52 protein-coding genes (2 of these 52 cut by a window edge) are annotated in these 57,325 nt (G+C 73.4%); 33 read left to right on the top strand and 19 right to left on the bottom strand.

The window, feature by feature from the left end:
* The 11 genes from ABZS80_RS15380 to ABZS80_RS15330 all read left to right on the top strand — a co-directional run.
* Positions 1-934: the 3' portion of an NAD(P)H-hydrate dehydratase gene (locus ABZS80_RS15380; RefSeq protein WP_355056272.1), read on the top strand. The gene continues 536 nt to the left of window position 1, outside the view; 934 of the gene's 1,470 nt are visible here — the last part of the coding sequence; its start codon lies beyond the left edge, outside the window; it ends in the stop codon at positions 932-934.
* 73 nt (positions 935-1,007) lie between these two features.
* The gene (gene alr, locus ABZS80_RS15375; protein ID WP_151464630.1) at positions 1,008-2,126 is read left to right on the top strand and encodes an alanine racemase; all 1,119 of its coding nucleotides are present in this window, start codon (positions 1,008-1,010) and stop codon (positions 2,124-2,126) included.
* Between the two features lie 55 nt (positions 2,127-2,181).
* Positions 2,182-3,273 carry an alpha/beta hydrolase gene (locus ABZS80_RS15370; RefSeq protein ID WP_355056271.1) on the top strand — a complete coding sequence of 364 codons (1,092 nt, stop codon included), beginning with the start codon at positions 2,182-2,184 and terminating at the stop codon, positions 3,271-3,273.
* 114 nt (positions 3,274-3,387) lie between these two features.
* Positions 3,388-3,870, top strand: a complete 483-nt coding sequence (tsaE, locus tag ABZS80_RS15365) for a tRNA (adenosine(37)-N6)-threonylcarbamoyltransferase complex ATPase subunit type 1 TsaE (RefSeq protein ID WP_151464628.1) — start codon at positions 3,388-3,390, stop codon at positions 3,868-3,870.
* A gap of 62 nt (positions 3,871-3,932) precedes the next feature.
* Positions 3,933-4,634 (top strand): uracil-DNA glycosylase, encoded by a 702-nt coding sequence (ung, locus tag ABZS80_RS15360; protein ID WP_355056270.1) that lies wholly within the window; start codon positions 3,933-3,935, stop codon positions 4,632-4,634.
* A 157-nt stretch (positions 4,635-4,791) separates the two neighbouring features.
* On the top strand, positions 4,792-5,469 hold the full coding sequence (gene tsaB, locus ABZS80_RS15355) for a tRNA (adenosine(37)-N6)-threonylcarbamoyltransferase complex dimerization subunit type 1 TsaB (protein WP_151464626.1): 678 nt from the start codon (positions 4,792-4,794) through the stop codon (positions 5,467-5,469).
* Positions 5,466-5,918 (top strand): ribosomal protein S18-alanine N-acetyltransferase, encoded by a 453-nt coding sequence (gene rimI / locus ABZS80_RS15350; RefSeq protein WP_355056269.1) that lies wholly within the window; start codon positions 5,466-5,468, stop codon positions 5,916-5,918. Before tsaB ends, rimI begins: the two co-directional genes overlap by 4 nt.
* A gap of 5 nt (positions 5,919-5,923) precedes the next feature.
* The gene (gene tsaD, locus ABZS80_RS15345) at positions 5,924-6,970 is read left to right on the top strand and encodes a tRNA (adenosine(37)-N6)-threonylcarbamoyltransferase complex transferase subunit TsaD (RefSeq protein WP_151464625.1); all 1,047 of its coding nucleotides are present in this window, start codon (positions 5,924-5,926) and stop codon (positions 6,968-6,970) included.
* Between the two features lie 19 nt (positions 6,971-6,989).
* Positions 6,990-7,244, top strand: a complete 255-nt coding sequence (locus ABZS80_RS15340; RefSeq protein WP_091262671.1) for a hypothetical protein — start codon at positions 6,990-6,992, stop codon at positions 7,242-7,244.
* Positions 7,245-7,316: 72 nt separating this feature from the next.
* Positions 7,317-9,023: an ABC transporter ATP-binding protein gene (locus ABZS80_RS15335; RefSeq protein ID WP_355056268.1), complete on the top strand. Its 1,707-nt coding sequence runs from the start codon at positions 7,317-7,319 to the stop codon at positions 9,021-9,023.
* Positions 9,020-10,768, top strand: coding sequence for an ABC transporter ATP-binding protein (locus tag ABZS80_RS15330; protein ID WP_355056267.1), 1,749 nt, complete (start codon positions 9,020-9,022; stop codon positions 10,766-10,768). Before ABZS80_RS15335 ends, ABZS80_RS15330 begins: the two co-directional genes overlap by 4 nt.
* A gap of 64 nt (positions 10,769-10,832) precedes the next feature.
* Here ABZS80_RS15330 and ABZS80_RS15325 read toward each other — a convergent pair whose 3' ends face one another.
* The 7 genes from ABZS80_RS15325 to map form a co-directional block, all read right to left on the bottom strand.
* Positions 10,833-11,570 carry a DUF4142 domain-containing protein gene (locus tag ABZS80_RS15325; RefSeq protein ID WP_151464621.1) on the bottom strand — a complete coding sequence of 246 codons (738 nt, stop codon included), beginning with the start codon at positions 11,568-11,570 and terminating at the stop codon, positions 10,833-10,835.
* Positions 11,571-11,695: 125 nt separating this feature from the next.
* Positions 11,696-12,877 (bottom strand): ROK family protein, encoded by a 1,182-nt coding sequence (locus ABZS80_RS15320; protein WP_355056266.1) that lies wholly within the window; start codon positions 12,875-12,877, stop codon positions 11,696-11,698.
* A gap of 26 nt (positions 12,878-12,903) precedes the next feature.
* The gene (locus ABZS80_RS15315; protein ID WP_355056265.1) at positions 12,904-14,163 is read right to left on the bottom strand and encodes an ABC transporter permease; all 1,260 of its coding nucleotides are present in this window, start codon (positions 14,161-14,163) and stop codon (positions 12,904-12,906) included.
* On the bottom strand, positions 14,160-14,975 hold the full coding sequence (locus ABZS80_RS15310) for an ATP-binding cassette domain-containing protein (protein ID WP_355056264.1): 816 nt from the start codon (positions 14,973-14,975) through the stop codon (positions 14,160-14,162). The genes ABZS80_RS15315 and ABZS80_RS15310 overlap by 4 nt, the downstream gene beginning before the upstream one ends.
* A 106-nt stretch (positions 14,976-15,081) precedes the next feature.
* Positions 15,082-16,185, bottom strand: coding sequence for a substrate-binding domain-containing protein (locus ABZS80_RS15305; protein ID WP_355056311.1), 1,104 nt, complete (start codon positions 16,183-16,185; stop codon positions 15,082-15,084).
* Between the two features lie 218 nt (positions 16,186-16,403).
* Positions 16,404-16,883 (bottom strand): Cys-tRNA(Pro) deacylase, encoded by a 480-nt coding sequence (ybaK, locus tag ABZS80_RS15300; protein WP_355056263.1) that lies wholly within the window; start codon positions 16,881-16,883, stop codon positions 16,404-16,406.
* A gap of 10 nt (positions 16,884-16,893) precedes the next feature.
* Entirely contained in the window at positions 16,894-17,709 is an 816-nt protein-coding gene (gene map, locus ABZS80_RS15295) for a type I methionyl aminopeptidase (RefSeq protein WP_355056262.1), read from the bottom strand.
* Between the two features lie 65 nt (positions 17,710-17,774).
* Between map and ABZS80_RS15290 the strand changes: the two genes are divergently transcribed.
* Positions 17,775-18,041 carry a helix-turn-helix transcriptional regulator gene (locus ABZS80_RS15290; protein ID WP_151465099.1) on the top strand — a complete coding sequence of 89 codons (267 nt, stop codon included), beginning with the start codon at positions 17,775-17,777 and terminating at the stop codon, positions 18,039-18,041.
* A 1-nt stretch (position 18,042) separates the two neighbouring features.
* Here ABZS80_RS15290 and ABZS80_RS15285 read toward each other — a convergent pair whose 3' ends face one another.
* The gene (locus tag ABZS80_RS15285) at positions 18,043-19,269 is read right to left on the bottom strand and encodes a methyltransferase domain-containing protein (protein WP_355056261.1); all 1,227 of its coding nucleotides are present in this window, start codon (positions 19,267-19,269) and stop codon (positions 18,043-18,045) included.
* A 315-nt stretch (positions 19,270-19,584) separates the two neighbouring features.
* Between ABZS80_RS15285 and groES the strand changes: the two genes are divergently transcribed.
* The 3 genes from groES (at position 19,585) to ABZS80_RS15270 (ending at position 23,384) form a co-directional block, all read left to right on the top strand.
* The gene (gene groES / locus ABZS80_RS15280) at positions 19,585-19,899 is read left to right on the top strand and encodes a co-chaperone GroES (protein WP_018222648.1); all 315 of its coding nucleotides are present in this window, start codon (positions 19,585-19,587) and stop codon (positions 19,897-19,899) included.
* A gap of 70 nt (positions 19,900-19,969) precedes the next feature.
* On the top strand, positions 19,970-21,613 hold the full coding sequence (gene groL / locus ABZS80_RS15275) for a chaperonin GroEL (RefSeq protein ID WP_355056260.1): 1,644 nt from the start codon (positions 19,970-19,972) through the stop codon (positions 21,611-21,613).
* Positions 21,614-21,737: 124 nt separating this feature from the next.
* Complete coding sequence (locus ABZS80_RS15270) at positions 21,738-23,384, top strand: molybdopterin-dependent oxidoreductase (protein ID WP_355056259.1); 1,647 nt, start codon at positions 21,738-21,740, stop codon at positions 23,382-23,384.
* Between the two features lie 327 nt (positions 23,385-23,711).
* Here ABZS80_RS15270 and ABZS80_RS15265 read toward each other — a convergent pair whose 3' ends face one another.
* The gene (locus ABZS80_RS15265) at positions 23,712-24,095 is read right to left on the bottom strand and encodes a WhiB family transcriptional regulator (protein ID WP_355056258.1); all 384 of its coding nucleotides are present in this window, start codon (positions 24,093-24,095) and stop codon (positions 23,712-23,714) included.
* 255 nt (positions 24,096-24,350) lie between these two features.
* Between ABZS80_RS15265 and ABZS80_RS15260 the strand changes: the two genes are divergently transcribed.
* Positions 24,351-25,166: a response regulator transcription factor gene (locus ABZS80_RS15260; protein ID WP_355056257.1), complete on the top strand. Its 816-nt coding sequence runs from the start codon at positions 24,351-24,353 to the stop codon at positions 25,164-25,166.
* Between the two features lie 9 nt (positions 25,167-25,175).
* Here ABZS80_RS15260 and ABZS80_RS15255 read toward each other — a convergent pair whose 3' ends face one another.
* On the bottom strand, positions 25,176-25,580 hold the full coding sequence (locus tag ABZS80_RS15255; RefSeq protein WP_151465105.1) for a DUF5319 domain-containing protein: 405 nt from the start codon (positions 25,578-25,580) through the stop codon (positions 25,176-25,178).
* 197 nt (positions 25,581-25,777) lie between these two features.
* Between ABZS80_RS15255 and guaB the strand changes: the two genes are divergently transcribed.
* From guaB to ABZS80_RS15235, 4 genes are all read left to right on the top strand, one after another.
* The gene (gene guaB, locus ABZS80_RS15250) at positions 25,778-27,340 is read left to right on the top strand and encodes an IMP dehydrogenase (protein WP_355056256.1); all 1,563 of its coding nucleotides are present in this window, start codon (positions 25,778-25,780) and stop codon (positions 27,338-27,340) included.
* A gap of 30 nt (positions 27,341-27,370) precedes the next feature.
* Positions 27,371-28,489: a GuaB3 family IMP dehydrogenase-related protein gene (locus ABZS80_RS15245; protein ID WP_151465353.1), complete on the top strand. Its 1,119-nt coding sequence runs from the start codon at positions 27,371-27,373 to the stop codon at positions 28,487-28,489.
* Positions 28,490-28,561: 72 nt separating this feature from the next.
* Positions 28,562-29,953, top strand: coding sequence for a M1 family metallopeptidase (locus ABZS80_RS15240; protein WP_355056255.1), 1,392 nt, complete (start codon positions 28,562-28,564; stop codon positions 29,951-29,953).
* A 90-nt stretch (positions 29,954-30,043) separates the two neighbouring features.
* Positions 30,044-31,501, top strand: coding sequence for a M1 family metallopeptidase (locus tag ABZS80_RS15235; protein ID WP_355056254.1), 1,458 nt, complete (start codon positions 30,044-30,046; stop codon positions 31,499-31,501).
* A 1-nt stretch (position 31,502) separates the two neighbouring features.
* Here ABZS80_RS15235 and ABZS80_RS15230 read toward each other — a convergent pair whose 3' ends face one another.
* Positions 31,503-32,615, bottom strand: coding sequence for an LCP family protein (locus ABZS80_RS15230; RefSeq protein ID WP_355056253.1), 1,113 nt, complete (start codon positions 32,613-32,615; stop codon positions 31,503-31,505).
* 146 nt (positions 32,616-32,761) lie between these two features.
* On the opposite strand from ABZS80_RS15230, the gene ABZS80_RS15225 reads away from it, so the two are divergent.
* Entirely contained in the window at positions 32,762-34,459 is a 1,698-nt protein-coding gene (locus ABZS80_RS15225) for a GMC family oxidoreductase (RefSeq protein ID WP_355056252.1), read from the top strand.
* Between the two features lie 68 nt (positions 34,460-34,527).
* Entirely contained in the window at positions 34,528-36,081 is a 1,554-nt protein-coding gene (guaA, locus tag ABZS80_RS15220; RefSeq protein WP_355056251.1) for a glutamine-hydrolyzing GMP synthase, read from the top strand.
* A 7-nt stretch (positions 36,082-36,088) separates the two neighbouring features.
* Here guaA and ABZS80_RS15215 read toward each other — a convergent pair whose 3' ends face one another.
* Complete coding sequence (locus ABZS80_RS15215) at positions 36,089-36,451, bottom strand: PspC domain-containing protein (protein ID WP_355056250.1); 363 nt, start codon at positions 36,449-36,451, stop codon at positions 36,089-36,091.
* A gap of 144 nt (positions 36,452-36,595) precedes the next feature.
* Between ABZS80_RS15215 and ABZS80_RS15210 the strand changes: the two genes are divergently transcribed.
* The 3 genes from ABZS80_RS15210 (at position 36,596) to ABZS80_RS15200 (ending at position 39,881) form a co-directional block, all read left to right on the top strand.
* The gene (locus ABZS80_RS15210; protein WP_355056249.1) at positions 36,596-37,543 is read left to right on the top strand and encodes an NUDIX domain-containing protein; all 948 of its coding nucleotides are present in this window, start codon (positions 36,596-36,598) and stop codon (positions 37,541-37,543) included.
* Positions 37,544-37,686: 143 nt separating this feature from the next.
* Positions 37,687-38,598 carry an NUDIX domain-containing protein gene (locus ABZS80_RS15205; protein WP_355056310.1) on the top strand — a complete coding sequence of 304 codons (912 nt, stop codon included), beginning with the start codon at positions 37,687-37,689 and terminating at the stop codon, positions 38,596-38,598.
* A gap of 344 nt (positions 38,599-38,942) precedes the next feature.
* Positions 38,943-39,881: a CDP-alcohol phosphatidyltransferase family protein gene (locus ABZS80_RS15200; protein ID WP_355056248.1), complete on the top strand. Its 939-nt coding sequence runs from the start codon at positions 38,943-38,945 to the stop codon at positions 39,879-39,881.
* 57 nt (positions 39,882-39,938) lie between these two features.
* Here ABZS80_RS15200 and ABZS80_RS15195 read toward each other — a convergent pair whose 3' ends face one another.
* The 3 genes from ABZS80_RS15195 to ABZS80_RS15185 form a co-directional block, all read right to left on the bottom strand.
* A complete protein-coding gene (locus ABZS80_RS15195; RefSeq protein ID WP_355056247.1) occupies positions 39,939-41,186 on the bottom strand; it encodes a phosphatidylserine decarboxylase in 1,248 nt (415 codons plus the stop codon).
* Positions 41,187-41,358: 172 nt separating this feature from the next.
* Positions 41,359-41,934: a hypothetical protein gene (locus ABZS80_RS15190; RefSeq protein WP_355056312.1), complete on the bottom strand. Its 576-nt coding sequence runs from the start codon at positions 41,932-41,934 to the stop codon at positions 41,359-41,361.
* Positions 41,931-43,757: a PspC domain-containing protein gene (locus ABZS80_RS15185; protein WP_355056246.1), complete on the bottom strand. Its 1,827-nt coding sequence runs from the start codon at positions 43,755-43,757 to the stop codon at positions 41,931-41,933. Before ABZS80_RS15185 ends, ABZS80_RS15190 begins: the two co-directional genes overlap by 4 nt.
* 189 nt (positions 43,758-43,946) lie before the next feature.
* On the opposite strand from ABZS80_RS15185, the gene ABZS80_RS15180 reads away from it, so the two are divergent.
* Entirely contained in the window at positions 43,947-45,188 is a 1,242-nt protein-coding gene (locus tag ABZS80_RS15180) for a PspC domain-containing protein (RefSeq protein ID WP_355056309.1), read from the top strand.
* Between the two features lie 2 nt (positions 45,189-45,190).
* Entirely contained in the window at positions 45,191-45,871 is a 681-nt protein-coding gene (locus tag ABZS80_RS15175) for a response regulator transcription factor (protein WP_151464666.1), read from the top strand.
* A 28-nt stretch (positions 45,872-45,899) separates the two neighbouring features.
* Here ABZS80_RS15175 and ABZS80_RS15170 read toward each other — a convergent pair whose 3' ends face one another.
* Positions 45,900-46,637, bottom strand: a complete 738-nt coding sequence (locus ABZS80_RS15170; protein WP_355056245.1) for a PIG-L deacetylase family protein — start codon at positions 46,635-46,637, stop codon at positions 45,900-45,902.
* A gap of 429 nt (positions 46,638-47,066) precedes the next feature.
* Here ABZS80_RS15170 and ABZS80_RS15165 point away from each other — a divergent pair, with 429 nt between their 5' ends.
* The 5 genes from ABZS80_RS15165 to ABZS80_RS15145 all read left to right on the top strand — a co-directional run bounded on the left by ABZS80_RS15165 (position 47,067) and on the right by ABZS80_RS15145 (position 52,825).
* Positions 47,067-48,710: an ABC transporter substrate-binding protein gene (locus ABZS80_RS15165; RefSeq protein WP_355056244.1), complete on the top strand. Its 1,644-nt coding sequence runs from the start codon at positions 47,067-47,069 to the stop codon at positions 48,708-48,710.
* A 146-nt stretch (positions 48,711-48,856) separates the two neighbouring features.
* A complete protein-coding gene (locus ABZS80_RS15160; protein WP_355056243.1) occupies positions 48,857-49,783 on the top strand; it encodes an ABC transporter permease in 927 nt (308 codons plus the stop codon).
* Positions 49,776-50,762, top strand: coding sequence for an ABC transporter permease (locus tag ABZS80_RS15155; protein WP_355056242.1), 987 nt, complete (start codon positions 49,776-49,778; stop codon positions 50,760-50,762). Before ABZS80_RS15160 ends, ABZS80_RS15155 begins: the two co-directional genes overlap by 8 nt.
* 25 nt (positions 50,763-50,787) lie before the next feature.
* The gene (locus ABZS80_RS15150; protein ID WP_151464668.1) at positions 50,788-51,816 is read left to right on the top strand and encodes an ABC transporter ATP-binding protein; all 1,029 of its coding nucleotides are present in this window, start codon (positions 50,788-50,790) and stop codon (positions 51,814-51,816) included.
* Positions 51,809-52,825, top strand: coding sequence for a dipeptide ABC transporter ATP-binding protein (locus tag ABZS80_RS15145; RefSeq protein WP_151464662.1), 1,017 nt, complete (start codon positions 51,809-51,811; stop codon positions 52,823-52,825). Before ABZS80_RS15150 ends, ABZS80_RS15145 begins: the two co-directional genes overlap by 8 nt.
* 83 nt (positions 52,826-52,908) lie before the next feature.
* On the opposite strand, the gene ABZS80_RS15140 is transcribed toward ABZS80_RS15145, so the two are convergent.
* Entirely contained in the window at positions 52,909-53,262 is a 354-nt protein-coding gene (locus ABZS80_RS15140) for a chorismate mutase (protein WP_151464661.1), read from the bottom strand.
* 434 nt (positions 53,263-53,696) lie between these two features.
* On the opposite strand from ABZS80_RS15140, the gene pcrA reads away from it, so the two are divergent.
* On the top strand, positions 53,697-56,060 hold the full coding sequence (pcrA, locus tag ABZS80_RS15135; RefSeq protein ID WP_355056308.1) for a DNA helicase PcrA: 2,364 nt from the start codon (positions 53,697-53,699) through the stop codon (positions 56,058-56,060).
* Positions 56,061-56,120: 60 nt separating this feature from the next.
* On the opposite strand, the gene ABZS80_RS15130 is transcribed toward pcrA, so the two are convergent.
* Both ABZS80_RS15130 and ABZS80_RS15125 read right to left on the bottom strand, forming a co-directional pair.
* Positions 56,121-56,897, bottom strand: a complete 777-nt coding sequence (locus tag ABZS80_RS15130; RefSeq protein WP_355056241.1) for a M23 family metallopeptidase — start codon at positions 56,895-56,897, stop codon at positions 56,121-56,123.
* Between the two features lie 250 nt (positions 56,898-57,147).
* On the bottom strand, positions 57,148-57,325 hold the 3' portion of the coding sequence (locus ABZS80_RS15125; RefSeq protein ID WP_151464658.1) for a M23 family metallopeptidase. 533 nt of this gene lie beyond the right edge of the window; the window shows 178 of its 711 coding nt (coding positions 534-711); its start codon lies beyond the right edge, outside the window; it ends in the stop codon at positions 57,148-57,150.

Here is a 57,325-nt window from a genome sequence, read left to right as displayed (position 1 = left end):
GGTCCACGCCGACGTGACGGTCACCTTCGGCGCGCTCAAGCCGGCCCTGGTGGTCGGCCCGGCCGCGCCGCTCGCCGGGCACGTCGAGCTGGTCGACATCGGGCTGGCGCCGTGGCTGCGCGGCACCCCGGCGCTGCGCGTCACCGAGTGGTCCGACGTGGTCGACTGGTGGCCCGGGCTCGGCCCGTCCTCGGAGAAGTACAGCCGCGGCGTGGTCGGGGTGGCGACCGGCTCGGCCACCTATCCCGGCGCCGCGGTGCTCTCGGTGAGCGGCGCGCTGTCCGGCCCCACCGGCATGGTCCGCTACGCGGGCGGCGCCCGCGCGGAGGTGCTGCACCAGCACCCGTCGGTGATCGCCACCGACCGGGTCGCCGCCGCCGGCCGGGTGCAGGCCTGGGTCTGCGGCTCGGGGCTCGGCACCGGAGAGGAGTCCGCCGCCGAACTGCGCGCGGTGCTCGCCGCGCCGGTGCCGGTGGTGCTCGACGCCGACGCGCTCACCCTGCTGGTCGACGGCAAGCTGGCCGACCGGCTGCGCGGGCGCGACGCGCCGATCGTGGTGACCCCGCACGACCGGGAGTACGCCCGGCTGTGCGGCGAGACCCCGGGAGCGGACCGGGTCGGGGCGGCCCTGCGGCTGGCCGCGTGGATGAACGCAGTGGTGCTGCTCAAGGGTGACCGCACGATCATCGGCACCCCCGACGGCCGGGCCTACGTCAACCCGACCGGCAGCCCGGTGCTCGCCACCGGGGGCACCGGCGACGTGCTGGCCGGGCTGCTCGGCTCGCTGCTCGCCGCCGGGCTGGCCCCCGAGCGGGCGGCCGCCGCGGCGGCGTACCTGCACGGGCTGGCCGGCCGGGAGGCGGCGCGCGGCGGCCCGGTGACCGCGCCCGACGTGGCGACCGCGCTCCGCCCGGTGCTGGCCCGCCTGCCCTGACCGCGACGGCGGCCGACAGGCCGGTCGCGCGGCTCGCGGCCACGGTGATCACGGGCGGAAGTAGGCTGAGGACATGTGGCAGTCGGAGGTGCGCGTCGACCTGGACGCGATCCGGGAGAACGTGGCCCGGCTCAAGTCGGGCACCAGCGCCGAGCTGATGGCGGTGGTCAAGGCCGACGGCTACGGCCATGGCATGGTGCCGGCGGCCAACGCGGCGCTCGACGCCGGGGCGGACTGGCTCGGCGTCTGCACGCTCGACGAGGCGCTCCTGCTGCGGCAGGAGGGGGTCACGGCGCCCGTGCTGGCCTGGCTGCTCGACCCGGGGCTGCCGCTGCACGACGGGGTCGCGGTCGGCGTCGACCTGGGCTGTGCCAGCCTCACCCAGCTCGACGAGATGATCGAGGCGGGCCGGCGGGCGGACCGCACGGCCCGGCTGCACCTCAAGATCGACACCGGGCTGTCCCGCGGCGGGGCCACCGTCGCCGACTGGCCGGCGCTGCTGGAGGCCGCCGCGAAGGCCCAGGCCGACGGCCTGGTCGAGGTGGTCGGCGTGTGGAGCCACTTCGTCTACGCGGACTCGCCCGGCCACCCCACCACGGACCGGCAGTTGGCGGTGTTCCACGAGGGGCTGGAGATGGTGGAGCGGGCCGGCCTGCGTCCCCGCTACCGGCACCTGGCCAACTCGGCGGCCACGCTGACCCGCCCGGACACCCATTTCGACCTGGTCCGCCCCGGCCTGGCCGTCTACGGCCTCTCCCCGATCGAGGGCGAGCAGTTCGGCCTGCGCCCCGCGATGACCGCCCGGGCCCGGGTGATGTTGACCAAGCGGGTCCCGGCCGGCACCGGCGTCTCGTACGGCCACACCTACCGGACCGAGCAGGAGGCGAACCTGGCCGTCGTCCCGCTCGGCTACGCCGACGGGGTGCCCCGGCACGCCTCCAACACCGGCCCGGTGCAGCTCGGCGGCAAGCGGCGGACCATCTCGGGGCGGGTCTGCATGGACCAGTTCGTTGTCGACTGCGGCGAGGACGAGGTGGCCGCCGGGGACGTGGCCACCCTCTTCGGCAGCGGCGCGGACGGCGAGCCCACCGCCGACGACTGGGCCGAGGCGGTCGGCACCATCAACTACGAGATCGTGACCCGGTTCGGCGGTGTCCGGGTGCCGCGCGTCTACGACGGCGAGCGCCCGTGAGCGCGAGGAGTGAGCCGGGGTTGCGAGCCCCGCAGTCGCGAACTGAGGTTGCACAGTGAGTCAGCGGTTCCGGGTTCCCCGGCCGCGGACCGCTGCCGGCCGGGTGGCCGGAGTGGTCGGCGCGGCGCTCGGTGTGGCCGCCGCCGGGCTGGCCGCCGGGGTGGTGAGCGAGCGGGTTCTAATCCGCCGCCTCAAGTCCGACCCCAGGGATCCCTACGCCGACGAGGTCTTCGGCGACCAGCGCCACGACGCGGCGTACACGCTGGAGATGCCGGACGGCACCGACATCCACGTGGAGGTGGTCGAGCCGACCCGCCCGGTCGCCGGGCATCCGACCGTGGTGCTGGTGCACGGCTTCTGCCTGGACATGGGCACGTTCCACTTCCAGCGCAAGCTGCTCGCCGCGCGCGGCGACTACCGGATCGTCGCCTACGACCAGCCCGGGCACGGCCACTCCGGGAAGCTGGAGGGCGGCGACTACGACCTGGCCGCGCTGGGCCACACCCTGCGCCGGGTGATCGACGAGGTGGCCCCCGAGGGGCCGCTGGTGCTGGTCGGCCACTCGATGGGCGGCATGACGATCATGGCCTTGGCCGAGCTGCACCCGGAGCTGTTCGGCGACCGGGTGGTCGGCACGGTCCTGATGGCCACCTCGGGTGGGCTGCTCGCGGAGACCAAGCTGGTGGCGCCCGCGCTGCTCGGCCGGGTCGGGGCGCCGGTGATCTACATGATGAGCAACGCCACCCGGTACGGCGGCACGGTCATCGACAAGGCCCGCAAGTCGACCTCCAACGTGGCCTGGCTGCTCACCCGCAGGTACGGCTTCGGCACCCCGAAGCCCAGCCCGGCCCTGGTGTCCTACGTCGAGACGATGAACTCCCGCACCTCGGCCGACACGGTCACCCGTTACCTGCGCACCCTGGCCACCCACTCCCGGTTCCCGGCGCTGGCCGCGCTGGCCGGCACACCCGTGCTGGTGATCGTGGGGGACAAGGACATGATCACGCCGGTGACCCACTCCGAGGAGATCGTGCGGCGGCTGCCGCACGCCGAGTTCGTGAAGATCCACGACAGCGGGCACGTGGTGATGCTGGAGCACGCCGACGAGGTCAACGCGGCGCTGGAGAGGTTCCTGGAGTCACTGTGAGCGCGAGGAGTGAGCCGGTCCTGCGAGCCCCGCAGTCGCGAACGAAGGTGGCGCTGTGAGCGCGAGGAGTGAGCCGGTCCTGCGAGCCCCGCAGTCGCGAGCCGAGGTGGCGCGGTGAGTCTGGTGCTGGAGCTGAAGACGGTCGACGACACCCACGAGTTCGGCCGCCGGCTGGCCGGGGTGTTGCGCGCCGGTGACCTGCTGCTGCTCAGTGGCCCGCTGGGCGCCGGCAAGACGGCGCTGGCCCAGGGCATCGGCGCCGGTCTCGGGGTGCGCGGCGACATCACCTCGCCGACCTTCGTGATCGCCCGGGTGCACCGCCCGGATCCGGCCCGGGGCGGCCGGGTGAGTCTGGTGCACGCCGACGCGTACCGGCTGGGGGAGTCGGCCGACCCGCGCGCCGAGATCGACGACCTGGACCTGGACGCGTCGGTGGACGAGGCGGTCACCGTGGTCGAGTGGGGCGAGGGGATGGTCGAGCAGCTGGTCGACGCCCACCTGCGGGTGCGCATCGACCGGCGGGACGACGACACCCGGGTGGTCAGCCTGGAGCCGGTCGGCGGCGACTGGGCGGGGCGCCTGGCCGCCCTCGACTGACCCCTTGTCGTACCCGCTGCCTACAGTGCCGTGGACCGATCCGATGCGGTGAAAGGTTGCCGATGCCCGACGACGCTCCCACCCTCGACCTGCTGGCGCTCCTTCCGGACGCCTGGCGGGCGGCGCTCGCCCCGCACCTCGATCCGGCGCGCACCGCGGCGCTGACCGAGTTCGTGGCCGGTGAATACGCGACGGGCACCGTCTTCCCGCCGGTCGAGGACCTGTTCTCCGCCTACCGGCTGTGCGGGCCGGCGGAGACCCGGGTGCTGATCCTCGGGCAGGACCCCTACCACAAGGCGGGGCAGGCGCACGGGCTGAGCTTCAGCGTGCGCGAGGGGGTGGCGGTGCCGCCGTCGCTGCGCAACGTCTTCAAGGAGCTGGGCGAGGACCTGGGCGTGCCGAAGCCGGCCGGCGGCAACCTGAGCGGCTGGGCGGCGCAGGGGGTGCTGCTGCTCAACGCGGTGCTCACCGTCCGGCAGGCCACCCCGGGCTCGCACGCCAACAAGGGCTGGGAGGAGTTCACCGACGCCACCATCCGGGCCCTCGACGCGCTCGACCAGCGGGTGGTCTTCCTGCTCTGGGGCAGCTACGCGCGCAAGAAGGCCGCCCTGGTCACCAACCCGCACCACGTGGTGCTGGAGGCCGGCCACCCGAGCCCGATGAACCCGCGCGGCTTCCTGGGGAGCCGCCCGTTCAGCGCGGCCAACAAGGCGCTCGCCGACGCCGGCCTGCCCACCGTCGACTGGGAACGCACCGCCGGCTGACCCTTGACGCCGTGCCCACCGGCCGACGCCGCATCGCGTTCCGGGCTGAGCCGCGACACCTCACCCTCGGTCAACCCTCACCGGTCTGTCCGGCGGCGAGCGGCGGCGGGAGGGGCGTCACCGCCGGTAACCGGGGCGGCGACTAGGCTGGCATACCGTGCTCGTACTCGTGGTGGACTCGTCGACGCCCGCGGTGACCGCGGCGCTGGTCGAGGTCTCGGCGGACGGCGTCGCGGCCCGCGCGCAGCGGTGCACGGTCGACGCCCGGGCGCACGGCGAGCTGCTCGCCCCGCAGGTCGACGCGGTGCTGGCCGACGTCGACGCGCGCCCCGCCGACCTCGCCGCGATCGTCGCCGGGCTCGGTCCCGGGCCGTTCACCGGGCTGCGGGTCGGCCTGGTCACGGCGGCCACGATGGGCCAGGTGCTCGGCATCCCCACGTACGGGGTCTGCTCGCTGGACGGGATCGGCCACCCGGCGGCCGCCGGAGAGCCGGTGCTGGCGGCCAGCGACGCCCGCCGCCGGGAGGTCTACTGGGCGGTCTACGACGGCGCCGGCCAGCGCATCGCCGGGCCGAACGTGGACCTGCCCGTGGTCGCCGCCGAGCGGGCCCGGGGCCTGGCCGTCACGGTGGCGGTCGGTGACGGCGCGCACCGGTACGCGGACGTCCTCGGCCTGCCGGTGCGGGAGGAGCCGCGCTACCCGGACGCCCTGGCGCTGGCCGGCCTTGCCGCCGAGCGGATCCGCGCGGGTGCCCCCGGCGAGCCGCTCACGCCGCTCTACCTGCGCCGCCCGGACGCGGTCGCGGCCACCGGCCACAAGCCGGTCCTTCAATGAGCCAGGTGCGACTGGGCCGGTTCCGCTGGTGGCACATCGACCAGGTGCTGCCCCTGGAGGCGGACCTGTTCGGCGCGGAGCAGTGGTCCCCGGCGATGTTCTGGAACGAGCTGGCCAACGGCCACCACTACCTGGTCGCCACCGACGACGACGGCACGGTGCTCGGCTACGCCGGGCTCATGGTGGCGCCGCCCGACGAGGCGTGGGTGCAGAACGTCGCGGTCCGCCGGGACGCGCAGCGCCGCGGGATCGGCCGGCTGCTGCTGGAGGCGCTGCTCGCCGAGGCGGCCCGGCGCGGGGTGCGCAGCACGCTGCTGGAGGTCGCCGCCGACAACGGCCCCGCCCAGCGGCTCTACGCGATGTACGGCTTCGAGCCGATCGGCGTGCGCCGCGGCTACTACCAACTGAGCAACACCGACGCGCTGGTCATGCAGCGCAACGAGGACTGAAACGCATGGCTGACGAACCACTGATCCTCGGCATCGAGACCTCGTGTGACGAGACCGGGGTGGGCATCGTGCGCGGGCACACCCTGCTCGCGGACGCGCTCGCCTCCAGCGTCGAGGAGCACGCCCGGTTCGGCGGGGTGGTGCCCGAGGTGGCCAGCCGCGCCCACCTGGAGGCCATCGTGCCGACCATGGACCGGGCGCTGCGCGAGGCCGGGGTGACGATCGCCGACATCGACGCGATCGCCGTCACCTCCGGGCCGGGCCTGGCCGGCGCGCTGCTCGTCGGGGTCGCCGCCGCCAAGGGGTACGCGGTGGCCGCCGAGAAGCCGGTGTACGGGGTGAACCACCTCGCCGCGCACGTGGCCGTGGACACCCTGGAGCACGGCCCGCTGCCCGAGCCGGCGATCGCCCTGCTGGTCTCCGGCGGGCACTCCTCGCTGCTGCGCGTCGACGACCTGGCCCGGGAGGTCACCCCGCTGGGCGCGACGATCGACGACGCGGCCGGTGAGGCGTTCGACAAGGTGGCCCGGCTGCTCGGGCTGCCCTTCCCGGGCGGACCGTTCATCGACCGGGAGGCGCGGGCCGGTGACCCGGCGGCGATCGCCTTCCCGCGCGGGCTGACCGCGCCGAAGGACCTGGCCGGGCACCGCTTCGACTTCTCCTTCTCCGGGCTGAAGACGGCGGTGGCCCGCTGGGTGGAGGCGCGGCAGCGGGCCGGCGAGCCGGTGCCGGTGGCCGACGTGGCCGCGTCCTTCCAGGAGGCGGTCTGTGACGTGCTGGTCGGCAAGGCGCTGGACGCCTGCCGCAGCAGCGGCATCGACACGCTGGTGATCGGCGGCGGGGTGGCCGCCAACTCACGGCTGCGGGCGATGGCCGAGCAGCGGGCGGCGAAGCACGGCGTCCGGGTGCGTACGCCCCGGCCGAAGCTCTGCACCGACAACGGCGCCATGGTGGCCGCGCTCGGCTCGCACCTGGTGGCCGCGGGCGTCGCCCCGAGCCGGCTGGACCTGCCCGCCGACTCCGCCATGCCGCTGACCGTGGTCAGTGTCTGAGGCGGGGGAGGGGACCGACGTGATCGTCCGGATGTGGGAGGCGAAGGCCGAGCCGTACGGGTTCGCCGACCTGATCACCTGGGTGTGCGAGACCGCGCTGCCCGAGTTCGAGCACGAACCGCTGCACCTGTCGAGCGAGGTGTTCTCCTCCACCGACCACCGCGTGGTGGTCATCTCGAAGTGGCGGAGCAACCCGCGGGAGCTGCCCGAGCCACCGATGCGGCTGGTCGCCCGGCCGCCGCACAGCTGGGACTTCACGCAGGTCGATCGCTGACCCGGCGGGCCGCCTGACCGGCGGGAAACTGGTTGGCGTCCACCCCGGCCCGGCACCTAGCGTCGGGTGGTCATGCGTTTCTCACCGGCCGGCGATCCCGGCACCCCCGACGCCCGGTCCGCCACCCGTTACCTGGTCTGGCTCGCCGGTCGGCATCCCCTGCTCTTCGGTTCCGGCATCGCCCTCGGTGTCACCTGGATGCTGGCCCAGGCGCTGATGCCGGCCGCCGTCGGCCGGGCCATCGACGCGGGCCTCACCCACCGCGACCCGGACGCCCTGCTCCGCTGGGGTCTCGTCCTGCTGGGGCTGGGCGTCGTCCAGGCGACGGCCGGCATCCTGCGGCACCGCTGCGCCGTGCACAACTGGCTCGGCGCCGCCTACCGGACCGTGCAGGTCACCGTGGACGCCACCAACCGGCTCGGCGCGGCACTGCCCCGCCGGGTGGCCGCGGGCGAGGTGGTGAGCATCGGTACGGCCGACATCGAGCACATCGGCAGCGCGGTCGACATCACCGCCCGGGGCACCGGCGCGGTGGTCGCCATCGCGACCGTGTCGGTGATCCTGCTCACCGCCTCCGTGCCGCTCGGCCTCGTGGTGGTGCTCGGGGTGCCGCTGCTCATGGCGCTGGTGGCGCTGCTCATCCGGCCGCTGCACCGGCAGCAGGCGGCGTACCGGGAGTCGACCGGTGAGCTGACCGCCCGGGCCGGGGACATCGTCTCGGGGCTGCGGGTGCTGCGCGGGGTGGGCGGTGAGCCGGTGCTGGGCGCCCGTTACCGGGAGCAGTCCCAGGCGCTGCGGGCGGACGGCCTGCGGGTGGCCCGGGTGGAGTCGCTCATCCAGGCCGCGCAGATCCTGCTGCCCGGCGTCTTCGTGGTGCTGGTGACCTGGCTCGGGGCCCGGTTCGCGCTGCGCGGCGAGATCAGCGCCGGCCAGTTGGTGTCGTTCTACGGCTACACGGCGTTCCTGGTCAGCCCGCTGCGCAACCTCACCGAGGCGGCCGACAAGGTGACCCGGGGGCACGTGGCGGCCCGCCGGGTGGTGCGGCTGCTCCGCCTCGCCCCGGAGTTCACCGAGCCGGCCCGCCCGGTGCCGGTGCCCGAGGGGCCGGGCGAGCTGGTCGACGTGCGTTCCGGGCTGGTGCTGCGGCCGGGCCGGCTCACCGCGCTGGCCGCCACCGCGCCCGAGGACGCCGCCGAGATCGCCGACCGGCTGGGCCGGTACGCCGACGGGGACGTGACGCTGCACGGCGTACCGCTGCGGGACGTGGCGCTGGCGGCGGTGCGCGAGCGGATCCTGGTGGCCGACAACGACGCGCAGCTGTTCAGCGGCGCCCTCCGCACGGAGCTGGACCCGCACGACCGGGCGGATCGCCACGCGGTCGAGGCGGCGCTGGTGGCGGCCAGCGCCACGGACATCGTCGAGGCGCTGCCCGGCGGCCTGGACAGCCCGGTCGCCGAGCGCGGCCGGGAGTTCTCCGGCGGCCAGCGGCAGCGGCTGCGGCTGGCCCGTGCGCTGGTCGCGGACCCGGAGACGCTGATCCTCGTCGAGCCGACCAGCGCGGTGGACGCGCACACCGAGGCGCGGATCGCCGACCGGCTGGCCGCCGCCCGGCGCGGGCGGACGACGCTGGTCTGCACGACCAGCCCGCTGGTGCTCGGCCGCGCCGAGCACGTGGTCTTCGTGGAGGACGGCAAGGTGGTCGCCGAGGGCCGCCACGACGAGCTGCTGGCCGCCGAGCCCCGGTACCGGGCCACGGTGAGCCGGGAGGAGGACCGGTGAGCAACGCCCTGCCCGTCGCGAACGCGCAGCAGGTCCGCCGGTACGCGCGGGAGCTGTTCCGGCGGCATCCACGCGGCCTGGCCGCCGCGCTCGGCCTGCACGCGCTCGCCGCGGCCGCCGGCCTGGTCGCGCCCCGGCTCCTCGGCGACCTGGTCGAGGGGATCTCGCGCGGGGTGAGCGCGGTGACCGTCGACCGGATCGCCCTGGCCATCGCCGGATTCGTGGTCGCCCAGTCGGTGCTGGTCCGCTTCGCCCACCTGGCCTCGGCCCGGCTCGGTGAGCGGGTCCTCGCCGAGCTGCGGGAGGAGTTCGTCGACCGGCTGCTGGCCCTGCCGCTGTCCACGGTGGAGCGGGCCGGCACCGGCGACCTGCTCACCCGCACCTCGCGGGACGTCGCCGCGCTGTCCCGGACGGTCCGGTTCGCCGCGCCGGAGACGCTGATCTCGGCGGTCACCGTGCTGCTGATCCTCGGCGCGCTGGTGCTGACCGGCCCGCTGCTCGTGCTGCCCTGCGTGCTCGCGGTGCCGCTGCTGGTGGCCGGCACCCGCTGGTACCTGCGCCGGGCGCCGGCCGGCTACCTGAGGGAGAACGCGGCCTACTCCGACATCACCGACGGGATCAGCGAGACGGTCGAGGGCGCGCGGACCACCGAGGCGCTGCGCCAGCAGGCCCGCCGCCGGGCCCGCACCGACGGCGACATCCGCCGGTCGTACGCGGCCGAGTACTACACGCTGAACCTGCGGACGGTCTTCTTCCCGATCGCCGAGATCGGCTACCTGCTGCCGGTGGCCAGCACCCTGCTGCTCGGCGGCTGGTTCTACCTGGAGGGCTGGGCCAGCCTCGGTCAGGTCACCGCGGCCACCCTCTACGCCCAGCAGCTGGTGGACCCGGTCGACCGGCTGCTCTCCTGGCTGGACGAGTTCCAGGTCGGCGGCGCCTCGCTCGCCCGGCTGCTCGGCGTGGCCGGCGAGCCGGCGGAGGCCCCCGCCCCGGCGCCCGACCGGCGGCCGGTCACCGACGACGGGCGGCTCGCTGCCCACGACGTCCGGTACGCGTACCGCGCCGGCCACGACGTGCTGCACGGGGTGACCCTGGTGCCGCGGCCGGGGGAGAAGCTGGCCATGGTCGGTCCGTCCGGCGCGGGCAAGTCCACGCTGGGCCGGCTGCTGGCCGGGGTGCACGAGCCGCGCGCCGGCACGGTGACCGTGGACGGCCGGCCGCTGTCCGGGCTGCCCCTGGCGGAGCTGCGCACCCACGTCGCGCTGGTCAGCCAGGAGCACCACGTCTTCATCGGCACCCTCGCCGACAACGTGGCGATGGTCCGCCCGGACGCCGGCCCCGACGAGGTGCGCGCGGCGCTGGCCGCGGTCGACGCGCGGGACTGGGCGGAGGCGCTGCCGGACGGGCTGGACACCCGGGTCGGTGCGGGCGGGCACCCGCTCTCGCCCGCCCAGGCGCAGCAGGTCGCGCTGGCCCGGCTGGTGCTCGCCGACCCGCACACGCTGGTGCTGGACGAGGCCACCTCGCTGATCGACCCGCGGGCGGCCCGGGCACTGGAACGCTCGCTGGCCGCGGTGCTCCAGGGCCGGACCGTCATCGCCATCGCGCACCGGCTCTTTTCCGCCCACGACGCGGACCGGGTGGCGGTGGTCGAGGACGGCCGGATCACCGAGCTGGGCTCGCACGACGCACTGGTCGCCGCCGGCGGCTCCTACGCCGCCCTGTGGCGCTCCTGGCACGGGTGAGGTGCAAGGAGGGGCCCCCTGTTAACGCATTCCGTTGCACAGGGGGCCCCTCCTAACGCTCACCTCAGGAGCGGCGCATCAGCCGCCAGGTCGCGTACCCGCCGGTGGCCAGGGCGAGCAGGAAGACGGCCCACACGACGGTGGTGCTGACCTGGATCCCGCCGTTGTTTCCGACGTTCGCACCGGCCGCGGCGATCAGCGAATCGCTCTGCGCCGGGGGCATCGCGGGCGGCGGGAGCTGCTGCCAGCGGACCAGCCCGGTGCTCTCCAGCATCAGCATGTGGTTGGTGACGAAGGTGTTCGTCTGGTCGGCGAGCTTGCGCACGATCGGGTCCCGGGTGCTGGCCCGGACCGCGCCGATCACCGGGAAGATGTTGCCGTGCGCGACCCGCAGCCGGGTCACGAAGATCTGGTCGAACTGGGCGCCGGTGGCGTTCTGCATCTCGGTCAGCCAGCCCTGCTGCTGGGTGGTCGGTGTGGTCGGCAGGGTGGCGCCCAACTTGTTCGCGGCCTCAACCACGAGCTGGTCCAGGACGCCGTGCTGACGCGCGATCTCCGCGCCGATCTCCCGTACCCGCTTCGACTGGCCCTTCTCGGCGGCCATCTGCCCGGCCGGCATCTCCCAGAGCCCGGCCAGTCGTACCCCGTTGAGCAGCGTCATGTCGGCGGCGTTGAGCTGCACACCGGGGTTGGGCGCGGCGTGTGCGGCGCCGGGAAGAATGCCGATCCCCGCGGCGAGCGCGACGAGCAGCAGGGTCACCCGGTGCGCCAGCCGGCGGCGTGCGGATTCCAGCGGTGCCATGGTTGCGGTGCCTCCTCGGTCCGGACCGGTACGCGGGATGGCGCGCACGGCCGCCCCCGCGGCCGTCCGTCCGCCCACTGGTACGGATCACGAGCCGTTTCAGTTCACCGGAAACCGGCAGCCGGTCAGCCGACGTCGAGGGGGTCGGCGAGGAGGCGTTCGAAGGCCAGTTCGGCGGCGCCGATGAGCGCCGCGTCGTCACCGAGCTTCGGGGTACGCAGCCGCACGTGCTCCAGGCAGGCGGGCAGCCCGTTGGAGTTGAGCCGGCTCCGCACCTGGGCGGCGGCGGCCAGGTAGAGGTCGCGCATGGTGCCGCCGAAGATGACCATCTCCGGGTTGAAGATGTTGACCAGGTTGGCCACGCCGAAGCCGAGCCAGTCGCCGGCCTGCCGTACGGCGGTCTGGGCCCGCGCGTCGCCCCGGTCGGCGGCGTCGAAGACGGCCAGCAGCGCCTCCCGGCCCCGGGCGTCGGAGCGGCCGGCGGCGCGGAGCAGCCCGTGCTCGCCGATCTCGGTCTCCCAGCAGCCGCGCCGCCCGCAGTCGCAGCGCATCCCGTCGCGGACCACCACCATGTGGCCGACCTCGCCGCTGTAGCCGCCGTGCCCGGTGAGCCGCCGCCCGCCGGCGATGATGCCGGCCCCGACGCCGACGTCCCCGTAGAGGTAGATGACGTTGTCGCAGCCGGCGGCGACGCCCCGGGCGTGCTCGGCGAAGGCGGCCACGTCGGCCACGTTGCCGACGGTGATGGGCACGTCGACGCCCAGCTCGGCGGCGAGCGCCGCGCCGATCGGCTCGTCCACCCAGCCGGTGGTCGGGCTGAGCCGGACCAGCCCGTCCTCGCGGCGGACCATGCCGCAGACCGCCAGGCCGGCGCCGACGCAGATCGAGTCGGGCGGCACCGCCCGGTGCATCTCCCGGACCGCGTCGGCCAGCAGCGGCGCGGCCTCCTCGGCGATGAGGTTCCGCGGCCGTTCCAGCTCCCGGCGGTCGAGCACCTCGCCGCCGAGCCCGACCCGCGCGGCCCGCAGCCGGTCCACCTCGACGCTGTAGGCGTACGCGTAGACCCGGGCCGACTCGGGCCGGACGACCAGCGAGGGTCGTCCGGCCCGGCCGGTCTCCTTCGGTGTCCCCTCGCTGACCAGACCGGCGCCGGCCAGGTCGGCGGTCAGCGCGCCGATGGTGCTGCGGTTGAGGCCGAGCGCGGTGGTCAGCTCGGCGCGGCTGGTGGCGCCCCGGACGTGGACGTACCGGAGCAGTGCGCCCAGGTTCTGCCGACGGATCTCGTCCTGGCTCGGTCCCGCGCGCATCGCCACCGTCATGTTCCGTGCCGGGTTCAGCGGGTGCCGGTCGCGGCGGCCCGCCGGCGGGACAGCGCGTCGATGGTGGCGGCGGCGAGCAGCACCACGCCGGTGACCACGTACTTCACGCCCGAGCTGTAACCCATCAGTCCCATACCGTTGTCGATGACCGCGACCACCGCGCCGCCGAGCACGGCGTCGAGGACCCGGCCCTTGCCGCCGAAGAGACTGGTGCCGCCGATCACCGCCGCGCCGACGGCGTAGAGCAGTACGTTACTGCCACCGGTGTTGGGGTCCACCGAGTTGGCCCGGCTGGCCGCCACGATGCCACCGATCGCCGCCATGGTGGAGCAGATGACGAAGACGGAGATGCGGATCCGGTCGACGTTGATGCCGGCCCGGCGGGCCGCCTCGGCGTTGCCGCCGACCGCGTAGACGTGCCGGCCGTAGCTGGTGCGCTGAAGGACGAAGGTCCAGACGACCAGCAGCAGCGCGATGATCGGCACCACGATCGGCACGCCCTTGAGCGAGACGACCAGCACGTTGCGGCTGCGCTCCAGGTTGAGCACGTAGACCGCGGCGCCGAGGATGACCGCGAGGCCGGCGATCCGGGCGAGCACCACCGCGATCGGGTCGGTGAGCAGGCCGCGCGCGACCCGGTTGCGGTGACGCAGGAGTTGCGCGGCCCCGTACCCGGCGACGGCCACCGCGGCCAGCGCCCAGCCGAGCGCGGGGGAGAGGTTGCGGTTGGCGATGGCGAGGAGGACGTCGTCCCGCACCGAGATGTTGGAGCCCTCCTTCATGAGCATCAGCACGATGCCCTGGAAGGCGAGGAAGCCGGCCAGGGTGACCACGAAGGAGGGGATGCCGACCTTCGCGACCAGCAGGCCGAGCCCGGTGCCGATCGCCAGGCCGGTGGCGACGGCGGCGAGGACCGCGACGTACCACGGGTAGCCCAGCTCGGTGACGACGTTGGCCAGGATGGCGGCGCAGACGCCGCTGGCGAAGCCGGCGGAGAGGTCGATCTCGCCGAGCAGCAGGACGAACACCAGGCCCATGGCGATCAGGGTGACCGCGGCGCCCTGGGTGAACAGGTTGGCGAAGTTGCCGGCCGTGAAGAACGTGGGGCGGGCGATCGAGAAGCCGGCGGCGAGCGCGAGGAGCATGATCACGGCGGGCAGCGCGCCGATGTCGCCGCCGCGTACCCGGCGCAGGTAGTTGCTGAGATGGGTGCCGACGGTGGGCGCCGGCGCGACCGCGGCGGGGCCATCCTTCTTGACGGCGGTGGTGGTCATCGGACGGCTCCTGGTGTCGTGTCGGCGGGCGCGGCGCCGGTGCCGTTGGTGCCCGTGTCGGCGAGGCCGAGGTTGCCGGAGCGACCGGCGGTGATCAGCTCGACCACCTGCGAGTGCGTGATGTCGCTGGTCTTCACCTGGGCGACCATCTGGCCGAGGTAGAGGGCGGCGATGCGGTCGGAGACCGCGAAGACGTCGTTCATGTTGTGCGAGATGAGCACCACGGCCAGGCCGTTGTCGGCGAGCCGGCGGACCAGCTCCAGCACCTGCGCGGTCTGCGCGACGCCGAGGGCGGCGGTGGGCTCGTCGAGGATGACCAGCCGGCTGTTCCACAGCACCGCCTTGGCGATGGCCACGGTCTGCCGCTGCCCCCCGGAGAGGCTGGACACGTGCTGGCGCAGCGACTTGACGGTGCGCACGCTCAGCCCGGCCAGGGTCTCGGCGGCCATCTGCTCCATGGTCGGCTCGTCGAGCACGATGCCGCTGCGCTTCTCCCGGCCGAGGAACATGTTCTGCACGATGTCGAGGTTGTCGCAGAGCGCGAGGTCCTGGTAGACGACCTCGATGCCCAGCGCGGCGGCGTCCCGGGGGCTGTTGATGCTCACCGGCCGGCCGTCGTAGTGGAACTCGCCGGCGTCGGTCGGATGGATGCCGCTGATGCACTTGACCAGGGTCGACTTGCCGGCACCGTTGTCGCCGACCAGCGCGGTCACCTCGCCGGGGTAGGCGGCGAAGGCCACGTCGCGCAGCACCTGGACGGGACCGAAGCTCTTGTCGATCCCGCGTAGCTCCAGCAGGGGGGTTGCGGACACGGGGTTCTCCTTGGGAACGGAGGGGAGGTCTCGGATCCCGTCCGGCGTGGGCGCCGCCCGGCACGGGTGTCCGTGCCGGGCGGCGCCGCCTGGAGCGGGGGATGGGTCAGCTGATGCCGGCGTCCGCGCAGAGCTTCGCGAAGTTGCCGGTGCAGAGCTCGTCCTTGGTGATGTAGCCGTCGGCCACGACGTCCTTCACGTTGTCCTTGTAGATCGCCTTCGGCTCCAGCAGCACGGACGGGACGTCCCGCCCGCCCTCCGGGTCCTTGACCGTCTGGCCGGTGTCCTTCTTCTGGCCCTTGGCCAGCCCGATGGCCAGCTCGGCGGCGGCGTCCGCCTCCTTCTTGACCGCCTTGTAGACCGTCATGCACTGGTCGCCCAGGAGGATGTTCTGCAGGCCCTCCTTGGTGGCGTCCTGACCGGTCACCGGGACCTTGCCGTTGAGCTTGTTCTTCTTCAGCACCGAGATGGCCGCGTTGCCCAAGCCGTCGTTGGCGGCCAGCACGCCGTCGATCTTGCCGCGGGCCTTGGTGAGCTGCTGCTCGAAGATCGTGGCGGCCTGTGCGTTGTCCCAGGCCGGCACGGAGTCCTCGGCGACCTTGGTGTACTCCTTCGAGTCGAACTTCGGCTTGAGCACCGAGTCGTACCCGTTCTTGAACAGGGTCGCGTTGTTGTCGGTCGGCGAGCCGTTGAGGTAGGCGATCGACGGGTTCTTGGCGCCCTTGTCGGTCAGGCACTTGCTCAGGCCCTCGCCCTGGAGCTTGCCGACCGCCTCGTTGTCGAAGCTGACGTAGTACTGGGCGGAGCCGCCCAGGGTCAGCCGGTCGTAGTCGATGGTGGCGACGCCCTGCGACTTGGCCTTGTCGAGGACGGCCTTGCCGGTGCCGGAGTCCAGGTTGACGATCATCAGCACGTTGACGCCGTTGGTGATCATCTGGTCGGCGATGGTCTGGAAGGCGGTCTTGTCGTTCTGGGCGTTCTGGATGTCCGACTCGACGCCGGCCGCGTCGAACGCCTCCTTGAGGTACTTGCGGTCCGCGCCCTCCCACCGGGCGGAGGACTTGCTGTCCGGGAGGATGACGCCGATCTTCGGCTTCTTGTCGGACGAGCCGCCGGCCTGGTCCGAAGAACCGCCGTTGTCACCGCAGGCGGCCATGCTGCCGGTTGCCAGAAGACCGACGGCCGCGAAGGTGAGGAAGCCCTTGCGCATATGCATGGGTCCTTTCGGGGGTTGGGGGAGTTGTCGGTGGTTTGTTGTGCCCGGCAACGTATTCCTCCCGTCCCGAGGCGCGCAAGAGAGCCGAGGTCAGAAGTTTGTTGGCCGCCGTAACAATTCAGCAACGCCAGTGGCACCCTGCCGTCACCCGCGGAGAGCGCTCCCTCGGGCACGGTGCGGAAGCGCTCCCAGGTCGCGCGCCCGCGGACCCCTCAGCGGGTGGCGATCGGCGCGGTCACGGCCCCGGTCAGCGCGACCAGATCGGCGGGGGCGAGCTGGAGTTGCAGACCGCGGCGCCCCGCCGAGACGTAGACCGTCGGATGCTCCAGCGCCGAGGCGTCGACGACCGTGGGCAGCCGCCTGCGCTGGCCGAGCGGGCTGATCCCGCCGCGGACGTACCCGGTGGCCCGCTCGGCCACCGTCCGGTCCGCCATGGCCGCGCGCTTGCCCCCGGCCGCGGCGGCGAGGGCCTTGAGATCCAGCTCGCCGGTGACCGGCACGACCGCCACCGTCAGCCCGCCGTCGACCTCGGTGACCAGCGACTTGAACACCCGGGCCGGGGGCACCCCGAGGGCCGCCGCGACCAGCGCGCCGTAGTTCGGCGCGTCCGGCGAGACGTCGTACGGGTGGGTGCTGTGCGTGATCTTCCGCTTGGTCAGCAGTGCCGTCGCCGGAGTGCCCTGTCCTGCCATGAGCGACAAACTAACCCGCGGCCGCCTGCCCGCTGCGGTTGCCCGGCCTCGCTCCGTGCCCGGGGCGGCGGGTCAGCACGCGGGGGCCGGCCTCGGTGATCGCGACGGTGTGCTCGGAGTGGGCCGTGCGGGAGCCGTCGGCGGAACGGATCGTCCACCCGTCCCGGTCGAATCTGATCTTGTCGGTGCCGCGGCAGAACCACGGCTCGATCGCGATCGTCAGGCCGGGCCGGAGCCGCATGCCCCGGCCGGCGCGGCCGTCGTTGGGCACGTGGGGGGCCTCGTGCATGGTGCGGCCGATGCCGTGCCCGCCGAACTCGTTGTTGACCTGGTAGCCGTAGCGGCGCCCGACCTCGCCGATCGCGGCGGAGATGTCGCCGATCTGACTGCCCGGCCGCGCGGCGTCGATCCCGGCCTCCAGCGCGACCTCGGTGGCCTCGATCAGCTTCAGGTCGTCCGGGGCGGCGGTGCCGACGATGACGGACAGCGCGGAGTCAGCGACCCAGCCGTCGACCCCGACCGCCATGTCGATGCTCAGCAGGTCACCGTCGCGCAGGGCGTAGGGGTGCGGCAGGCCGTGCAGCACGGCGTCGTTGACCGAGAGGCACAGGACGTTGCGGAACGGGCCGCGGCCGAACGACGGCGCGTAGTCCCAGTAGCAGGACGCGGCGCCACGCTCCTTGATCCGGCGGCGGGCGTGGTGCTCGAGGTCCATCAGGTCGACCCCGACGTCGGCGACCTCACGCAGCTCCGCCAGCAGCTCGCCGACGAACCGGCCGGTCACGGCCATCCGGTCGATCTCCTCGGCGGACTTCAGTTCGATCACGATCAACCCTCCCCTTCTCTTGCGGTATTTTTATACCACGACGGTCGGGGGTCTATTCTGCTGACATGGTTCGCCCACCGCTCACACCGGAACAGATCGCAGCGGGGCAACGTCTCGGGGCGGCGCTCCGGGTCGCGCGAGGTGGCCGCAGCCTCGTCGAGGTGGCCGTGGCGGCCGGCATCTCGCCGGAGACGCTGCGCAAGATCGAGGTGGGCCGGCTCCCGGCACCCGCGTTCGGCACCGTGGTCTGCCTCAGCGAGGTCCTCGGCGTCGCGCTCAGCGACCTGGCCGAGGTGTGGCTGGCCGACCTGCGCGTCCGCGAGGCCTCCTGACTCAGCCCGGCGCCGGGTGGCAGATCAGCACGGTCGGCGCGCCGGCCACCCGGGTCAGCACCAGGCTGGCCGCCCCATCGCCGGCCAGCTTCAAATCCCGGCGCAGCTTCTCCGGCTCCAGCGCCGAGCCCCGCTTGAGGATCTCCACCCGGCCGACCCGGCGCTCCCGCAGCAGGGCGCGCAGCCGCTTCAGCGAGAACGGCAGGACGTCGGTGACCTCCAGGCAGCGGGCGAACGGCGTCGGCCGCGCCTCGTCGCCGTACAGGTAGGCGATGGTCGGGTCAGCCAGCGTCGCGTCGAGGTCGCCGGCCAGCTCGGCGACCAGGTGCGCGCGCACCACCGCCGGGTCCGGGTCGTAGAGGAATCGGCGGGGCCGGCCCACCGGCGCCTCGGCGTCGCCGCTGCCGGTGAGCTGATAGGAGGGGACCCCTGCTCTACCGGAGGCGTTAGAAAGGGGCCCTTCCTTCTCGCGGAGCACGGTGGCGCGACGGGGCACCTCGGCCAGCGCGCCGCACCAGAGCGCCGCCTCGACCAGGTCGCCGTCGACGCTCACCCACTCCGCCTCGGCACCCGCCGGGATCAGCGCGTGGTCCAGCCCCGGCGCCACCTTCACGACCGTGCGCGGCACGCGCTCGGCCAGCCCGGTGACGAAGTCCCAGGGCGGCGAGTAGGCGTTCGGGTCGAAGATCCGCCGGCCGGTGCCGGCCTTCCGGCGGGCCGGGTCGCAGAAGACCCCGTCGACCCGGCTCACGTCGAACGCCGTGGCGTCCCCACACTCCACGGTGAACAGGTGGGCCAGCCCGTTCGCCTCGGCGTTCGCGGCGGCCATCGCGGCGGTCACCGGGTCGGCCTCGACGCCGTACACCCGGATGCCGGCGCGGGCCGCGGCGAGCGCGTCCGCACCGAGGCCGCAGCCCAGGTCGGCCAGCGTCGCCACGCCCGCGGCGCGCAGGCGTGCCGCGCGGCGCCGCGCCACCACCCCCCGGGTGGCCTGCTCCAGGCCCGGCCGGGTGAGGAACATGCCGCGTGCCGCCGGGCCGAACTTGCCCACCGCGCGCCGGCGCAGCTCGGCCTGGGTCAGCGCCGCCGCCGCGAGACCGGCCGGCACCCCGGCGGAGCGGAGCGCCGCCGCCGCCGTCAGCGGGTCGCCGCCGGCTACCCGCGCCGCCGCGTCGAGCGCGGCCGACCCCTCGGGGGTACGCAGGGCGGCGAACTGTTCCAGGTCCACGCGGGCATTCTCCCGGCCACCTCCCGAGCGGCCGGCCCGGACCCCTGGTGCACGTCGTCGGGCGACCCGGTTCGACCGGGAGGGTGCGCGACACGAGGCGCGGCGCGTTGGCACTCTCCTTGACGGAGTGCTAGCCGAGGAATAACCTGCGATTAGCACTCTCACCCTGAGGGTGCCAACGCCCGGGCCCTGGTGTCCGGGGGTTGAGCGCCAGGCGGACCGGCACCCGCGACGACGGCCCCGCCCGGTGGCATGTGGCAGATTGACGCCGGTCGGCATGCCGACCGGCAACGACACCAAGTACCCCAGGAGGGTATGCCCGTGACTACCGCGACCAAGGTTGCGATCAAGCCGCTCGAGGACCGCATCGTGGTCCAGGCGAACGAGGCCGAGACCACCACCGCCTCGGGCATCGTGATCCCCGACACCGCCAAGGAGAAGCCGCAGGAGGGCACCGTCCTCGCTGTCGGCCCGGGCCGGATCGACGACAAGGGCAACCGCGTGCCGATCGACGTCAAGGTCGGCGACACCGTCCTCTACTCGAAGTACGGCGGCACCGAGGTCAAGTACGCCGGCGAGGAGTACCTGGTGCTCTCCGCCCGCGACGTCCTCGCGGTCATCGAGAAGTAAGCAACCGATCAGTGTCGTTGCCCCGGTCCGGCTCGCCGGGCCGGGGCAACGTCGCTTCGAAGGGATACAGATGGCGAAGATCCTGAGCTTCTCGGACGACGCCCGGCACCTGCTGGAGCACGGTGTCAACGCCCTCGCGGACACGGTCAAGGTCACCCTCGGCCCGCGCGGGCGCAACGTCGTCCTGGACAAGAAGTTTGGTGCGCCCACGATCACCAACGACGGCGTGACGATCGCCAAGGAGATCGAGCTCACCAACCCGTACGAAAACCTCGGCGCGCAGCTGGTCAAGGAGGTGGCGACCAAGACCAACGACGTCGCCGGCGACGGGACCACCACCGCGACCGTGCTGGCCCAGGCCATGGTCCGCGAGGGCCTGCGCAACGTGGCCGCCGGGGCCAGCCCGACCGGCCTCAAGCGGGGCGTCGACGCGGCGGCCGCCAAGGTCTCCGAGGCGCTGCTCGGCCGGGCCGTCGAGGTGGCCGACAAGGAGTCGGTCGCGCACGTCGCGACGATCTCCGCGCAGGACGCCACCATCGGCGAGCTGATCGCCGAGGCGATGGAGCGGGTCGGCCGCGACGGTGTCATCACCGTCGAGGAGGGCTCCGCCCTCACCACCGAGCTGGAGGTGACCGAGGGTCTCCAGTTCGACAAGGGCTTCATCTCGCCGAACTTCGTCACCGACGTGGAGGGGCAGGAGGCGGTCCTGGAGGACCCGTACATCCTGATCACCACGCAGAAGATCTCGGCGATCGAGGAGCTGCTGCCGCTGCTGGAGAAGGTCCTCCAGAACAACAAGCCGCTGCTCATCGTCGCCGAGGACGTCGAGGGCCAAGCCCTGTCCACGCTGGTGGTCAACGCGATCCGCAAGACCATCAAGGTCTGCGCCGTGAAGGCCCCCGGCTTCGGTGACCGCCGCAAGGCGATGCTCCAGGACATGGCGATCCTGACCGGCGCCGAGCTGGTCGCCCCGGAGCTGGGCTACAAGCTCGACCAGGTCGGCCTGGAGGTGCTCGGCACCGCCCGCCGCGTCGTGGTCGACAAGGAGAACACCACGGTCGTCGACGGTGGCGGCCAGTCCGCCGAGGTCGCCGACCGGGTCGCCCAGATCCGCAAGGAGATCGAGGCCTCGGACTCCGAGTGGGACCGGGAGAAGCTGGCCGAGCGGCTGGCGAAGCTTTCCGGCGGCATCGCGGTGATCAAGGTCGGCGCGGCCACCGAGGTCGAGATGAAGGAGCGCAAGCACCGCATCGAGGACGCCATCGCCGCGACCAAGGCCGCGGTCGAGGAGGGCACGGTCCCGGGTGGCGGCGCCGCCCTGGCGCAGATCCTGTCGGTGCTCGACGACGACCTGGGCTTCACCGGTGACGAGAAGGTCGGCGTCTCGATCGTGCGCAAGGCACTGGTCGAGCCGCTGCGCTGGATCGCCCAGAACGCCGGCCACGACGGCTACGTGGTGGTGCAGAAGGTCGCCGGCAAGGAGTGGGGCAACGGCCTCGACGCCGCCACCGGCGAGTTCGTCGACCTGGTCAAGTCCGGCATCCTCGACCCGGTGAAGGTGACCCGCAACGCGGTCACCAACGCCGCCTCGATCGCCGGCCTGCTGCTCACCACCGAGAGCCTGGTGGTGGAGAAGCCGGAGAAGGCCGAGCCGGCCAACGCCGGTCACGGTCACGGCCACGGTCACGGCCACCAGCACGGCCCGGGCTTCTGATCCCGAGTCGTACGGCCTGACGTCAGGGCACACCGCCACCCGGCGGTGTGCCCTGACCCGTATCCGCTTACGGAACGGTGACGAGGTTGGCGGTCGCCCGCCCCGACCGACGAGACTGGTCGCCGTGAGCAACATGTCGCGCGGTCAGGCCGCGCTGGCCGGGGTGACCGCCGCGGCCGTCGCGATCGGCGTCGCCGAACCGGTGGCCGTCCTCACCGGCCCCCGGTCCGCCCCGCTCATCGCGGTCGGCGGGCTGGTCGTCGACGTGGTTCCCGAGCCGCTCAAGCAGTTCGCCATCGCGGTCTTCGGCACGCACGACAAGGTCGCGCTCCTGGTCGGCACCGCGGTGCTGCTGGCCGCCATCGCGGCGCTGATCGGCGTGCTGGCGGCCCGGCGGCTCCGGATCGGCCTGGCCGGCATCGCCGCGTTCGCCGCCCTCGGGGTGGCCGCCGCGCTGACCCGGGCCGGCGCGGACACCTTCGACGCGCTGCCCTCCCTGGTCGGCGGCCTGTTGGGCGCGCTGACGCTCTGGGCCTTCGTGGCCGGTCCGCTCGGGGAGGGCGCCAGGCAGCGCCCGTCGCCGGCCACGCCGGAGCCAGAGCCGTCCGGGCCTACGCCGTCCGGGCCTACGCCGCCCCCGGCCGTCGCCGCGCTCGCCCGGGACGAGACTCCGGCCGGGTGGGAGCCGCTCGACGACGGCGACCAGGAGTCACGCCGCCGGTTCCTGCGCGGGGTCGGCCTGCTGGCCGGCACCGCGGCGGTGGCCGGGCTCGGCGGGCACTGGCTGGCCGGGCGGCGGGGCGTCTCGGCGGCCCGCGAGGCGGTGCGGCTGCCCACGCCGGCGGCGCCCGCCCCGCCGGTGCCGGCCGGCGCCGACCTGTCGGTGAGCCGGCTCGCCCCCTTCGTCACGCCGAACCGCGAGTTCTACCGGATCGACACGGCCCTGGTGGTGCCGCAGGTGGACCCGGCCACCTGGCGGCTGCGCATCCACGGCCGGGTCCGCAACCCGATCGAGCTGAGCTTCGACGACCTGCTCGCCCGGCCGATGGTCGAGCGCTACGTCACCCTGGCCTGCGTCTCCAACGAGGTGGGCGGGGACCTGATCGGAAACGCCCGCTGGTTGGGCGTGCCGATCAAGGAGTTGCTGGACGAGGCGCAGCCGGAGGAGGGGGCGGACCAGGTGGTCGGCCGCTCGGTCGACGGCTGGACCTGCGGCACCCCCACGACCGTGCTGCGGGACGGCCGGGACGCGCTGCTCGCGGTCGGGATGAACGGCGAGCCGCTGCCGGTGGAGCACGGCTTCCCGGTGCGGATGGTGGTGCCCGGCCTCTACGGGTACGTCTCGGCCTGCAAGTGGGTGACCGAGCTGGAGTTGACCAGCTTCGCGGACTTCGACGCGTACTGGGTGCCGCGCGGGTGGTCGGCGCAGGGGCCGATCAGGACGCAGTCGCGGATCGACACGCCGCGCCGGCGCAACCCGCTCACCGCCGGCCCGGTCACGGTCGCCGGGGTGGCCTGGGCCCAGCACCGGGGCATCCGCAGGGTCGAGGTACGCGTCGACGGCGGCCCCTGGCGGGAGGCGACCCTCGCTCCGACGGTCTCGGTGGACACCTGGGTGCAGTGGTCGTGGCGGTGGGACGCCAGCCCGGGCGACCACACCCTCCAGGTCCGGGCCACGGACTCGGCCGGGCAGACGCAGCCAGAGCAGCGGCGGCCGGTCGCCCCGGACGGCGCCACCGGCTGGCACACCGTCCCGGTCACCGTCGGCTGAGGCGGGTCTCCTGCTCCGGCGGGGCGGACTCAGGTTCGGACCGCCTTTCGAGCTGATGTCGCGGACGATTCACCGTTGCCCGTTGCGGTGGGCGTCGGACCCGGACCCGGACCCGGACCCGGACCCGGGCCCGGGTGTGCGTGGGCGTCGCGTCCAACGGGCTCGGTGGTGGGCGGTCACCCCGGGGTCGAGTCGTTGGTGATGTCAGCTCGAAAGGTGCTGACGGAGAGAGCGCCGGCTCCGCGCGGGGCGCCCGACGGCAGTCCGGGCTGCACGCGACGCCGCGCCCGGGGTCCGGGCGCGGCGTCGGTGTGGTCCGTGTGGCGGTCAGGCGATCTTGCGCTGGTCCGGGACGGTGGACTTGTGCGGCCGGCCCAGGCGGGCCTCCAGCCGGGCGACGTCCACCCGGGCCTGCCGGCGGTCGGCCAGGTCCTCCCAGCCGAGGGCCAGCAGCCGCAGCCGCTCCGACTCGCTGAAGCCGCCCCACACGCCGTAGGGCTCGCGGACGGAGAGGGCGTGCGCGGCGCACTCGGCGCGCACCGGGCAGGCGCGGCAGACGGCCTTGGCGCCGGACTCGCGGCGCAGCCGCGACGAGCCGCGCTCGCCGTCCGGGTGGAAGAACTGGGCGCTGTCCCGCCCGCGGCAGGCACCGAGCCGCTGCCAGTCCCAGAGGTCGACAATGGGTCCGGGCAGCCTGCGTACGTTCGACATCAGCACCCCTCCTCCCGCGCGGCACCGCGGAGAATCTCGTGGCCAGCTCCTACCGGTGCGGTGGTCCGCGCGGGACACCGTTTCCGGAGTGACCCCTCGGTACCCGGGCTTTCCCGCGCTCACACATGTGTGATCGAAAACCTCGGACAGTCGGCGGCATATGCCCCATCTGCCGGAAAAGTTCGGATGATTGCCCGGAACCTCCTCCCGAGCACACCCCGCCGTGGTCTGCTCTGAGGCGGAGAGGAGACCACTGTGCGTAGCGTTCTCGTGTGCGTTCGGACACCACTCGCGGCCCAGCATTTGACCTCCGCGGCGGCGCGGCTCGGGCTGTCGGGCGTGCTCCGGACGGCCGTCTCCGATCCCGAGGTGATGCTGCGGCTCGCCGAGCGTCAGGTCGACGTGGTGCTCGCCGACACCGCCCTCACCCGGCCGGACAGCGCCGGCTTCGTCCGCCGGGTGCTGGCCCGCGCCCCGCAGGCCGCCGTGCTGCTGCTCGGCGCCGAGGAGTCGGAGGCCGCGGCGGCCACCATCAGCGCCGGGGCGCGAGGCCTCATCCAGAATGCCGACCACGACCTGACCAGCGCCGTAGCCAAGGCGCTGCTGCTGCTCTCCGCCCCCGGGCGCACGAACCGGCACCGGGTCACCGACCCGGCCCGGGACGCCGCGGCGGTCGGCGGGCCGGCCCGGTCGGCCGCGCCGGGGCGTACCCCGGCCGGGGCCGCGTGGCCGGCGGGCTCCGCGGAGGGTCCCGGTGGGGGCCCCACGGTGGTCCCGGTGCAGCGCGGCGAGGACCCGGCCGACCCGGCGGCGGCCGAGGCGGAGCCGGCGCCGGCGGGCGGTCCCCAGCGCCCGGCGCGCACCCCGCGCAGCGCGGTCGGCCTCACGGAGCGTGAGCTTCAGGTGCTGCTCGGCATGGCCGAGGGAAAGAGCAACGCGGAGATCGGGCGGGAGCTGTTCGTCTCGGAGGACACCGTCAAGACGCACGCCCGCCGGCTGTTCCGCAAGCTCGGCGCGCGCGACCGGGCGCACGCGGTGGCCGCGGGCTTCCGCGCCGGCCTGGTGGCCTGAGCGGGCCGCTCACTCCTCGGCGGAGTCGTCGGTGCCCTCGGTGAGGGTGTCGTGCACGCCGTCGGCGTAGCCGCGGGCGTAGTCCCAGCTCACGTAGTGGTCCGGGTCGGGGTCGTAGGCCGGCTCGTGCACCCGGGGCCGCCCCGAGTCGAGCAGGTGGCGCAGGTTGCCGCGGAGGAGGTCCCAGTCGAAGTAGTGCGGCTCGCGGCAGTCCTCGCACTCGATGACCAGGCCGCGGACGCCGATCGGCTGCAGCAGGGCCTGGTAGATCTCCAGGTCGGCAAGATCCTCGAGGACGTCCTGCCGCTCGATCTCGGTCAGCGGGTCGAGCGGGTCGTCCTCGCGCGGGTCGTGCAGACCGGCAGCCGGATCGGCCGGGTCGCCGTTGAACGGGTCGATGGGCTCGTCGTGCACCCCCTCACCGTAGTCCCCGTCGCGCCGGAAAGTCCGCCCCGGCGGCTCCCTGTGGCGCCGCCGACCCGGGGCCGCCGTTGCCGGAGGCGGCCCAGCTCAATGGGTACGATGAAGCGACGCGCCGTCATGCCGGCGTGCGCCGGTGCCCGCGCGCGCCGCCTCGCTGCAGCCCGTCCGACCAGCTCAGGGGAGCAATCGTGGAGAATTCGCCCAGCACCGAGATCCCGGCCGGCCGCGACGGCGGTGAGCTCGGCGGCCATCTGCCCGAGCTGCCCGCGGGCTCGGCCCGGGTGGTGCCGCTCGGGCTGACCTTCGACGACGTGCTCCTCCAGCCGGGCGAGTCGGACGTGGTGCCGAGCCGGGTGAACACCCGCACCAGGCTCACCCGCCGCATCGAGTTGAACGTCCCGCTGCTGTCCAGCGCCATGGACACCGTCACCGAGGCGCGGATGGCGATCGCCATGGCCCGCCAGGGCGGCATCGGCGTGCTGCACCGCAACCTCTCCGTGGAGGACCAGGCGCTGCAGGTCGACCTGGTCAAGCGCTCCGAGTCCGGCATGATCACCAACCCGGTGACCGCCAGCCCCGACGACACCCTCCGCGAGGTCGACGCGCTCTGCGGCCGCTACCGCATCTCCGGCGTGCCGGTGGTCGACGGGCAGGGCCAGCTCGTCGGCATCGTCACGAACCGGGACATGCGCTTCGTCTCCGACCCGGCCACCCCGGTCCGCGAGATCATGACCCACACCCCGCTGATCACCGCCCCGGTCGGCGTCCGCAAGGACGAGGCCCTCGACCTGCTGCGCCGGCACAAGGTCGAGAAGCTGCCGATCGTCGACGAGGCCGGCAAGCTGCGCGGGCTGATCACGGTCAAGGACTTCACCAAGAGCGAGCAGTACCCGGACGCCACCAAGGACGAGGCCGGCCGCCTCCGGGTGGCCGCCGCGATCGGCGTGGGCGAGGACGCGTACAAGCGGGCCCGCACCCTGGTCGACGCCGGGGTGGACGTCCTCATCGTGGACACCGCCCACGGCCACCAGCGGGCCGTGCTGGAGATGGTCGCGCGACTCAAGAAGGACGTGGGCATCGACATCGTGGGCGGCAACATCGCCACCTACGCGGGCGCCAAGGCGCTGGTCGACGCGGGCGCCGACGGCATCAAGGTGGGCGTCGGCCCGGGCGCCATCTGCACCACCCGGATCGTGGCCGGCGTGGGTGTCCCGCAGATCACCGCGATCATGGAGGCCGCCCGGGCGGGCCGTCCGGCCGGCGTGCCGGTGATCGGCGACGGCGGCATCCAGTATTCCGGCGACATCGCGAAGGCCCTGGTGGCCGGCGCCGACACCGTGATGCTCGGCAGCCTGCTGGCCGGCTGCGAGGAGAGCCCGGGCGAGCTGATCTTCATCAACGGCAAGCAGTACAAGGCGTACCGGGGGATGGGCTCGCTCGGCGCCATGCAGTCGCGCGGCCAGGCGAAGTCCTACTCCAAGGACCGCTACTTCCAGCAGGACGTGACCAACGACGAGAAGCTGGTCCCCGAGGGCGTGGAGGGCCAGGTGCCCTACCGCGGTCCGCTCGCCCAGGTCGCCCACCAGCTCACCGGCGGGCTGCGGCTGGCCATGGGCTACGCCGGCGCCGAGAGCATCGCCGAGCTGCACCAGCGCGGCCAGCTCATCCGGATCACTGCGGCCGGCCTCAAGGAGAGCCACCCGCACGACATCCAGATGACCGTCGAGGCGCCCAACTACCACACCCGCTGACCCACCACCCCCAACCACCTGGAGTCCCCCATGCGTGACGTGGTCGAGATCGGGCTGGGCAAGACCGCGCAGCGCGGCTACCACCTGGACGACATCGCCATCGTGCCGAGCCGTCGCACCCGGGACGTCGACGACGTCTCCACCGCGTGGCAGCTCGACGCCTACCAGTTCGGCATCCCCTGCGTCGGGCATCCCTCCGACGCGACCATGAGCCCCGCGTCCGCGGTGCGGCTCGGCCAGCTCGGCGGCCTCGGCGTGCTCAACGTCGAGGGCCTCTGGACCCGCTACGAGAACCCGGCCAAGGTGCTGGAGGAGCTGGCCGGCCTGGACGAGGACGCCCGGGCCACCAAGCGGCTCCAGGAGGTCTACGCGGAGCCGATCCGCCCCGACCTGATCGCCGAGCGGGTCCGCGAGCTGCGCGACGGCGGCGGCACGGTCGCCGTCCGGGTCTCCCCGCAGCACACGCTGGCCCTCGCCCCGGTGATCCTCGACGCCGGCGTGGACATCCTGGTCATCCAGGGCACCATCGTCTCCGCCGAGCACGTCTCCACCACCGACGAGCCGCTGAACCTCAAGGAGTTCATCGCCGACCTCGACCTGCCGGTCATCGTGGGCGGCTGCACCGACTACAAGACGGCGCTGCACCTGATGCGCACCGGCGCGGCCGGTGTCATCGTCGGCATCGGCGGCGACGACTGGTCCACCACCGAGTCGGTGCTCGGCATCCGGGTGCCGATGGCCACCGCCATCGCCGACGCCGCCGCGGCCCGCCGCGACTACCTCGACGAGACCGGCGGCCGGTACGTGCACCTGATCGCCGACGGCGACATGCAGACCTCCGGCGACATCGCCAAGGCGCTCGGCTGCGGCGCGGACGCCGTGATGCTCGGCGAGCCGCTGTCGCTCTGCGAGGAGGCCCCGGCCGGCGGCGCCTGGTGGCACTCGGCCGCCAGCCACCCGTCGCTGCCGCGCGGCGCGTTCGAGGTGGCCGGTGAGCCGCTCGGCTCGATGGAGAAGCTGCTCTTCGGTCCGGCCGACGAGCCGGACGGCCAGCTCAACCTCTTCGGCGGGCTGCGCCGGGCGATGGCCAAGTGCGGCTACCGCGACCTCAAGGAGTTCCAGAAGGTCGGCCTGGTCCTCGACCGCTGACCGGGTGAGCGACCGACGGCGCGGGTGGGCGTTCCGATCCCACCCGCGCCGTCGCGCGTCTAGGCTCGGCGGATGACGCGGGGCCGGCGGTGGGGCGTGGCGGTGCTCGCCGTCGCGTTGCTGGCCGGCGGCTGCACCGGGGACGACGGGCGGTTCCACCCGGGCGCGGCGGACGTGGGCGACCCGTACGTGCCGGGGTCCGGCAACGGCGGCTACGACGTCGGGCACTACGCGCTGAAGGTGCGCTACGACCCGGCCGACGACCGGCTCGCCGGCGGGGCCGTGCTGACCGCCACCGCCACCACGGCGCTGTCCCGGTTCCAGCTCGACCTGGCCGGCCTGACCGTCGACCGGGTCCGCGTCGACGGCGCCCCGGCGAAGCACCGGCGCGACGGGGCCGAGCTGGTCGTGACCCCGGCGCACGGCCTGCCGGCCGGGCAGCGGTTCAGCGTCGAGGTGACGTACGGCGGGGTGCCCGAGCCGCTGCCCAGCGCCGAGCTGGGCGACGGCGGCTTCCAGGCCACCGGGGACGGTGCGATCGCGCTGGGCCAGCCGGAGTCGGCGAGCACCTGGTACCCGGTCAACGACCACCCCTCCGACAAGGCCACCTACGAGATCCAGGTGGCCGTCCCGGACGGGCTCGCCGCGTTGAGCAACGGGGTGCCGGAGGGGACGGAGAGCAGGGGCGGCTGGACCACCTGGCGCTGGTCCGAGGGCAGCCCGATGGCCAGCTACCTGTCCACCCTGGTCATCGGCGACTACCGGGTCGCGACGGGCACCCACGCCGGGAAGCCGATCGTCACCGCCGTCGCCGCGACCCTGCCCGCCGACGGGCCGGCCGCCGCCTCGGTGGCCCGCACCGGCGAGATCGCCGACTTCCTGGCCGGCCGCTTCGGGCCGTACCCGTTCGACGCGTACGGCGGGATCGTCGTGGCCGACGACCGGATCCGGTACGCGCTGGAGACCCAGTCCCGGCCGGTCTACGGGCCCGGTTTCTTCCGCGGCACCCGCCCGAACACGGAGGTGGTCGCGCACGAGCTGGCCCACCAGTGGTTCGGCGACAGCGTCTCGGTGGCCCGGTGGAGCGACCTCTGGCTCAACGAGGGCTTCGCCACGTACGCGGAATGGCTCTGGGCGGAGCACGACGGCGGGCGCGCCGTCGAGCGGGCCTTCGCCGACCGGTACGCGGTCACCGACTGGCGCAGGCCCACGGTGGACCCGGGCCGCGCCGCGATGTTCGGCGACGCCGTCTACCAGCGCGGCGCGCTGGCCGTGCACGCGCTGCGCCGCGCCGTCGGCGACGCGACCTTCTTCCGCATCCTGCGCGGCTGGCTGGCCGAGCGCCGCAACGGCACCGCGACCACCGCCGACTTCATCGGGTACGCCGAGCGGACGGCCGGGAGGCCGCTGCGTCCCCTCTTCGACGCCTGGCTGATCGGGGCGAGCCCGCCGGCTCTGCCGTGACGCGGACGTGATCGATCCTGGGTAGGCTGCCGCGGGCGGAGCGGCCCCGGGCAGGGCCGCCACGGTTCGGGTCCGGGAGGGATCGAGGCGATGGCGCGGCGCGGCGGACGACGACGGCTCGGGCTGCTGCTCTGTGGAGCGTTGCTGCTCGCCGGCTGCGGTACCAACGAGCCGGACCGGGCGGCACCCGGGCTCACCGCGCCCAGCCCGACGGCCGGGCGCAGCTTCGCGCCGGGCGCCCCCGGCGCCGGCGACCCCTACTTCCCGAGCTACGGCAACGGCGGCTACGACGTCGCCCACTACACCGTGCGGGTGCGCTACGACCCGGCGACCGACAAGCTCACCGGCACCACCACCCTGCGGGCCACGGCGACCGCCAACCTGTCGGCGTTCAACCTGGACCTGGCCGGGCTGACGGTGCGGTCGGTCAGCGTGGACGGGGCGAAGGCCGGCCACAGCCGCGCCGGCGACGAGCTGGTCGTCACCCCGGCCACCGGCCTCACCTCCGGCAACGGCTTCGTCGCCGAGATCCGGTACGACGGCCAGCCGGCCGCGCTGGACAACGACGTGCTCGGTGACAGCGGCTGGCTGCACACCGCGGACGGGGCGATCGCGCTCGGCCAGCCGGAGTCGGCGAGCACCTGGTACCCGGTCAACGACCACCCCTCCGACAAGGCCACCTACGACTTCGAGATCACCGTGCCGAAGGGGCTCACCGCGGTCAGCAACGGGGTCCCGAAGGGGCGGAGCACCAAGGACGGCTGGACCACCTGGCGCTGGTCCGAGAGCGCCCCGATGGCGAGCTATCTGACGGCGGTGGCGATCGGGAAGTTCCGGGTCACCACCGGCGAGCACAAGGGACGGCCGGTGTTCAGCGCGGTCACCACCCAGGTGGCCGAGGGCGCGCCGGACCGGTCGATCGCGCGGACCGTCGAGGTGGCCGACTACCTGGAGAGCATCTTCGGGCCGTACCCGTTCGACGCGTACGGCGGGGTGGTGGTCGCCGACGACCGGATCCGGTACGCGCTGGAGACGCAGAGCCGGCCGGTCTACTCGGCCGGGTTCTTCCGGCAGGGCGACAACACCGGCGTGGTGGCGCACGAGCTGGCCCACCAGTGGTTCGGCGACAGCGTCTCCCTCCAGCGCTGGCAGGACATCTGGCTCAACGAGGGGATGGCCACGTACGCCGAGTGGCTGTGGGCCGAGCACGCCGGGGAGTCGACCGTCCAGCACACCTTCGAGCAGAAGTACGGGACCACGTCGAGCCAGGTCTGGCGTACGCCGCCGGGTAAGCCGGGGGTGGCGAACCTGTTCGGCCGGTCGGTCTACGAGCGGGGCGGGATGACCGTGCACGCGCTGCGGGTGGCGGTCGGCGACCAGGCCTTCTTCACCGTCCTGCGCACCTGGGCGGCGGAGAAGCGGAACGGCAACGCCACCACCGACGAGTTCGTGGCGCTCGCCGAGCGGGTCTCCGGCAAGAAGCTCGGCAAGCTCTTCGACGCCTGGCTCTACGGCACCGAGCGCCCGCCGGCCCCGAAGCCGCTCTGAGTCAGTTCTTCACCCGCAGCGAGGGGTGCGCGGCCAGGTACGCGTCGGCGCTGCCGCCGCGCAGCGCGGCGAGGAACTGGCGGCCCTCCGGGCGCAACTGCTCGCCCCGGTAGGACGCGCCGCTGCCCACCCCGGCGCCGGGGAGGCCGACCAGGACGAACTTCTCCGCCGGCAGGCCGCCCAGGGCGTACGCGAAGTCGACCAGCCGGCGGCCGCCGCCGACGTACACCAGGGTCTTGCCCAGCGCGCCGACCACCTGCTCGACCCGGTCCGGGTCGCGGGCCAGCCCCTGGTCGAGGATCTTCCGGGCCAGCGCCCGGATGAGCTGCTGCTGGTGCCGCTGCCGCGTGTAGTCGCCGCCGGCCGTGTAGCGCTGGCGGGCGTAGTCGAGCGCCTGCCAGCCGGTCAGGTGCCGGTTGCCCGGCTGGTAGACCATCTGCGGCCCGGTGTAGGTGCTGCCGGCCCGGTCCCGGTAGCGCCCGTCCGGCCGGCGGTGGATCGAGGCGACCCGCTGGTCGACGTAGAGGTCCACGCCGCCGAGGGTGTCGACCAGCTTGTCGAACCCGCCGAAGGTGAGCACCGCACCGGCGTCGATGCGCAGCCCGGTGTACCGGCTGACCGTGGTCCGCAGCAGTTCGTACCCCTGGGCCGTGCTGGGGTGCTTCTTGTCGCCGGGGACCCGGCTGCCGTAGCTCATCGCGTGGGTGAGCTTGGTCCGGCCGCCGGGGTAGCCGGCCTTCGGGTAGGCCGGGATGTCGACCACCAGGTCGCGGGGGAGTGAGAAGAGGTACGCGCGGCCCAGCCCGGCCGGCACGTGCAGCACCAGGACGGCGTCGGCGTGCGGCTCCCAGCCCGGCACGCTGATCCGGGTGTCCACCCCGACGAGCAGCAGGTTGAGCGGCCCTTTCAGGTCGGCGCCGGGCGGCGGGGTGGGGCTGGAGGTGACCGGGGCCGGGGTGGTCGGCGCCGCGGTGGACGGGCTCGGCGTGCCCGGCCCGGCGACCGGGCCGGGCGACGGGCGGGAGACCAGCCGGGTGGTGAGCACCGCTCCGGCGGCGACCAGCACCACGGCCACCAGGGCGGCCAGCCCCAGCAGCAACCGTCGACGCGTCATCGTGGTCTCCTTCCCCCGTCTTCCACTCGACGCCCGACGGAGGGCCGTCGGTTGCCCGGGCGGGAATCCCGGGTGATCGAGCGCTCTGCATGATCTGCGAAAAACTCTCGCTGGCGCTATAGCTACCGGTCGGTAATGATGCGTGCATGCGGTACGACGTGGTCGTCATCGGGTCGGGTTTCGGCGGCAGCGTCACGGCGCTGCGGCTGGCCGAGAAGGGTTACACCGTCGGGGTCCTGGAGGCCGGCCGGCGCTTCGCCGACGACGAGTTCCCCCGCACCTCCTGGCGGGCGAGCCGCTTCCTGTGGGCCCCGAAGCTCGGCTGTTACGGCCTCCAGCGGATCACCCTGCTCCGCTCGGCCGACCGGAAGGCCGGTGGTGGGGTGCTGGTGCTCGCCGGCGCCGGCGTGGGTGGCGGCTCCCTGGTCTACGCGAACACGCTCTACGAGCCGCTCGACGCGTTCTACGCCGACCCGCAGTGGCGGGACATCACCGACTGGCGCGACGAACTGGCCCGCCACTACGACCAGGCGAAGCGGATGCTCGGCGTCACCACGTACCCGATCCACACCGGGGCGGACCGGGCCATGCGGGCGGTGGCCGAGCGGATGGGGGTGGGGCACACGTTCCACTCGACGCCGGTGGGCGTGCACATCGGCCGCCCCGGCGAGCGCGTGCCCGACCCGTACTTCGGCGGGGTGGGGCCGGACCGGACGGGCTGCAGCCACTGCGGCTCGTGCATGACCGGCTGCCGGCACGGCGCGAAGAACACCCTGGTCAAGAACTACCTCTGGCTGGCCGAGCGGCTTGGCGCGCAGGTCCACCCGCTGACCACGGTGACCGCGGTGCGGCCGGCCGCCGAGGGCGGTTACGCGGTGCACACCGAGCGCACCGGCGCCTGGGTGCGCAAGCGCCGCCAGGTGATCCACGCCGACCAGGTGGTCTTCGCCGCCGGCGCGCTGGGCACCCAGCGGCTGCTGCACGAGATGAAGGCGACCGGGGCGCTGCCCCACCTGTCGCCGCGGCTCGGCGAGCTGACCCGCACCAACTCGGAGGCCATCCTCGGCGCCTCGGTCGGGTCCGGCCAGGCCCGGCGGCGCGGCCTCGACTTCACCGAGGGGGTGGCGATCACCAGCTCGTTCCACCCCGACCCGCAGACCCACATCGAGCCGGTCCGCTACGGCAAGGGCTCCAACGCCATGGGACTGCTCCAGTCGCTGCTGGTCGACGGCGGCCCGCACCGGGTCCGGCGCTGGCTGGGCAGCATCGTCCGGCAGCCCGGCCTGGCCGCCCGGATGCTCTCGGTGCGCGGCTGGTCCGAGCGCACCGTGATCGCCCTGGTCATGCAGTCGGTCGACAACTCGCTCACCACCCGCTACCGGCGCGGCCGGTTCGGCCGCCGGCTGGTCACCGGCCCGGGGCACGGCGCGCCCAACCCGACCTGGATCCCGGCCGGCAACGAGGCCGTCCGGCTGCTCGCCGAGGAGATCGACGGCACGCCCGGCGGGGCGGTCACCGAGCCGTTCAACATCCCGATGACCGCGCACATCCTGGGCGGCGCGGTGATCGGCGACAGCCCCGAGCGCGGCGTCATCGACCCGTACCACCGGGTGCACGGCCACCCGGGGCTGCACGTGGTGGACGGCGCGGCGGTCTCGGCGAACCTGGGCGTGAACCCGTCCCTGACCATCACGGCGCAGGCCGAGCGGGCCATGTCGTTCTGGCCCAACCGCGGGGAGGGGGACCCCCGCCCGCCGCTCGGCGCGCCCTACCGCCGGCTCGCCCCGGTGGCCCCGAAGCAGCCCGCCGTCCCGGCGCACGCCCCCGCCGCGCTGCGCCCCTGAGCGACGCGGCGCGCGACACACCGGGGCGCGGCCCGCTCCGGGGGTGACTGTCGGTAGGGTTGCTGCACATGAGCACGCCTCGCCCCGTCCTCGTGGTGGACTTCGGAGCCCAGTACGCCCAGCTCATCGCGCGCCGCGTCCGCGAGGCGAAGGTCTACTCGGAGATCGTCCCGCATTCGATGCCGGTGTCCGAGATGCTGGCGAAGAACCCGGCCGCGATCATCCTGTCCGGCGGCCCGTCCAGCGTCTACGCGCCCGACGCCCCGCAGATCGACGCCGGAATGTTCGACGCCGGGGTGCCCGTCTTTGGCATCTGCTACGGCTTCCAGGCCATGGCGCAGGCGCTCGGCGGCACCGTGGCGCGCACCGGCAACCGGGAGTACGGCGGCACGCCGCTGCACGCCCGTCCGGAGGCCGGCGTGCTGCTCCGCGACCTCCCCGACGACCTGCCGGTGTGGATGAGCCACGGGGACTGCGTCACCGAGGCGCCGGCCGGCTTCGCGGTCACCGCCGAGTCGGCGGGCGCGCCGGTCGCCGCGTTCGAGGACCTGTCCGGCCGCCGGGCCGGGGTGCAGTTCCACCCGGAGGTCGGGCACACCGCGCACGGCCAGGAGATGCTGGCCCGCTTCCTGCACGACATCGCCGGCATCGAGCCGACCTGGACGCCCGAGAACATCATCGACGACCAGGTGGCCCGGATCCGGGCGCAGGTCGGCGACAAGGAGGTCATCTGCGGCCTGTCCGGCGGTGTCGACTCGGCGGTCGCCGCGGCGCTGGTGCACAAGGCCGTCGGCGACCAGCTCACCTGCGTCTTCGTCGACCACGGCCTGCTCCGGGCGGGCGAGGCCGAGCAGGTGGAGAAGGACTACGTGGCCGCCACCGGGATCAAGCTCAAGGTGGTCGACGCCCGCGAGCGGTTCCTCGGCGCGCTGGCCGGGGTGACCGACCCCGAGCAGAAGCGCAAGATCATCGGCCGGGAGTTCATCCGGGTCTTCGAGGCCGCCGCCCGGGAGATCGCCTCGCACGGCGACGTCGAGTTCCTGGTGCAGGGCACCCTCTACCCGGACGTGGTGGAGTCCGGCGGCGGCACCGGCACCGCCAACATCAAGAGCCACCACAACGTCGGCGGCCTGCCGGAGGACCTGAAGTTCGCCCTGGTCGAGCCGCTGCGCACGCTGTTCAAGGACGAGGTCCGCGCGCTCGGCCTGGAACTGGGGCTGCCCGAGGCGATGGTCTGGCGGCACCCGTTCCCCGGCCCGGGCCTGGCCATCCGGATCATCGGCGCGGTCGACGAGGAGCGGCTCGCCGTGCTCCGCAGGGCCGACCTGATCGCCCGGCAGGAGCTCACCGCGGCCGGCCTCGACCGGGGCGTCTGGCAGTTCCCGGTGGTGCTCCTGGCCGACGTGCGCAGCGTCGGCGTGCAGGGCGACGGGCGCAGCTACGGGCATCCCGTGGTGCTGCGCCCCGTCTCCAGCGAGGACGCCATGACCGCCGACTGGTCCCGGCTGCCCTACGAGGTGGTGGCCCGGATCTCCACCCGGATCACCAACGAGGTCGCCGAGGTCAACCGGGTGGTCCTGGACGTGACCAGCAAGCCGCCGGGCACCATCGAGTGGGAGTGACGCCGGGTCAGGCCGCCGGCGGCGTCGGCGGCTGAGGCGTCGGCCGGGGCGCCGGCTCCGGCGTGGCCGGCGCCGCGTACGGACCCGGGGCCGCCGGCGGGACCGGCGGCCAGCCCGGCGCGGTGCCCGGGGGGTGCGGCCAGGCGGGCGCGCCCGCCGGCTCCTCGGGCATCAGGAACCACATGATCGGGTACGCCAGCGCGGCGAGCCCGCCGGTGAGCAGGGTGGCCACCGCGAAGGCCACCCGCACGAGGGTGGGGTCGACGGCGAAGTAGCGGCCGAGGCCGCTGGCGACGCCGGCGAGCATCCGGTCGGTGACCGGCCGGCGGAGCTGCTTGTACGGGGCCTGGGAGGGGTTCGTGGAGGTCATGTCTCCACGGTCCCGCGCGGTCCGGCGGGCGACCTCGGTGACCGCCCGGACTCCTACCCTGACCCGTCCCTGAGGCGCCAGCAAAGAGTCAGGAATCTGACTCTTTTCGATGCCGGTCCCGCCATCCGGGGAGAATTTCCTCCCGTGACCACCTTGCTGGAGCCGCTCCGCAGGATCGCGGCATACGCAGTTTGTGCTGATTCAGACGGCCGAGTGTTGCTGGTCCGCGCATCGGAGCGCTCCGGCACCCCCGGCACGTGGTCGCTGCCCGGCGGGGCGGTCGACCACGGTGAGGACCCCAAGCACACCGTCGTCCGGGAGACCGCCGCCGAGACCGGCCTCTCGGTCGCCGTCGCCGCCCTCCAGGACGTCCTCGCCGACATGCGGGCGCTGCCCGGGCGCGGCATCACGATCCACACCGACCGGCTGCTCTACACGGTCTCGGTGCGGGGTGGGACGCTCGCCGACCGGGTCGACCGCCCCACCGACCTGGCCCGCTGGTTCACCCTCGACGAGGCCCGGGAGCTGCCGCTGCGCTCGTTCGCGGCGCGCGCCCTGGGCCTGCCCACCTCCAGCGACGACATCGTGCCGGAGGAGGTGCCCGAGTTCCCCTCGTTCTACGCCGTCCCCGGTCCCGACGGGCTGCACCGGGCGCAGCGCTTCGCCGCGTACGCCGTGGTGACCGACCCGGAGGAGCGGGTGCTGCTCACCCGGGTCTCCGACGGCTACCCGGGCGCCGGCTGCTGGCACCTGCCCGGCGGCGGCACCGACTACGGCGAGCAGCCGGGCGCCGCGCTGATCCGCGAACTGGTCGAGGAGACCGGGCAGACCGGCCGCCTGGTCGAGCTGCTCGGGGTGGCCAGCCACCGGGACGCCGCCTCGCTCGGCCCGGAGGGCTACCCGATCGACTGGCACGGCGTCCGCGCCTTCTACCGCGTGGTCGTCGACCAGCCCGCTCCGCCCACCGTGGCCGACGTCGGCGGCTCCACCTGCGAGGCCCGTTGGTTCCGCCGCGAGGAACTGGGCGCCCTCCCCACCGACCGCCTCACCGAGGTGACGGCCGAAGCAGTCCACGCCGCCCACCTGCTCTGACCCCACCCCACCCCACCCCACCCCACCCCCCGGGGCCTCCCGGCCCTCGCTCGGTGATCATGAAGTTATTGCCAGGACACGCCGATCCGGCGGGCAATAAGTTCATGATCGACGGGGTGAGTGGACGAGGGGAGCGGGTGCGGGTGGAGGAGCGGCGGCGGATCGGGGCGTACGGGGTGCTCCGGGGCCAGGGTGGGCGGGTGTTGTTGGCGCGGGGGTCGGACCGCTGTCCGTACCCGGGGGTGTGGCAGTTGCCGGGGGGTGGGATCGAGCACGCCGAGCACCCGGCGCGGGCCGTCGAGCGCGAGTTCGCCGAGGAGACCGGGCTGGTCGTCGCGGCGGGCGCCATCCGGGCGGCGGTCGCCGACGTGGCCGCCTTCCCGTCCGACGGTGTCGCGGTGCACACCGACCGGCTGATCTTCGACGTCGAGGCGCGCGGCGGTGAGCTGCGGCCGGAGCCGGCCGGCGGCAGCGACGAGCTGGGCTGGTTCACCCCGGACGAGGCCGCGGCCGTGCCGCTGATGCCGTTCACGGCCGAACTGCTCGGGGTGCCGGTGTCGCCCCTGCCGGCGGGCCTGCCCCGGGGGCTGCCCCCCGCGCCGGCCGTCCCCGACGCCGACCGGCGGCAGCGCTTCGCGGCGTACGGGCTGGTCACCGACCCGGCCGAGCGGGTGCTGCTCACCATGATCGCCGATGGCTACCCGGGCGCCGGGCGGTGGCACCTTCCCGGCGGTGGCACCGACCACGGCGAGCAGCCCGCCGCCGGCCTGCTCCGCGAACTGGTCGAGGAGGCCGGCCAGCTCGGCCGGGTGGTCGGCCTGCTGGCCGTGGACAACATGCACAACCCGGCCGCGCTCGGCCCGGAGGGGCGGCCGCTGGACTGGCACGGCGTACGGGTCATCTATCGCGTCCGGGTGGACGCACCGACCGAGGCCGTGGTGACCGAGCTCGCGGGCGGCTCGACCGCGCGAGCCGCCTGGTTCGCCCCGGAGCAGGTCAGCGGCCTGCGGATGACCGAGGTGGCCGCCCGGGCAACCGGACATCGGGGTAGCTGACACCCGCTCACCGAGCCGCCGTGGGCCTCCTCCGGTACAGTCGGTGGCAGGGATTGGCCGACGAAAACGGGCGATGAGGCCCGAGATGGGAATAACTAGCGGTTCGCGCGGTTAAGAGAGTTATAAGTACCGCCGGCAGCTATCGCCAACCCCCTATCCCCTGTGCAATGGTGTACTCCGCAAATGGGCTGCCGGGCCCGAAAGGTCCGGCACGAGACAGCCGGACACCCGCCCGCGTGGCGGCCACCCGATCCGGTGATGGAGGAAACGTGCCGAGAGCCCCATGGCGCCGGCGTCGTACGACTGACAGTCCGCGCCCCGCAGGGCGTCGCTGGGCGGGCCGGTTGCGCCGCAGCAGCACGTTCGCCCGCCAGGTGCTGCTGGTCCGGGTGGGCCGCCGGGACGGCGCCGCCGTCACCGGGACCGACCTGGTCACCCCCGACCACCGCTGGTCCGACCGCCAGCGTCGCCGCTACGGGCGGTACGACGCCGAGGTCGAGGCCGTCCGCTACGACGCCGAGGTCGAGGCCGTCATGCCGGTCAGCCCGGCGCTCGGCCCGGCCACGCCGGTCGACGAGTCGCCGGCCATGTCGATCCCGCTGCTGCCGGGCGAGCGCACCGCCGCCCGCCGGGCGAAGTTCGCGCTGGTCAACGCCTGCACCCTGAGCAGCCTCGTGCTCGGCATGCTGGCGATCTTCCTGGCCATGCAGGCCGAGGTCCGGGTCGCGGCGCTCTGCCTGATCGCCTGCGTCGCGTTCGACGGCCTGGACGGGGCGCTGGCCCGCAAGCTCAACGTGGCCAGCCCGTTCGGCGCGCAGATGGACTCGCTGGCCGACATGTGCTCGTTCGGCCTCGCCGCGCCGGTCGTGGTCTACGCCTCGCTGGCCGGCTCGGTGCCGCCGGCGGCCGCCGCGGTCGCCTGCGCCCTGGTCGCGGCCTGCGCCGCCATCCGGCTCGCCCGGTTCAACGTCTCGCCGAAGGACGGCCGGTTCTTCTGCGGCGTGCCGACCACCATGGCGGCCGCCGTGCTGGCCCTGACCGTGGCGATCGGGGTGCCGGTCTCCGGCCTGGTCATGGTCGCCGGCGTGGCGCTGCTCGCCTTCGCCATGGTCTCCAGCTTCCCCTACGCGAAGCTCGCCCGGCTGGTGAAGCTGCCGCCGTGGCTCTGGCTGGCCCCGGTGATCGGCGCGCTGGTCGACATCCGGCTCACCTTCGCCCTCGTGGTGGTGGGCTACCTGGTCAGCGGCCCGGTGCTCTGGCTGCGCCAGCGCCACACCGCCTGACCCGCAGCACGGAAAAGGGGCGCCGCGACAGCGGCGCCCCTTTTCGCGTTCCTGGGATCAGCTCCAGCGGGCGATGACCGTCGACCCGCCGACCACCTTGTCGCCCGGGCCGACCAGCGGCTCGGCGGCGTCGGCCGGCAGGTAGACGTCGGTGCGCGAGCCGAACCGGATCAGACCGAAACGCTCGCCCCGGGCCAGCAACGCGCCCACCGGCGCCCGCTGCACGATCCGCCGGGCGATCAGCCCGGTCCGCTGCGCCACCACCACGGTGCCGTGGTCGGTGTCCAGCACCGTGTACGCGGCCACGTTGTGCTCGGCGTCCGGCTTCATGGCGTTGACGAAACCGCCGTCGGCGACGAAGTAGTCGACCACCTTGCCGGCGACCGGCGAGCGGTTGACGTGCACGTCCAGCACGGACAGGAAGACCGCGATCCGCAGCCACTCCTGGTCGCCGAAGCGCTCGTCGTGCAGCCGCTGCACCGAGAGGACCTGACCGTCCGCCGAGGCGACCACGGCCGACGGGTCCTCCGGCACGTCCCGCTCCGGGTCGCGGAAGAACGCGGCCACCGGGGCGGCGGCCAGCGCCGGCAGCAGCCAGAGCTTGGACTTCGGCCGGGCCGCCCGGGCCAGCGCGGCCAGGCCGAGGGTGATGCCGGCCGCGGCCACGCCGTTGGAGTCGATGTGCATGCTCCGGGTCAGCGGCACGCTCGACGGCCGGTACGCCGGGGAGAGCGATGCGGCCAGCGCGGCCGGCGCCGGAGTGGAGCGCAGGTGATGCACGCGTACCGGCGGGGAGTTGCGCAGCACCAGGTCGGTGCGGATGCCGTGCAGCACCCCCTGCCGGTCCAGCTCGGCCCCGGCGCCCTCGGTGCGGAACAGCGGCGCGGCCACGCTCAGCACGGCCCCCTCGGCGAGGTACTTCGCCAGCCCGTCGACGGCGGTGCGGGCCTCCTCGGCGGTGCCGGTGACCGGCTCGGCCGCGATCACCACCGCGGCGGCGTCGGCCTCGGCGAGGGTGTCGACCACGCGTACCCGGTCGGCGACCCACCGGCCCTGGGCCGTCACGTGCGCGCGGAGCGCGGCCGCGGAGGCGCCCTCCGCCGGCACGACCGTGAGCCGGTCGCCGGGGAGCAGCGCCTCGATCGCCGCGGCCAGCACCGCGGACTCCGGGGTCGCGCCGACCAGCAGGCCGGCCTTCGCGTCGTTGCGCCGGGCGAACTCACTCACGAGGGTGCGGGCGGCGCGCTCGCCGACGCGGACCGCACCGGCGGGACCGGTGACGCGCACGGCGGGGGACTGGGTCATCTCGGACGGGCTCCTGACGAGGTAGAGACGGACGGCTGCGGAACCGACCCGGGCGACCCGGCCGACCGGGCGCCCCGGCCGCGACCGGGGCGCCACGGGTGGGCCGGCCGGCGGAGGCGAGATCTCCACCAGCCAGCATAGGCGGCGCTGTCGCCGGACCGCACCGTCGCGGTCAGCCCGGCCCGTCCCCGTCGGTGCGCGGGCCGCTTCCCGGCCGGTCCGCCGCCTCGTCGACCACCGGCAGCTCGCGGGTGGCCGGTCCGGCCGTGCCGTCGGGGTGCTCGGCGGCGGCCGGCAGCTCGCGGGTCACGGGCTCCGCACGTCCCTCCGGCGCCGGCTCGACCGGGGACAGCTCCCGGGTCGCCGGCTCGCCCGGAACCTCAGGCGACCAGTGTGGCTCCGCGTCGTAGGGACGGTCCTCCCGCGCCGCGAGCGGCGCGTCGGTCACGCCGTCCGTGACCCACTCGTCCGCCTCCTCGGCGGTGGGCGCGCCGGCCTCGCCGGCCGGCGTGCCGGTCTCGTAGGGCGCGGACACGGCGGCCGCCGCCGGTTCCGGCTCCGGGTTCCGGCCGGAACGCAGCGCGCCGACCAACCCGAGCAGTCCGATCAGGATCAGCGCGCCGGCCAGGAACCAGCCCACCGGGGGCAGTGCCAGCCCGAGGATCCGGGCCAACAGCCACCAGGCGGACAGCCCGAGGAAGGCCAGCCCGAAGGCGAACGACACGATGTCGGTGCGGTGAGCCTTCACCGGGTCACCTCCAGGTTTCCGGCGTTCACGTGGACCAGCAGGCGCAGCGTGCCGCCGCCGCGCCCGTCCGGCCCGAGGTCGGTGTTCTCCCACTGGCGGCCGTTCAGCCCGCCGGTCCGCCGGCCGAAGACGGTGGCGTCACCTGCGTTCACGTCGGCCACCGTGGTGACGTCGACGTTCGGCGGCACGACCACCGTGGCCTTGCCGAAGTTGACCTCGACGGTCACCTGCGTGTCCTTCTTGTCGAAGTCGACCCCGCGCAGGTCGAGCACGGCGTCGCCGAAGTTGTTCTCGTACCGGTCGGCCAGGTCCCGGTAGTCCGCCGGGGCCCAGGTGACGTTGCCGTCGATCCCGCGGACCCGGTCGTAGGAGTCGGCGACGGTGGCGATGCCCAGCGCCGCCGCCGTCACCAGACCGAGTGCGATCAGCCAGCGGGCCCGGCCGAACCAGGTGCCCACGAGCAGCCCGAGCCCGATGGTGGCCAGCGCCGCGGCGAAGTAGCCGGCCGCGCCGACCGGGAAGACGTCGAGCAGGTCGAGCATCGCCACCACGCCCAGCGCCAGGAAGATCAGCGAGAAGGTGACCGCGCCGAGGGCGGAGCGCTCCTTCGGCCGCTTCGGCGGCCGGGCCGGGCGGGCCGGCGCCGGCGGGGCGGGCGGGGCCGACCCGGCGTACGGGCCGTGCGGGGCGAACGGCGGCCGGTAGCCGCCCGGCGGCAGCGGCGCGCCCACCGGGGCGGGCGGCGGCACGGCGACGGGCTCGCCGTAGGGACGGCCGCTCGTCGGCGCGGCGGACCACGCCGCGGTCGCCTCGGTGCCGGGCCACGCCTCGGCGGCCCGGCTGCCCGGGACGGCCGGCGGCCGCGCCCCGGTGGGCTCCGGCTCGGACCAGGCGGGCCGGGCGACGGTCGTCGCCGGCCAGCCGGCGGCGGACACCGGCGCGGGCGGGTATCCCGGCTCGGGCCGGGCGGCCGGCGGGGCGGTGACCGGCGGCTCGCCGGACCACGGCGCCGGCGCGGCCCCGGCCGGCTCGTTCGACCACAGGGCCGGCGCGCCCTCCGACGGGGTGCCGGACCAGGGCGCCGACGGGGTGGCGGGCGGGACCGGTGCGGCGGCGGCCGGCACGTCGGGAGCGGGCGCGGCGGCCGACGGCGCCGGCCAGGCCACCGGTGGGACCGGACCCGGCGGCGGGCCGGCGGGCGCGCCGGGCGCCGCCGTCCGGGTGGCCGGGTTGCGCTGGTCGCGGTTGAGCAGCAGCGCGCCGCCGATCAGGATCACCGCGCCGAGCAGGATCGCCCGGAAACCGTTGGTGACGACGTAGCCGAAGCCGACCGCGACCACGATGCTGAGCACGATCACGGTGATCGGGGACATGCTCGACCGGCCCCGGCCGAGCATCGACTCCACCGGCGAGGCGGTGTCCCCCTCGCCGGGGATGATCAGCCACGCGGTGACGTAGACCAGGATGCCGATGCCGCCGAAGAAGCCCAGCACGGCCAGGAGCACCCGCCACAGCACCGGGTCGGTGTTGGTGGCCCGGCCGATCGCCGCGCAGACGCCCGCCAGGTAGCGGCCCTCCCGGGGGCGGACCAGCCCGTACCGGGAGGTGAAGCCGGCGGCGCCGGGCGGTGGGGCGTACCCGGTGGGTGGCGGGTCGGCGAACGGCGATCCACCGGTGGGCGGCGGGCCCGGCGGCGGGGTGGATCCGAACGGCGGGGGCGCCGTGGCGTCGGCGGCGGTGGGCGCCGGCCCCGGCGGGGGTGGCGGTGGCCCGTCCTGTGCTGCCGCCCCGGGGCGGGGCGGACGGGCAGCGTCCTCGGTCATGCCTCCGATCCTGCTGCCCCGGCCGCCCGAGCGTCCTCAGGACCCGACCCTGACCCCACCCTGAGATCCCGGGGCCGAGGATGTCCGGGGCGTCCCCGTGGTCCGGGGCGGTCCGGACGTGTGACGATCGGTTCGTCGGCCACCGCCGGCACGCCGTCCGCGACCCGGGAGCCTCCGATCAGCAGCACCGTGACCCCGCACCCCCCGCGCCTCTACCGGGCCACCGAGCACCGGCTGGCCGCGGGGGTGGCCGCCGGTCTCGCCGAACACCTGGGCATCTCGGTGCTCCGGGTTCGGGTGGCGTTCATGGTGCTGCTCGGGCTGAGCGGGCTCGGGCTGCTGCTCTATGCGGCCTTCTGGGCGGTCGTCCCGCTCCGGCCCGGCGACACCGCCGTCCCACCCCGCCGCGACGTCGCCCAGCTGCTGCCCTTCGTGGCGATCGGGCTGGGCGTGCTGCTGCTCCAGGTCGTCGCCTTCGACTCGGTCGGGGCGGCCGGCACCGCCGGTTGGCTGGTCGCCATCATCGCGGTCGGCGCCGGCGTGATCTGGCACCAGTCCGCGCCCGAGCGCCGCCGGCAGTGGGGCGGCTCGATGGCGGTGCCCTGGCTGGGCGCGGTCGTGGAGGAGAGCGACCGGCGTGCGTTCGTGCTGCGCTTCATCGGCGGCGGGGTGCTCGTCGCGGTGGGCATCATCGGCGTGGCGGCGGTCTACTCGCCGGCGCAGAACTTCGACGCGGTGCTCAACGGCATCATCTTCGCACTCGTCGGGCTGGCCGGGGTGGGCGTGGTGACCGGTCCGGTGCTCTGGCGGACGTGGAACCAGCTCCGCTCGGAGCGCGAGGGGCGGATCCGGGAGCAGGAGCGGGCTGAGCTGGCCGCCATGGTGCACGACCAGGTGCTGCACACCCTCGCCCTGATCCAGCGCAACGCCGCCGACGTCAAGACGGTGCAACGGCTGGCCCGGGGCCAGGAGCGGTCGCTGCGGAACTGGCTCTACAAGCCGACCGCCTCGCCGACCGAGCGCTTCGCGGCCGCCCTGGAACAGGCGGCCGCCGAGGTCGAGGACACCTTCGCCATCACCGTGGAGACGGTGGTGGTCGGCGACCGGGAGACGGACGAACGGGTCGGGGCGCTGGTCGCCGCGGCCCGGGAGGCGCTGGTCAACGCGGCCCGGCACGCCGAGGTACACACCGTCTCGCTCTACGCCGAGGTGGAGCCGGAGCAGGTGAGCGCGTTCGTCCGGGACCGGGGCAAGGGCTTCGACCCGGATACCGTGGAGGATCACCGGCACGGCGTCCGGGGTTCGATCATCGGACGGATGAAGCGGCACGGTGGCCGGGCGGAGATCCGGTCCGAGCCGGGAGAGGGGACCGAGGTCCGGCTGATCCTGCCGATCAGCGGCTCGGGCACCACGGCGGAAAGGGACAGATGACAATGGTCGAGCAGGGACCGGTCGAGGGCGCGGCGCCCCGGGAGGGGCGGCTGCGGGTGTTCCTCGTCGACGACCACGCGATGTTCCGGGCCGGCGTCCGCGCCGAACTCGGCGCGCGCGTCGAGGTGGTCGGCGAGGCCAGCACGGTGGCGGAGGCGGTCAGCCGGATCGCGGCGATGCAGCCCGACGTGGTGCTGCTCGACGTGCACATGCCTGACGGCGGCGGCCGGGCGGTGCTGGAGGCGATGCGGCGTACGCACCCGCAGGTGCGGTTCCTCGCGCTGAGCGTGTCCGACGCCGCCGAGGACGTGATCGGCCTGATCCGGGCGGGTGCCCGGGGCTACGTCACGAAGACCATCTCGCCGGAGGAGCTGACCGACGCCATCCGGCGGGTGGCCGACGGGGACGCGGTGTTCAGCCCGCGGCTGGCCGGCTTCGTGCTGGACGCCTTCGCGTCCCGGCCGGACGCGCCGGTGGCCGACCCCGAGCTGGATCAGCTCACCAACCGGGAGCGCGAGGTCCTCCGGCTGCTCGCCCGGGGATACGCGTACAAGGAGATCGCCCGGGAGCTGTACATCTCGATCAAGACGGTCGAGACGCACGTCTCCAACGTGCTGCGCAAGCTGCAGATGTCCAACCGCTACGAGCTGTCCCGCTGGGCCGCCGACCGCCGGCTGGTCTGACCGCTCCGGCGGCGCCCGCCCGGGGGCGTCACTCGGTGGTGCGCAGCACGGTGAACGCCTCGGCCAGCCGGCCGGGCGGGAGGCCGGCGTTGTCGGCCACCGTGGTGAGCCGGTCCCGGATCCAGGTCGGCACGTCCAGGTGGGCGGTCTGGGACAGGTGCGCCTCCATCGCGGCGATCTTGCGGTCGATCCGGTCGGTCACGTCGACGGCGTGGTCCGGGCCGGGCCCGCCGGCGTACCAGATCTCCCGGACCACCCACGGTTCCAGCCCCTCGTCGAGCAGTTCCGGGAACGCGAAGCGGTTGCGTGAGTCGGGGTAGACGGCGCAGGTGGTGGCCTCGCCGACGGCCAGGTGGTCGGGGTGGCTCGGGCCGGTCAGGTGCTCCCAGCGCCGCAGCGGCGAACTGGTCAGCACCCGGTCCGGCCGGAACCGGCGGATCGCGGCGCTGATCTGCCGGCGCAGCGTCAGGCTGGGGCCGAGGATCCCGTCGGTGTGGCCGTCGAGGAAGTCGACCCGGTGGACGCCGACCGCGGCGGCCGCTGACCGCTGCTCCGCCTCGCGCCGGGCCGGCATCTCCGCGCGCGGCGTGTCGTCGAAGCCGCCCGAGTCGCCCCGGGTGGCGATGAGGTAGGCCACTTCGATACCCTCATCCACCCAGCCGGCTATGGTGCCCGCACAGCCGAAGTCGACATCATCCGGATGGGCAAAAACTGCGAGGGCGCGACGGACGTCGGGCAGGGCCGGAGCGGACGCAGGGAAGCTCACAGCGCCGAGCCTACGCGGGTGGTCTCGCCCCGTCTGGCCGTGTCTTACCTGTTCAGAGCGGTCCGATCCACGCCTTTCATGATCTTTTCTCAAGTATCGGCAACGTGGCGACCAACTAACGGCTTGATAACGGCACCTTCACGCAAAGGGCCAGTGGGTGTCACAGTGGCAACACCTCACCCCCCGGTGTGAGGCACCTCGTCGGGCCCCCGACCACGTGACGCCGCCTCCGCGCGACGGCGCGTGGCCGTCGACCCTGCGCGGTGTCCTCGTCGAAGGGTGTGGCGCCCGGCGGATCGGTACCCCTGGGGTGTCCCGATTTCCTCGCGGTAAACCGGCGACCTGCGGTTCGGGCCGCCGGCGGTGTCACCCCCCACACGTGCGTGAAACTCACGACGGAACCAGGTTAGAAAGAGGAGGCCCCTCGGAATGAGAGTCTCGAAGCGGGCGAGCGGCGCGCTCGCGGTGGGCGCGGCACTCGCGCTCGTCGCGTCCGGCTGCTCCAGCGGCAACGACGACGGCGGCGACGCCAGCGCCAGCAAGGACGGCGCGATCGTCATCGACGGCACCCAGCCGGAGAACCCCCTGGTTCCGGCGAACACCACCGAGACCGGTGGCGGCAAGATCATCGACTGGGTCTGGAGTGGCCTGGTCGAGTACCCCAACAACGGTGGGGCGCCGCAGAACCTGCTGGCCGAGTCGATCGAGACGAGCGACTCGAAGGTCTTCAAGATCAAGATCAAGCAGAACACCAAGTTCCACGACGGCACCACCGTCAAGGCCGAGAGCTTCGTCAAGGCCTGGAACTGGGCGGCGTACGGCCCGAACGGCGCGCAGAACGCCTCGTTCTTCTCCGACATCCAGGGCTTCGCCGACACCTACACCGAGGACCCGGACGGCCCGGACGGCCCGAAGAAGCCCGAGGAGCCGAAGGCCAAGGAGCTCTCCGGCCTCAAGGTCATCGACGACTGGAACTTCGAGGTCACGCTCTCCGCGCCGACCGCCGTGTTCCCGACCAAGCTCGGCTACAGCGCCTTCATGCCGCTGCCCGACGCCTTCTTCGCCACCACCCCGGCGGAGTTCGGCAAGAAGCCGATCGGTAACGGCCCGGTCAAGCTCGTCTCCTGGCAGGACGACGTCGAGCTGAAGCTCACCCGCTTCGACGACTACAGCCTGCGCGACAAGATGAAGATCAAGGACGTCACCGTCAAGATCTACCAGGACGACACGGCGGCCTACAACGACCTGCTCGCCGGCAACCTGGACTTCCAGCAGCAGGTCCCGGTCTCCTCGCTGGCCGGCGACAAGTGGAAGACCGACCTGGGCGAGCGCGCGATCCAGACGACCATCCCGTCGTCCGGCATCATCGCCTTCCCGATCTACGACAAGCGGTTCCAGAACAAGGACCTGCGTCGCGCCATCTCCCTGTCGATCAACCGGCAGGAGGTCACCGACAAGATCTTCTTCGGTAACCGCAAGCCGGCCGACAGCTGGGCCAACCCGCTGACCCCGGGCGCCGAGCCGGGCAACTGCACCGCCTGCAAGTTCGACCCGACCGAGGCCAAGCGGCTTCTGCAGCAGGCCGGTGGCTTCCAGGGCAAGCTGACCCTGTCGTACAACGCGGACGCCAGCCACAAGGAGTGGATGGAGGCCGTCGCCCAGCAGATCAAGACCAACCTGGGCATCGACGCCGTCGCCGTTGGTGTGCCGACCTTCGCGGTCTTCCGGGCCAACATCAACTCCTACAAGATGACCGGCATGTACCGCGCCGGTTGGCAGCAGGACTACCCGGACGTGGAGAACTGGATCAACCCGCTCTACGTCACCGGTGGCTCCTCGAACGACGGCAAGTACAGCAACCCGCAGGTGGACGCCCTCGCCAAGGAGGCCTCCGCGGCCCCCAGCCTCGAGGAGGCCCACAAGAAGTTCGCCGAGGCCGTCAAGCTGATCGACCAGGACGTCCCGACGGTGCCGATCTACTTCAGCGGCGAGCAGTCGGGCCACTCGGAGAAGATCAAGAAGATTGAGCTGAGCAACGTCGGCGAGCTCGACATCACCTCGGTCGAGCTCTGATCCGAACGGTTTGACCCCGGGTCGGGCTCGCCTACAGGTGAGCCCGACCCGGGGCCGTTCCGCGAGGAGGTGTACAACAAACCCCTCGCACGTTGTCACCATCCGTGTCGGCCGTCCGACGCGCCCCCTGTCTGGAGGACCACCCCATGGGCCGTTATCTGGTGAGACGGCTGCTGCAACTCGTGCCGGTGTTCATCGGCACGACCTTCCTGATCTACTGGCTCGTCTGGTCGGTTCCCGGCGACCCCTTCGCCGGCAAGTGCGGCGACCGCGGTTGCCCGCCGAACTACCGGGCCATGATGACCGAGAAGTACCATCTCGACGATTCGATCTGGGTGCAGTACGCCAGCTACATGAAGAACCTTTTCCAGGGCGACTTCGGTATCACGTTCGGCGGTCGCGAGATCAGCGACATCATCGCCACGTCCTACCCGAACACCCTGAAGCTGGCGGTCGTCGCGCTCGCCATCGAGGCCATCATCGGCCTCGGCGCGGGCGTCCTGACCGGTCTCCGGCGCAACGGCTTCCTGGACAACCTGGTCCTCGTCTCGTCGCTCTTCGTGATCGCGCTGCCGGTCTTCGTCATCGGCTTCGTGCTCCAGTGGTTCCTCGGGGTCAAGTGGGGCATCATCACCCCGACCGTCTCCAACGAGATGCGGTTCAGCGAGCTGATCGTGCCGGGCTTCGTGCTGGGCAGCGCCTCGTCGGCGTACATCGCGCGGGTGGCCCGGACGAGCATCGCGGAGAACCGTCGCGCGGACTACGTCCGTACCGCCATCGCGAAGGGCCTCCCCATGCGCCGGGTCGTCGGCGTGCACCTGCTGCGCAACTCGCTCATCCCGGTGGTCACCCTGCTCGGCACCGACCTCGGCGCCCTCATGGGTGGCGCCATCATCACCGAGGGCATCTTCGGCATCAACGGCATCGGTCGCCAGGTGCTCCGGGCGATCGTCACCAAGGAGAGCGCTACCGTTGTCGGCATCGTGGTGGTGCTGGTGGTCGTCTATCTCGTGATGAACCTGCTGGTGGACCTGCTCTACGCCGCCCTGGACCCGAGGATCCGCTATGAGTGACCCGAGTACCGCGTCGATCGTCTCGACGCCGCCCGCGACCATGCCGACCGAGGCCGGGTCCGGCGCGCCCGTCAACGCCGGCCTGCCCGAGGGCGCGCAGAAGCAGCAGAAGCCGCGCGGCCTGCTCGCCGACGCCTGGCGGGACCTGCGCCGCAAGCCGCTGTTCTGGATCTCGGCGGCCTTCATCCTGCTGTTCATCGTGATGGCCGCGTTCCCGCAGCTGTTCACCTCCGACGACCCGGTCAACGGCGCACTGTCGCGCAGCCGGGTCGAGCCGTCGGGCGACGCCTGGTTCGGCTACGACGTGCAGGGCCGGGACGTCTACGCCCGGACGATCTACGGTGCCCGCGCCTCCATCGTGGTGGCGCTGCTCTCCGTGATCGGCACGCTGCTGATCGGCGGCACCATGGGCATCATCGCCGGCTACCGCGGTGGCTGGGTGGACGCGCTGCTCTCCCGGATCGCGGACATCTTCTTCGGCCTGCCGTTCGTGCTCGGCTCGATCGTCATCCTGACCACGTTCAACGGGTCCGGCACCGACAACGGCGAGTGGACGATCATGGGCCTGGTGATCATGTCTCTGGTCGTGCTGAGCTGGCCGGTCGTCATGCGGCTGATGCGCTCCTCGGTGCTCGCCACCAAGGAGGCGGACTACATCGTCGCGGCCCGGGCGCTGGGTGCCGGCACCGGCCGGATCATCCTCAAGCACCTGCTGCCGAACTGCCTGGCTCCGCTCCTGGTCTACGGCACGATCATGGTCGGCTCGTTCATCGGCGCGGAGGCCACGCTGTCCTTCCTGGGCATCGGCCTGAAGAGCCCGGTGGTCTCCTGGGGCATCATGATCAGCGAGGCGCAGAACTACATCCGGGTCTCGCCGTTCCTGCTGTTCTTCCCCTCCGCGTTCCTCGTCGCCGCCGTGCTGAGTTTCGTCATGCTCGGCGAGGCGGTCCGCGAGGCCCTCGACCCGAAGCTCCGATAGGGGAACTGAGTTGTCCGACATTCTCGTGACCGAGCAGTCCGCGCCGGGCGCCGACGGATCCGGCCGCCCCTCGGGCCGCCTGCTCGAGGTCGACGACCTGCGGGTGGAGTTCCGCACCCGGGACGGTGTCGCCAAGGTCATCAACGGGGTGACGTACCACGTCGACGCGGGGGAGACCCTCGCCGTGCTCGGCGAGTCGGGTTCCGGCAAGAGCGTCACCGCGCAGACCATCATGGGCATCCTCGACACCCCGCCCGGCTTCGTCACCGGGGGCCAGGTCCGCTTCCACGGCAAGGACATGCTCAAGATGTCCGCCGAGCAGCGGCGCCGGATCCGGGGCGAAGGCATTGCGATGATCTTCCAGGACTCGCTCTCCGCCCTCAACCCGGTTTTCACCGTCGGCTTCCAGATCGCCGAGCAGTTCCGCATCCGGCGCGGCATGAGCCGCTCGGACGCCAAGAAGCGCGCGATCGAGATGCTCGACCAGGTCAAGATCCCGAACGCCAAGGGCCGGTACAGCAACTACCCGCACCAGTTCTCGGGTGGTATGCGGCAGCGCGCCATGATCGCCATGTCGCTGGCGCTCGACCCCGAGGTGCTGATCGCCGACGAGCCGACCACCGCGCTGGACGTGACCGTGCAGGCCCAGATCATGGACCTGCTCGGCGAGCTCCAGCGGGAGCGGCAGATGGGCATGATCCTGATCACCCACGACCTCGGCGTGGTCGCCGACGTCGCGGACCGGATCGCGGTCATGTACGCCGGCCGGATCGTCGAGGAAGCCGACGTGTACGACCTGTACGCCAAGCCGGCGCACCCGTACACCCTCGGCCTGCTCAACTCGATCCCGCGGATGGACGAGAAGGGGCAGGAGCTCCGCACCATCAAGGGGCTCCCGCCGAACCTGATGAACATCCCGCCGGGCTGCGCCTTCAACCCGCGCTGCCCCATGGCGCAGCCGGTGTGCCGGGAGAACGTGCCCCCGCTGCTGCAGTTGGGCCGAGGCCGGGCCAGCGCCTGCCACTTCGCCGAGGAGCTCGTGAACCGTGACTGAGAACATCATCGAGGTCCGTGACCTGGTCAAGCACTACCCGGTGACCCGGGGCATCGTGTTCAAGAAGACCATCGGTCAGGTCAAGGCGGTCGACGGCGTCTCCTTCGACCTGAAGGCCGGCGAGACCCTCGGCGTGGTCGGCGAGTCCGGTTGCGGCAAGTCGACGCTGGCCCGGGTGCTCATGAACCTGGAGAAGCCGACCGCCGGCCAGGTGCTCTACAAGGGCCAGGACATCTCCAAGCTCTCCGGTGGCGCGCTGCGGCGCCTGCGCCGGCAGATCCAGCTGGTGATGCAGGACCCGTACACCTCGCTGAACCCGCGCATGACGGTCGGCGACCTGATCGGCGAGCCCTTCGAGATCCACCCCGAGGTGGCCCCGAAGCGGTCCCGCCGGGACAAGGTCAAGGAGCTGCTCGACCTGGTCGGCCTCAACCCGGAGCACATCAACCGCTACCCGCACCAGTTCTCCGGCGGCCAGCGGCAGCGCATCGGCATCGCCCGGGCGCTCGCCCTGCGGCCCGAGGTCATCGTCTGCGACGAGCCGGTGTCGGCCCTGGACGTGTCGATCCAGGCGCAGGTGATGAACCTGCTGGAGAAGCTCCAGGCCGAGTTCGGCCTCTCGTACGTCTTCATCGCCCACGACCTGTCGGTCGTGCGTCACCTCTCCGACCGGGTCGCCGTCATGTACCTGGGCAAGATGGTGGAGGTCGGCACCGAGGACGAGATCTACGAGCGGCCCACCCACCCGTACACCCAGGCGCTGCTGTCGGCGGTGCCGGTGCCCGACCCGACCGTGCGGGAGAGCAAGGCGATCATCCGGCTCCAGGGTGACGTCCCCTCGCCGGTCAGCCCGCCCTCGGGCTGCCGGTTCCGCACCCGGTGCTGGAAGGCACAGGACGTCTGCGCCCAGGAGGTGCCGCTGCTCCAGATCCGGCCGGGCTCGGACCACCCGAGCGCCTGCCACTTCGCGGAGAAGCGGGAGATCGTCGTCACCCACGAGGCGGCCTGAACCACCCCGGACCGCCTGCCGGCGTCAGCTCGACGCCGGCAGGCGGTTCGTCGTTTCCGGCGAGCCCGCACGGCCGGGACCCCTCACAGCGGTCCGCGGCCGGCGCGCAGCAGCAGGAGCGCGAGCTGGGTGCCGTCCGCGCCGAGCGCCTCGCGGAACCGCTCCAGGATCTCCCGCTCCCGGGAGAGCACGAGCCGGGTGCCGCCGGAGGCCATCCGGGTGGCCCCGACCTCCTGGGACAGCGCGGCCCGCTCCTGCCAGAGCGCGATGATGGTGCGGTCGATCTCGTCGATCCGCTCCCGGATCCCGCTGATCCGCTCGGCCGCCGCCGAGTCGTCGGTGCCGGTCCGGGCCGCCGCGGCCCCGGTCGGGTCACCGCCGGCGGGCCGGTCGTGCGGCGCCAGGCTGCCGCTGGACTCCACCACGTCAGTCATCATCGTCGTACCCCTCGGGGTCTCGGGCCCGGTACCCGGATCCCGGGACGGAAAAGCCCCGGGCTCCAGGAGCCCGGGGCTTTTCGTAGGTCTGTGATCAGGCGCGACCTACGGCTGCCGGACTCCCGGTGCCGTAGTAAAAGTAGAAGCGCTGATCGAACACGCCGTCGAGTATGCCGACCCGCGGGCCGCACGCGCAAGGAAACCCGCCAACAGGTGGGACGTGACGCCGCCGTCCCGTCGGGGCCGCGCGGGCCGGAAGTGTCCGGCGGTCGGCATAGACTTCCGGTGCGATGCATCCTCTCTTCGACATTCCCGCGTCCCCGCCCGCGCCGGAGGCCCGTGCGACCCCGCCGCACCGGCCCCGGTCCGACGACTCCGGCCCGGCCGGCGGCCCTGATCCGGCCTCCGCGCCGCTGGGCGGCGCTCCGGACCGGATGAACGCCGGTCGGTCGCCGCGCCGCGACCCGAAGCCGTCGTCCCGGCCGGATCCGCAGGCCCTCCTCGCCGGCCTGAACGGGCCCCAGCGGGACGCGGTCACCCACGCGGGGTCCCCGCTGCTCATCGTGGCCGGCGCCGGCTCCGGCAAGACCCGGGTGCTGACCAACCGGATCGCCTACCTGCTCGCCGCGCGGGACGTGCATCCCGGCGAGATCATCGCGATCACCTTCACCAACAAGGCCGCCGGCGAGATGAAGGAGCGGGTGGCCGCCCTGGTCGGCCCGCGGGCCCGGTTGATGTGGGTCTCGACCTTCCACTCGGCCTGCGTCCGGATCCTGCGCGCCGAGCACGAGCACGCCGGCCTCAAGTCCACCTTCTCGATCTACGACGCCGACGACTCCCGCCGGCTCATGCAGTTGGTCGCCCGCGAGCTGGACCTGGACCCGAAGCGCTACCCGGCGCGGGGTCTGGCCGCCCAGGTCTCCAACCTGAAGAACGAGCTGGTCGACCCGGAGGAGTTCGCGGGCCGGGCCAAGGGCCCCAACGAGCGGGCGCTGGCCGAGGCCTACACGCTCTACCAGCGGCGGTTGCGTGAGGCGCACGCGCTGGACTTCGACGACCTGATCATGACGACGGTGCACCTGCTCCAGTCGCACCCGCACGTCGCCGAGAGCTACCGGCGCCGGTTCCGGCACGTGTTGGTCGACGAGTACCAGGACACCAACCACGCCCAGTACGTGCTGATCAAGGAGCTGGTCTCCGGCACCGAGGGCATCCCGCCGGCCGAGCTCTGCGTGGTCGGTGACGCCGACCAGTCGATCTACGCGTTCCGCGGCGCCACCATCCGCAACATCCTGGAGTTCGAGCGCGACTTCACCGACGCCCGGACGATCCTGCTGGAGCAGAACTACCGCTCCACCCAGACCATCCTCAACGCCGCCAACGCCGTGATCGACCGGAACACCTCCCGCAAGCCCAAGCGGCTGTGGAGCGACGCCGGGGCGGGCGAGCAGATCGTCGGCTACGTGGCCGACACCGAGCACGCCGAGGCGGACTGGGTGGCCCGGGAGATCGACCGGCTGGTCGACGCCGGCGACACCCGCCCGGGCGACGTGGCCGTCTTCTACCGCACCAACGCGATGTCCCGCGTCTTCGAGGAGGTGTTCATCCGGGTCGGCCTGCCCTACAAGGTGGTCGGCGGGGTGCGCTTCTACGAGCGCAAGGAGGTCCGTGACGCGCTGGCCTACCTGCGCGCGGTGGTCAACGACGACGACACGGTCAGCCTGCGCCGGATCCTCAACACCCCCCGTCGCGGCATCGGCGAGCGCGCCGAGGCGTGCGTGGAGGCGCTGGCCGGCCGGGACCGCATCTCCTTCGGCGCCGCGCTGCGCCGGGCCAAGGACGCCCCGGGGATCTCCACCCGGGCCGCCAACGGCATCGCCGAATTCGTCGCGCTGCTCGACGAGGCCCGAGAGCTGGCCGCCACCGGCACCCCGGAGGAGGTGCTGGAGGCCCTGCTGACCCGCTCGGGCTACCTGGCCGAGCTGGAGGAGAGCCTCGACCCGCAGGACGCCGGCCGGGTGGACAACCTCCAGGAACTGGTCAGCGTCGCCCGGGAGTACACCGAGCGGATCGAGGCGCTGGGCGAGGAGGACGAGCGGGCCACCCTGGCCGGTTTCCTGGAGCAGGTGGCGCTCGTCGCCGACGCCGACCAGATCCCCTCCGACGACCCGGACCACCAGGGCGTGGTGACCCTCATGACGCTGCACACCGCCAAGGGGCTGGAGTTCCCGGTGGTGTTCCTCAGCGGCCTGGAGGACGGCGTCTTCCCACACCTGCGGTCGCTGGGCGACACCCGCGAGCTGGAGGAGGAGCGGCGGCTGGCCTACGTGGGCATCACCCGTGCCCGGCAGCGCCTCTACCTGTCCCGGGCGGTCACCCGCTCCGCCTGGGGCGCACCGGCCTACAACCCGCCGTCGCGCTTCCTGGAGGAGCTGCCGACCGAGCTGGTCCGCTGGGAGCGCACCGAGGGGTCGTACACCTCGTGGGCCGGCGGGGGCGGCGGCGTCGGCGGCCGGGCGGACCGGGTGCCCGGCGGCCGGGGCGGCTTCACCGGGGGGACGCCGAAGGCGACCGAGCTGGCCAAGCGGCTCGGGGTGGACGCCACCCGGCTGGCCACCGCGAGCGAGCTGAAGCAGGCCCCCAAGGTCTCGGTGGGCGACCGGGTCAACCACCAGCGCTACGGCCTCGGCCGGGTGCTGGCGGTGGAGGGGCACGGTCCGGGCGCCCGGGCGCAGATCGACTTCGGCGACCAGACCATGTGGCTGGTCCTCCGGCACGCCCCCATCGACAAGCTCTGAGTTGAGTGGGGCCCGGCCCGGCGACCTGCCGGACCGGGCCCCTCCCTCGTGCCATGGCCGTCAGCAGGCCACGTCGATGCCCCGGGCACGCAGGAACGGCGCCGGGTCGATCTGGTTCCACATGGCGCCCTTGTGCACCTCGAAGTGCAGGTGCGGGCCGGTGGCGTCACCGGTGGCGCCCTCGTAGCCGATGACCTGGCCGGCCTTCACCTTGTCGCCGACGCCGACGATCAGCCGGCTCTGGTGGGCGTAGTGGGTCAGGTAGCCGTTGGCGTGGTCGATGAAGACCGAGTTGCCGTAGCCGTCGCCGACGTCGCCGGCCTTGACCACGGTGCCCGCCGCGGCGGCATGGATCGGTGTGCCCGCCGGCATGGCGAAGTCGATGCCGGCGTGCAGGGTGCCCCACCGCTGCCCGTAGCAGGAGGTGATCCCGGCGCCCTTCATCGGGATGACCCAGGCCGGCTTCGGCTTGGTGGTCTTCTTCGGCTTCGGCTTGGCCGGGGCGGTCTTCGCCGGCTTCGGGCTGGCCGCGCTCGGGCTCGGCGACGCGGTGGCCGAGGGGATGACCGGGGCGGTCGACTCGCGGGCCGAGCGGTCGGCGCGGGCGGCAGCCTCAGCGCGCGCCTGGGCGTCGAAGTCGACCGCGGCGGGGGTCGGGGCACCGCGGTCGGCGGCGGCGACGGAGACGCCCCCGACGCCGAGGCCCAGCAGGGCCACCGCGCCGACGACGACATATGCGGTACGCCGGACCGGGCGCTGGCGCCGGTGCCGGGCGGGAGCGATGTCCGGGGTGTTCTCGTTCTGGATGGAGCTGTCTTCCTGCACGGAAACCTTCATCAGTCGAGGGGCACGTGACCTCGAAATACTGGTGTCGGCCGGTGGTGCGCCCGGTACGGGGTTCCGGAGGACCCGCGAGGCGCGTGGCACCACCTGCCCGGGTTTCCGCCAACTCGGGCGGTTTACTGCCGAAAAGGATCATGTGCAGCGGTGGCGCCGCCCACATTTGTCGCTGTGACCCAGCAGACTTCGCCGCAGACGAAACCGCCCGGATCGACTGATCCGGGCGGTCAACGGGCGATGCGGAGCGTCAGGAGGCGGCTACCTCGCTGTAGATTGCCTCGACTTCGAGCTGGATGTCCACTCCGCGGTCCTTGAGCCACGGCACCGGGTCCAGCGGCTGGCCGTTGACATGAATCTCCAGGTGCAGGTGCGAACCGTAGGAGTGGCCGGTGTTGCCGACCAGGCCGAGCTGGTCGCCCGCCTTC

The organism is Micromonospora sp. NPDC005305 (assembly GCF_040607315.1).
Classification (GTDB): Bacteria; Actinomycetota; Actinomycetes; order Mycobacteriales; family Micromonosporaceae; genus Micromonospora.
This window is presented reverse-complemented; position numbering and strand designations above follow the sequence as displayed.

Coding starts and splice junctions, on each gene's coding strand:
- ABZS80_RS15165 (WP_355056244.1), top strand. CDS start 47,067: ATGAGAGTCTCGAAGCGGGCGAGCGGCGCGCTCGCGGTGGGCGCGGCA.
- ABZS80_RS15130 (WP_355056241.1), bottom strand. CDS start 56,897: ATGAAGGTTTCCGTGCAGGAAGACAGCTCCATCCAGAACGAGAACACC.
- ABZS80_RS15315 (WP_355056265.1), bottom strand. CDS start 14,163: ATGACCACCACCGCCGTCAAGAAGGATGGCCCCGCCGCGGTCGCGCCG.
- ABZS80_RS15235 (WP_355056254.1), top strand. CDS start 30,044: ATGGCGCGGCGCGGCGGACGACGACGGCTCGGGCTGCTGCTCTGTGGA.
- groL (WP_355056260.1), top strand. CDS start 19,970: ATGGCGAAGATCCTGAGCTTCTCGGACGACGCCCGGCACCTGCTGGAG.
- ybaK (WP_355056263.1), bottom strand. CDS start 16,883: ATGGCAGGACAGGGCACTCCGGCGACGGCACTGCTGACCAAGCGGAAG.
- ABZS80_RS15245 (WP_151465353.1), top strand. CDS start 27,371: ATGCGTGACGTGGTCGAGATCGGGCTGGGCAAGACCGCGCAGCGCGGC.
- ABZS80_RS15185 (WP_355056246.1), bottom strand. CDS start 43,757: ATGACCGAGGACGCTGCCCGTCCGCCCCGCCCCGGGGCGGCAGCACAG.
- ABZS80_RS15155 (WP_355056242.1), top strand. CDS start 49,776: ATGAGTGACCCGAGTACCGCGTCGATCGTCTCGACGCCGCCCGCGACC.
- tsaD (WP_151464625.1), top strand. CDS start 5,924: ATGGCTGACGAACCACTGATCCTCGGCATCGAGACCTCGTGTGACGAG.
- guaA (WP_355056251.1), top strand. CDS start 34,528: ATGAGCACGCCTCGCCCCGTCCTCGTGGTGGACTTCGGAGCCCAGTAC.
- ABZS80_RS15160 (WP_355056243.1), top strand. CDS start 48,857: ATGGGCCGTTATCTGGTGAGACGGCTGCTGCAACTCGTGCCGGTGTTC.
- ABZS80_RS15335 (WP_355056268.1), top strand. CDS start 7,317: ATGCGTTTCTCACCGGCCGGCGATCCCGGCACCCCCGACGCCCGGTCC.
- ABZS80_RS15225 (WP_355056252.1), top strand. CDS start 32,762: ATGCGGTACGACGTGGTCGTCATCGGGTCGGGTTTCGGCGGCAGCGTC.
- ABZS80_RS15140 (WP_151464661.1), bottom strand. CDS start 53,262: ATGATGACTGACGTGGTGGAGTCCAGCGGCAGCCTGGCGCCGCACGAC.
- pcrA (WP_355056308.1), top strand. CDS start 53,697: ATGAACGCCGGTCGGTCGCCGCGCCGCGACCCGAAGCCGTCGTCCCGG.
- ABZS80_RS15290 (WP_151465099.1), top strand. CDS start 17,775: ATGGTTCGCCCACCGCTCACACCGGAACAGATCGCAGCGGGGCAACGT.
- ABZS80_RS15305 (WP_355056311.1), bottom strand. CDS start 16,185: ATGCGCAAGGGCTTCCTCACCTTCGCGGCCGTCGGTCTTCTGGCAACC.
- ABZS80_RS15195 (WP_355056247.1), bottom strand. CDS start 41,186: ATGACCCAGTCCCCCGCCGTGCGCGTCACCGGTCCCGCCGGTGCGGTC.
- ABZS80_RS15320 (WP_355056266.1), bottom strand. CDS start 12,877: ATGCGCGCGGGACCGAGCCAGGACGAGATCCGTCGGCAGAACCTGGGC.
- ung (WP_355056270.1), top strand. CDS start 3,933: ATGCCCGACGACGCTCCCACCCTCGACCTGCTGGCGCTCCTTCCGGAC.
- ABZS80_RS15230 (WP_355056253.1), bottom strand. CDS start 32,615: ATGACGCGTCGACGGTTGCTGCTGGGGCTGGCCGCCCTGGTGGCCGTG.
- ABZS80_RS15175 (WP_151464666.1), top strand. CDS start 45,191: ATGGTCGAGCAGGGACCGGTCGAGGGCGCGGCGCCCCGGGAGGGGCGG.
- rimI (WP_355056269.1), top strand. CDS start 5,466: ATGAGCCAGGTGCGACTGGGCCGGTTCCGCTGGTGGCACATCGACCAG.
- ABZS80_RS15240 (WP_355056255.1), top strand. CDS start 28,562: ATGACGCGGGGCCGGCGGTGGGGCGTGGCGGTGCTCGCCGTCGCGTTG.
- ABZS80_RS15215 (WP_355056250.1), bottom strand. CDS start 36,451: ATGACCTCCACGAACCCCTCCCAGGCCCCGTACAAGCAGCTCCGCCGG.
- ABZS80_RS15265 (WP_355056258.1), bottom strand. CDS start 24,095: ATGTCGAACGTACGCAGGCTGCCCGGACCCATTGTCGACCTCTGGGAC.
- groES (WP_018222648.1), top strand. CDS start 19,585: ATGCCCGTGACTACCGCGACCAAGGTTGCGATCAAGCCGCTCGAGGAC.
- alr (WP_151464630.1), top strand. CDS start 1,008: ATGTGGCAGTCGGAGGTGCGCGTCGACCTGGACGCGATCCGGGAGAAC.
- ABZS80_RS15325 (WP_151464621.1), bottom strand. CDS start 11,570: ATGGCACCGCTGGAATCCGCACGCCGCCGGCTGGCGCACCGGGTGACC.